A 57,329-nucleotide genomic window follows, 5' to 3' on the forward strand; every position below is an offset into this window, starting at 1 on the left:
ACCGAAGTATCCGATCAAAAATAAAAATGCCAGTCAGCTTAACTGACTGGCATTACCCTCGCGGGCCTCTTTTTTATTGATGCATTACTTGGTCTGCATGCTTTCGGTCACACCTGCGGTGTTATCCAGCAAGCTCTTGGTCGCCGTTTGCAGGAACGCTTCCAGCTTGAGCTTCAGCTCAGCGGTACGCGGTGCATTCGGGATGACTTCGGCATGCGGGTTGGCTCCCAGCTGATACTGGTACATCTTCGGATCCATTTCCTTTTCCTTGGGCACAATCAGGATCTGGTCCGCCGTAACGATGGCCGTGGTCTGTTCAGTACCCGATGGCTTGATCACACCAAAACCGGTGTCGCCTTGCGGCAGGTTGAGCAGGTCTCGTCCCCAGCACTGTTGACGCACTTCGCCACCGAGGCGGCCCATGATGGTCGGCACGATGTCGATCTGAGTCCCCACGGTGTGGTCACGCTGACCGAACTTTTCCTGGATGCCCGGTGCAATCATCAGCATCGGCACGTTGAAGCGGCCCAGGTCCATTTCGGTGATTTGACGCTCGTTGCCGAAACCATGGTCGCCCACGATGACAAACAGGGTTTCCTTGAAGTACGGCTCTTTACGGGCCTTTTCAAAGAACTGCCCCAACGCCCAGTCGGCGTAACGCATGGCGGTCAAATGCTCGTTCAGGCTGCCACGATCAGTGACTTTTTCAACCGGCAATGGCGTCGGCAAGGCATAGGGAGTGTGGTTGGACAGGGTTTGCAGCAGCGCGTAGAACGGCTTGCCTTCGCGCGCCTTGAGTTCCTGCAGGCCACGGTCGAACATGTCCTGGTCGGACACGCCCCACGTCGGGTCGGAGAACACCGGGTTGACGTAGTCGTTACGCCCGATGAAGTTGGTCATGCCCTGGTTGCTGAAAAAGCCCGACTGGTTGTCCCAGGCAAAATCACCGTTGTAGACATACACGTCGTCGTAGTTACGGGCGCTGAGCAACTGTGGCAGGCCGGACAGCTTGTGGCTGCCTTCCGGGGTCTGCATCAGGTATTCGAAACCTGGCAGGTTCGGGAAGCAGGCCATGGTGGCGAACATGCCCTGGTGGGTATGCGTACCGTTGGAGAAGAAGCGGTCGAACAACAGGCCTTCTTTCGACAACTTGTCGAGATTTGGCGTGATGTTGCCAGGCGCGCCCAAGGCACCTACCGAGTGACCGGCCATGCTTTCCATCAGGATCACAACGACGTTCTTGATCGGCAGGGTCTTGTCGGCCGGCGGCGTGTAATCGCGGCGTACCGCAGCGATATCGGCATCAACCAGCTTGTCGTCCGGCATCACCAGCATATCGCGGACAATTTTCTGGGCCTCAGACTGCTCCATGGTCGGCTTCCAGATATTGTCGCGCTCTTCGGACATGCGGCTCTTCGCGGCAGCAACCAGCTGCAGCGTGCCGTTCAGGCCCAACTGGTTGGCGAAGTTCGAGTCGGTGGTGTAAACGTCACCCCAACGCAGCGGTGGCCCCTGACGCAGCGTGCCACGGGCAGCCACGACGCAGATCAACAGGCACACCACGAAGACCGCGATGCGCGCGTACCACGGGGCGACTTGACGAGTGCTGATAGCGCCACCGCTGAACGGGCCGCGTGGGCGGGTTGCACGGTCGGCGCCCTTGAACGCCAGGCTCAGCAACCAGGTACCAACGGCCCAGGCCAACAGATAACGGACGACCGGGAAGCCGTACCAGAGCATGCTCATGACGGTTTTCGGGTCTTCCTTCACATACTGGAAGACCAGGCCGTTGAGGCGCTGGTGGAACTCACGGTAGAAGTCCATTTCCATCAGGCCGAGGAACAGCGCGATGCTCGAGGCGATGGTCAGCCAGAACCGGAACAGACCACGAGCAGCCATCGCCCGGACACTGAACAGGGCCAGCAATAGCGGAATGCTGAAGTAGACCACCAGGCGCAGGTCGAAGCGCAGGCCGTTGGCAAAGGCTTCGAGGAAGGTCGAGGCGGGTGTGTTGAGGATCATCTCCCGGTTGTACACCAGCAGCGCAATGCGCAGCAGGGAGAGCATCGCCATCATGACGACAGCGCAGAGCAGTGTATACGCCAGATGCGATTTGACGGTCGGTTGCAGCAAGCGATTCGAAGCTCGCTGCTGACTCAGGGCGTCCGGGTTAGCCATGTCGTTTGTAGGACTCATTGGAGGTTGAAGTTTCAAAGTTGTTGCGGCGCCCTACCCTCTCATTGCGGTTACTTGCAGGAAGTGGTGGGAGCTTGCACGATGCGTAAATGGTGCATGATCACTCGCCGCATTGCCATTCATTACTGGCAAGCGCCCCCCTCTGCCCGACTTCCAGGGCTCTGGAACAAGAGTCACAGGGGGGGTGAGTGTTAAATCAGCGTGGGGTGAATTGTCTTGGAGCGTTTGTGAAAATTTCGTACAACGCATATCTGGAAACACAAAAAAGGGCCTTGCGGCCCTTTTCGCTCAGCCCGGCTTAATCATTACTTGGCTTGTTCACTGCTTGCAGCACGTACTGTGGAAGCGCGAATGCGCCGATATGGATTTCCGGATTGTAGTAGCGCGTGATGATGCCGCTGCCAGCAAAACGCTGACTCAGGGTTTCGCGCGACAGCTTGCGGTAAGCCGTGTTGGTCGCGCCCCAGGCAAACGTCATGGCACCGCCGATATAGGTCGGCACTGCAGCCTGATAGAAATGCCAGTCCGGAAACAGACTGCGCAAGCGACCGGCAGTGGTCTTCACTTCTTCGATCTGCATGAACGGCGTGCCGTTCTGGGTCACCAGAATACCGCCTTCATTCAGGCAGCGGCGGCAGGCCTGGTAGAAATTCTCCGAGAACAGCACTTCACCCGGACCGATCGGGTCGGTGGAGTCGGAGATGATCACGTCGAATTTTTCCTGGGTGGTGGCGACGAAACGCATGCCATCGTCGATCACCAGGTTCAGGCGTGGATCATCGAACGCACCTTTGGAGTGGTTCGGCAGGAATTCCTTGCACATGTCGACCACCGTGCCGTCGATTTCGACCATGGTGATATGTTCGACGCTGCGGTGCTTGGCCACTTCACGCAGCATGCCGCCGTCGCCACCACCAATGATCAATACGCGCTTGGCGGAGCCGTGAGCCAGGATCGGCACGTGGGTGAGCATCTCGTGGTAGATGAACTCGTCGGCTTCGGTGGTCTGGATCACGCCGTCCAGCGCCATGACCCGGCCCATGCGCGGGTTCTCGAAAATCACCAGGTGCTGGTGCTCGGTGCGCACTTCGTGCAGCAGTTTTTCCATGCGAAAACGCTGGCCGTAGCCTTCGTAGAGGGTTTCCAGGTACTCGCTGGTCTTGGTGGTGCTCATGGGAAGTCCCCCGGTAAATGCTGGTGGCAACGGACGGTCACCCGCCCATGATGGACAATCGCAGGCGCCGGGCAGGCGATTGTCCACGGAAAGGCGCGCATTCTACGTCGCCGAACATGACAGGTCGAACCTTCGTCAGACCAAAGATCACTCAAACACACAATGAACCCTGTGGGAGCTAGCTTGCTCGCTCACACAGGGTGACGTGTCGACATAGAGGGCGGTGTCAGAACCGTACGTTGCCCCGAGGCCCCGCAATTGCCCAAATAACCAGGCCCAGTACCGGAAGCAGGAGAATCAGCAGCACCCAGATGATTTTCATCCCGGTTTCTGCACCGCTTTTAAGCACGTTGATGATCGCCCAGATATCCAGCGCGAGGATGATCAGGCCAACCAGGCCATTGAAGGTGGAACCCATGGTGTCGCTCCCAGGAGAAGAATTTCCCCCTTAGGATAGTCGGGCCTGACGAGGGCTCCGTTTTATTACGTTTGGCTTAAACGTGGATCGCCACTTTCAGCGCTTCCAGGGACGGCGCCGCGGCAATCCCGATGTGCGCACACAACTCCAGCACCCGTGGGACATCGTTGCCATAGACCAGCACGACCTGAATCTCGTCATCGAGCAGCTGGCTGAAGTTCATCAGCGTGTAGCCGCCGTTTTCCGGGTTCATGCTGCCCATCTGGATCTGGATGCGGTTGAGTGCAGTCAACGCTTCGGTCTTGGCCAGTTGCTTGGGCTTGATGTTGAACGCCACGCCCGGGCCGAAAGACGCAACGATCTGTGCGAGCAGGTCCATGTAGGTGTCGGCCTGGAACAGCACGGTTTCCGGCAGGCTGCCGACCACCACCCATTCACCCAGCGGGATCGGGAAAGTGTCGTCGTAGTTGATGTCCGGGTTGGCCGCCAGAAACGCCTCGGGATCGGCATAGGCCTGGGCGGCTTCATCGGCGATCTGCACAATTTCCGCCTCGCTCATGCAGCCGGAGCTGATTTTGCTGATGAGTTCGATGAGTGCGGCTTTCATGGGCGGATCCTGTAGCGAGGGAAATTTGAGGGCGCGAAGGATAGCGCATTCGCGAATGGATACCGAGCCCAGGAGTCGGCGCAATCAAGCTCGTACGTCATCTGTAGCAGCTGCCGAGCCTGCGAGGCAGCTGCTACAGATCATGCGGCGCGTTCCTCGCCACGGATCAGCCGAGCAGCTTCTGCAACTGTGCCGTAGTATCTGCCGCGCCCATGGTCCTGGCCGCGTCCAGGGCGCTGATGCCGTTGGCGTCCTTGGCCTTGGGATCCGCACCTTTGCTGATCAGGTAGTCGACGATTGCAGTGCGATTGAACATCGCGGCCATCATCAACGCGGTGCGGCCGTCAAAGGACGAACCTTCAACCTCGGCGCCACCCTCAACCAGGGCGGTCACCACTGCCAGATCGCCTTTGAACGCCGCGCCAGCAATCGGACTTTGGCCATTTTCGTTGCGGATCTCTGGATCGGCCTTGTGCTCAAGCAGCACTTTCACTGCATCGACGTGGCCGTGATAGGCGGCCAGCATCAGCAAGGTGTCGCCCTTGTGGTTACGCAGGTTCGGCGGCAGGCCTTTGCTCAGCAGTGCGGCGAGCATTGCCGCGTCGCCATCGCGGGCCTTGTTGAACACCTGTTCGGCAAACTCCGCGGCTTCTTCCGGGGTCATCTGGCGGGATTTGTCTGACATTGGGGACTCCACATTCGGTCAATCGCAAAGTCGCTAGTTTCCTTAAGCAGCCTGACACCCGCCACCCCTTTTTTTCTCGTCCGGCCATAGCCAGAATCAATAACGGAACTTGCCAGCGTGGATATCCGCCAGTACCTGTTCGGTGATCTGCACATAAGTGTCCGAGCCCGGCAGCCAGGCGTAGACCGGATCGTCGCCGGTTTTGCGCGGATCGAAGGCTTCATCCTTGAGGTGGGTCTTCTGGTACTTGAAGGTCCCGGTGGTCTCCATTTTCACTTTCACCCGTAAAAACAGCGGCACCGCATAGGCCGGCAGGTGTTGGCGAGCGAAGCTCAGCAACTCGCTGAAGTCCAGGGTCGCCAGGGATTCAGCCGGGGTAATCGCAGCCATGCCGGCACGGCCATTGGTGTTGTTGATCTCGACACCATAGGCCACCGCCTCGGCGATGTGGGAGTGCTTCAAGAGGATGTTCTCGACCTCGGTGGTCGACACGTTCTCGCCCTTCCAGCGGTAGGTATCGCCGAGGCGGTCGACAAACTGTGCATGACCAAAACCGATGCTGCGCAGCAAGTCGCCAGTATTGAAGTAGCGATCGCCCTTCTCGAAGACATCGTGGAGTACGACTTTTTCGGTCTTCTGCGGGTCGGTGTAGCCATCGAGCGGCGCTTTGTCATCGATCTTTGCCAGCAACAGGCCTTGCCGGCCCTTGCCGACTTTCTGCATGAAACCCTTGCCGTTGCGGATCGGCGTGCAGCTGTCGTGGGCGTACTCGACCAACGCCCAGGACATCAGCGAGAAGCCGATGGTGTTGTCGAAGTTGAGGATGTTGCTGAAGCCGATATTGCCGTCGCTGGCGGCGTACAACTCGCAAATGTGATTGACCCCGAAGCGCCGTTTGAACTCGCTCCAGACGCCGGGGCGCAAGCCGTTGCCGATCATCTTCAGCACCGCGCTATCACGGTCGGCGGCGCTCGGCGGTTGGTCAATCAGGTAACGGCACAACTCGCCGACGTAGCCGATGGTGGTCGCCTGGTATTTGCGTGCGTCATTCCAGAACTGGCTGGCGCTGAACTTGCGCCGAATGGCAAAGCCCGACGCCCCGCAAACTGCCGACCCCCAGCACACGCACAACCCCGTGGCGTGGTACAGCGGCAAGGTGCAGTAGATGACATCGTCGGGGGTCATATCCAACGCGATCAACCCGAAACTGGCGGAGGTCTTCATCCAGCGACCATGCTTGAACACTCCGGCCTTGGGCAATCCGGTCGTACCGGAGGTGTAGATATAGAAGCAAGGGTCGTTGAGGTACACCTGCTGGCTGCTGAGCGGGTTATCGCTCGGGTAATCGGCGCTGACGCACATCAGGTTGATGAAGCCTGCGGGCACCGAACCGGGATCACGGGAAGTGTCCTGATCGGCCACCCACCAGGTTCTTGCGGTATCGATTGCAACCTGCTCGCGGATCGCCGAATACGCCCCGACCAACTCCTCGCCCACAACGATTGCCACGGGCTCAACCAGATTCACGCTGTGCACCAGCGCCTGTTGGGTTTGCGAGGTATTGAGCATGGCGCTGATCGCACCAACCTTGGCCACCGCCAGCACCGTGACCAGCAGTTCCGGGCGGTTTTCGATGAAGACCCCGACCACATCACCTTTGCCAATGCCCTGGGCAATCAGATAGTGAGCAAGGCGGTTGGCCCACTGATTGACCTGTGCATAACTGAGTTTGAGCTCACCTTGCAGCAGTGCCGGACCATTGGGATTGCGATGCGTCGCTTGCTCGAAGCTCCAACCGAGGCCGCAAGGTTGATCCGGCTGTTTGACATTGGCGACTTTAAGCCCCCTGACCACCCGTGGCAGGGCTTTCGCAATGGACGGCAACTTACGGAGCATCATGCCCCAGGTGATCATGTCGTTTGACGCGAGACTCATGGTTGCTCCCGTTCGGCCCTTGATGTCAGGCCTGTTTTGTTATTGTCGGGCGAACATTTGGTCGCAGGTGTTCAGGCAACTTCATCCCTGAATGAGAGACGACAGATAACCTCTGGTTAGAGATTCAAATAAACGTGGAAGCGTTGATTCAAGCCAAAAAGTACGCCCGCACTTATGCCGCTGTACACGCGGTTTTTGAAATGTTTTGTATCCGGGTCGATACTGCGGCAAGCACGCAAAATGCAGGATGCACGATGGCCACTCATGCAAAATGCACGATGCCGAAAAAACTCACGTTTTCTATATTATTGATTTATAAGAATTTTTATAAACACCCATACTGGCACAATCAGTGCACCTATCACTCCATGCTTGCCATTCAAGTGCAAACGGAGCTGATCGACATGAGCCTGATCCAGGAAAAATTTTCGTCCCTGTTCTCCAACTTCGACGTCACCACGCAAGCACGCCCTGACGGCGGTATTCTGCTGACGCTCAATAGCAGCGATGGCCGAGTGTTCAAACGCTCGATTTCATACGCTCAATTGCATGCCGGTGATCAACTGTCCTGGGTTATCAGTGCCATTCGCCGTGACTTGGCCGAACAGGCCAGCGAACTGCCGCAGATTTCGATGCTGCAAAGCCAGCAGCGTTTCGCCTTGCCGACCTATCACTCGAGATAAGCACCAACCGTTCACACCTTTCAGGTCGTGCAAGCCTTGCGTTGCATGGCCTGAGTGCGTTTTGAGCTCAGCTCAACAAGCCACGATTAACCGCCTCGCCGACCGCTTGAGCACGGTTGGTGACTTCGAGCTTGGAGTAGATATTGCTCAGGTGAAACTTCACCGTCGCCTCGGAAATGTCCCGAATCACACTGATTTCCCACACCGTTTTGCCGGCCTTGGCCCAATACAGAATCTCCAGTTCCTTTTCGCTCAGCGGTTTGCCTGCCGGATCCGGACGCTGTCGCTTTGGTGTTTTCATCCTTAGCCCTCTCACCAGGAGTCCGCACCATTGCCAAGCGCAAAAAGTGCCTGGATAAGCGAACAAACTTAAGGGCCGAAGAGTTACACAAGGAAAAGATTAAACAAGTAAGGAAAACCACAAACAGGCATGGCCGACTTATCAACAGGCAACTTCCTACACGTCCTACAGACGTGCGTTGGCCGTGATGTTAGTCCGTGATGGAAAGTCGGCTGACCGCGTGAGTTGCAGTCAGCCATAGCTACTCAGAACGTGGCGGGATCGATCTGTGAAAAGCTGCTGACGTTCAGATGCCCGGCGAGTTCACCGCCTTCGCGCACCAACCCGCAGGTGGCCATGCCGGCCTCGCGGGCGGCATCCAGCTCCTGAACAATGTCGGAGAGAAACAGGATTTGCGCAGGCTCGCAGCCAATGGCTTGAGTAATGTGCTGATAGGACTGCGCCTCACGCTTGGGCCCTGAGGTGGTATCGAAGTAGCCGCTGAACAGTGGCGTCAAATCACCGGCCTCGGAGCAACCGAAGATCAACTTCTGGGCCTGGATCGAACCAGACGAGTAAACAAACAGTTGATACCCTGCCTGATGCCAGCGCTTCAGCGCGTCGACCGCGTCCGGATAAACATGGCCCTTCAGCTGCCCGGCCTGATAACCCTGCTCCCAGACCATCCCTTGCAACGCCTTGAGTGGCGTGGCCTTGCGGTCTTCGGCAATCCAGCCCAGCAGGATTTCGATCACCCGCTCGACGTCAGCGCCAGGTTCGGCGCTGTCCTGGCGAACGGCGTCGATCTGCCGGGCTACGTCGGCCCGTTGCGCCTGCAGACGGACAAAGTCCGGCAAGTGTTTGGCGGCGTAGGGAAACAGCACCTCGAACACAAAACTCACCGCGCTGGTGGTGCCTTCAATGTCGGTGAGAATGGCTTTGATCGTCATGCCATCAGTCCTCGAGGCGCGGGAAGCGACTGGCGATGTCGTCGCCGGTGAAGTTGGCCACCCAGCCTTCAGGGTTGTTGAACAGCCGAATCGCCACGAAGTGCGGGTGCTCGCCCATGTCGAACCAGTGTGCAGTACCGGCGGGCACCGAAATCAGGTCGTTTTTCTCGCAGAGCACGGCGTACACGTAGTCGTCGATGTGCAAAGTAAACAGGCCACGGCCCGCGACGAAAAATCGTACTTCGTCTTCGCCATGGCGATGCTCTTCCAGAAACTTGGCGCGCAATTCGGCTTTTTGCGGGTGATCGCTGTTAAGGCTGACCACGTCGACGGTGATGTAACCGCGCTCGGTCATCAACTGATCGATCTGCACCTGATAAGCGGCAATCACTTCTTCCTGGCTGGCACCGGGCTGGATCTTCGCCGCGGCTTGCCAACGGTCGAAGCGCACACCTTTTTCGGCCAGGGTCGAGGCGATATCGTCGAAATGGGTCAGGACCTTGTTCGGCAGGTCCGGGCTTGAAACGTGGTAAACGGACAGGCTGCTCATGTTGGCAATTCCTCGTTAGCGGCGCTGCCGTCCAGCTTTTACAGGCCGATCAGGCAACGCGTTTCATCAGGCGGTTTTAACGGTTAATCAACGCGCGCATTTTCAGCTCGCATTCAAACAGGAACTCAAACGCTTCGATCTGCCGCAACGCATCACTCATCTTCGGGCCCCAGGTGTAGAGGCCATGACCGCGAATCAGGTAACCGACACACTCGGGATGGTCGTCGAGCCATGGCTGGACTTTGGACGCCAGGCGCCCGATGTCCTGATCGTTGTCGAAGATCGGCACCCGCACCCTGGATTCATGGGTCGAGATCCCGCTGAAGGCTTTTTGCAGTTCGTAGTCTTCAAACGTAATGACCGGACTCTGCAGCAGCCGCGACAACACCGTGGCATTGACCGAATGGGTGTGCAGCACCGCACCGATGTCGGCCCGCCAATTATATAACTGGGTGTGCAACAGGGTTTCGGCAGACGGCTTCTTGCCCGGCTCCAGGCTGTTGCCCGACATATCCGTGGCCAGCACGTCATCAATCCCCAGCTGACCTTTGTGTTTACCGGAAACGGTCAACAGGGCTTCGGTGGCCGACAGTCGCGTCGAATAGTTGCTGCTGGTGGCGGGCGACCAGCCTCGGCCATACAAAAAACGCCCGGCGTCGATGATTTGCTGGGCGAGCTGTTCACGGGTAAGGCTCATGGCCTGTCCTCTTGCATACGTGTGGCAATGATAACGGCTGCAGCAAACGCTGCGAGACTGGCAATACTAAAGGTCAATGTAGCGCCCAGGGCATTCCAGCTGTAACCGGAATACAACGCGCCCAACGCCCCGCCGGTGCCGGCCAGTGCGGCGTACAACGCCTGGCCCTGCCCTTGCTGGCGTGCGCCGAAGCTACGTTGCACGAAATGGATGGCAGCGGCGTGAAAGCTGCCGAAGGTCGCTGCGTGCAGAATCTGCGCAAACAGCAGCACCCACAAGAATTCAGCGAACGAGCCGAGCAGCAACCAGCGTAACGCCGCCAGCAGGAAACTCGCCATCAGCACCCGGCGCACCGAGAAGCGCCCAAGGATCTTGCTCATGAACAAAAACATCAGGACTTCGGCCACTACCCCCAACGCCCAGAGCATGCCGATCACGCCGCGGCTATACCCCAGGCGCTCGAGGTGCAGGGTCAGAAAGGTGTAATACGGTCCATGGCTCATCTGCATCAGTGCCACGCAGCCATAAAACGCCAATACCCCGGGACTGCGCAGTTGCTTGAGAAAGCCCTCGCCCACCTGCCGGTTGCCCTGCGCCGGCTGGGCGTTCGGCACCCAGAGGCTGCTGATGATTATCCCGCCCATGATCACCACCAGCGTCACCGGGTAGATGTCCAGGCTCAACCATTCGAACAACCGCCCCAAGGCGACCACGGTGATGATGAAACCGATCGACCCCCACAAGCGGATCTGGCTGTAGCGCGACGTCTGGCCCTGCAAATGCGCGAGGGTGATTACCTCGAACTGCGGCAATACCGCATGCCAGAAGAACGCATGTAGCGCCATGACCATCGCCAGCCAGGCGTAGCTTTTGCTGACGAAGATCAGCGAAAAGCTCAGCAGCGTACAGATCGCGCCGAAGCGCACGATGGCCAGGCGCCGGCCGGTGTAGTCACCGAGCCAGCCCCAGATATTCGGTGCCACGCAGCGCATCAGCATCGGAATAGCCACCAGTTCGCCAATGCGCGCGCTGGAAAACCCCAGGTGATCGAAGTACAGCGCCAGGAACGGCGCGGTCGAACCGAGCAAGGCGAAATAGAACAGATAGAAGCTGGACAACCGCCAGTATGGAAGCGCCGCCACGGCCGTCAGACCGCGGCGACATCAGGGCGTGGCTTCACAGCTGGCCCAGCACCGGGGTGCTGACGCTCACGTCGGCGTTTTGTCCGCGATTGCGCAGCAGGTGGTCCATCAACACGATGGCCATCATCGCTTCGGCAATCGGCGTGGCGCGGATGCCGACGCAAGGGTCATGACGGCCCTTGGTAACGACGTCCACCGGGTTGCCGTGGATATCGATCGAACGGCCCGGCGTGGTGATGCTCGACGTTGGCTTGAGTGCCAGGTGCGCAACGATCGGTTGCCCCGAAGAGATGCCGCCCAGAATCCCGCCCGCGTTGTTGCTGAGGAAACCTTCCGGGGTCATTTCGTCACGGTGCTCGGTGCCGCGCTGGGCGACACTGGCGAAACCGGCGCCGATTTCCACGCCTTTCACCGCGTTGATGCTCATCAGCGCATGGGCCAGTTCGGCGTCGAGACGGTCGAAGATCGGTTCGCCGAGCCCCGGCTTCACCCCTTCGGCGACCACAGTGATCTTCGCGCCGACCGAATCCTGGTCGCGGCGCAATTGATCCATGTAGGCTTCAAGCTCTGGCACTTTGTCCGGGTCGGGGCTGAAGAAGGCGTTTTGCTCGACCGAGTCCCAGGTCTTGAACGGGATTTCGATAGGCCCGAGCTGGCTCATGTAGCCGCGAATGACGATGCCCTGGGTAGCCAGGTATTTCTTCGCAATGGCACCCGCGGCCACACGCATGGCGGTTTCCCGCGCCGAGCTGCGGCCACCGCCACGGTAATCGCGCTCGCCGTATTTGTGGTGATAGGTGTAGTCGGCGTGGGCCGGGCGGAACAGGTCCTTGATCGCCGAGTAGTCCTTGGACTTCTGGTCGGTGTTGCGGATCAGCAGACCAATCGCGCAACCGGTGGTGCGGCCCTCGAACACGCCAGAGAGGATTTCGACTTCGTCGGCTTCCTGGCGCTGGGTGGTGTGGCGGCTGGTGCCGGGCTTGCGGCGGTCCAGATCACGCTGCAAGTCTTCCAGGGACAGCTCAAGGCCCGCCGGGCAGCCGTCGACAATGGCGACCAACGCCGGGCCATGGCTTTCGCCCGCGGTGGTGACAGTGAACAGCTTGCCGTAGGTATTGCCGGACATGCAGGGCGCTCCGTGAAATCGCTGAGTGACTCAACCTGAAAATGTATTGCGGCGAGTATACGCAGGCTATCCGACTAGTTCATCCTCGAACCTTATCGGTGCCTGCTAGTCCAACCGACACCTTGTGAATGATGGCGTGATGATGCTGCGAGTTATTGCCTTGAGCCTTACCCTGTTTACCGGCCTGCTTTCCAATGTGGTTCAGGCCTCCGTTCTGCAACGTCCGGTCAGTCTGGATACCGGCAGCGGCGAGCTTTTCGGCTCGATGTTGCTGCCAAAGTCCGACAGCCCGGTGCCGGTTGTGCTGATCGTTTCCGGCTCGGGCCCTACCGATCGTAACGGCAATAACCCGGACGGCGGCAACAACGACAGCCTCAAGCGCCTGGCGTGGGTACTGGCCAAACACAACATCGCCAGCGTGCGTTACGACAAGCGCGGCGTAGCAGCCAGCCTCGCGGCGACCCCGGATGAACGCAATCTGACCCTTGAAGCCTACGTTGCCGACGCGGTGGCCTGGGGCCAAAAGCTCAAGTCCGACCCGCGTATGGGACCGTTGATTCTGCTCGGCCATAGCGAAGGTGCACTGGTGGCCACACTCGCCGCCCCGCAAGTCGATGCCGCCGCGGTGATTTCCCTGTCCGGCAGCGCCCGACCGGTGGATCAGGTCTTGCGTCAACAATTAAGCAATCGCCTGCCACCCGATCTGCTGCTGCGCAGCAATGAGCTGCTGGACAGCCTCAAGGCCGGGCATGTCGATGTCAATGTCCCGACACCGTTGCAGGTGATCTTCCGTCCCAGCGTGCAGCCGTACCTGATCAGCCTGTTTCGCCAGGACCCGGCAGCGGCTTTCGCCAAGCTGAAAATGCCGGCGCTGATCATCCAGGGCAGCAACGATATGCAGGTCGGTGTCGGTGACGCACGGATGCTTAAAGCGGCGAAACCGGATGCCCAACTGGCACTGATCGAAGGCATGAACCACGTCATGCGCATCGTGCCCAATGACGTCAAACGGCAATTGGCCTCCTACAAAGACCCGCAACTGCCCCTCGCCGTCGAGCTCGGGACTCAGATCTTGAGCTTTATTGACGGACTTCGCCCCAGTTAAGCCGGTGTTACCCTCCAGTCCTGGAAAAAACGGCCGATAAGCCTGTGTCGGCAGCCCATTGTCTGCCGCCAAGCAGGGCTTGGACAGGATCTCGCCGTTATGACTGATACCCAGAATTCACCCGATACTGCGCCAGAAACCACCGCCACTGAAGTGGTCGACCTGCCGTGGTCGGACGTCCAGGCCGAGCACCACAAGATGCTCCGCCTGGCGCCGCTGAAAACCGATCGAGCGACCGGTGGGCGGCCATTGCGCTTTGTCGAGTTCGGCTATGCCGAGCGCAACAGCAAAGAACGCAGCCTGCTGCGCATGAGCATTTCGCTGCCTGGCCAACGGGCGCGCAAAGAACAGAACCACCTGGATGTCTGGGTCGATCACGAGACCCATCGCGTGCACTTCGGCCCCGACAGCGGTCTGCAGATTGAACCGCTGAACCGTGGCATTGGCCGCTTTCTAGCGGCTCAAGGCATTACGTGGGCGAAGAAAAAGTGGTCGAGCTACACCGTCGACAGTGCAGACCTGAACAACAAGGACGCCCTCAACGAAGACACCCGCCTGCGCCGCGATCACTTCCTGCGCGTGCACGGCTTTGACGTGGTCTACGCCGACGCCCAACATTTGAAGGGCAGCGTCAAAGAGGTGAAAGTCGGCGATCTGCTTGGCGACTGGAACTCCGAAAAGCTGCAGTTCGTGGAAATCCTCGAAGCCGCGCAGATGCTCCAGCAAGCCGAGCAGAATCTGGCGGAGCAGGAAGTCAAACTGCAAAAGCAGGAAGAGAAAGTCAGCAAATACAAACGCGAGGACACCGGGCTACGCTTCACCATCACCTGTCTGGTGGCGTTTTCGGTGTTCCAGGCGGGACTGCTGATCTGGATTGCTACGCACCGCTAAGCAAAAAGATCGCGGCGACGATCGTTCCCACGCAGCGTGGGAACGATCAGTTGTCAGACGCGTGAAGCAAACAGCGCCTGATGCTGGCGGCATTGTTCGGCGCTGAGCATGAACACACCGTGACCGCCGCGCTCGAACTCCAGCCAGGCGAAATCGACTTCCGGGTACAACGCCTCGACGTGCACCTGGCTGTTGCCGACTTCAACGATCAGCAAGCCCTTCTCGGTCAGGTGATCCGCCGCTTCGGCGAGCATGCGCCGCACTAGGTTCAAACCATCGTCGCCACAGGCCAGACCCAGTTCGGGTTCGTGCTGGTATTCATCCGGCATGTCGGCAAAATCTTCGGCGTCAACGTAAGGCGGGTTGGACACGATCAAATCGAAACGCTGCCCTGGCAAACCGTCGAAGCCATCGCCCTGAACGGTGTACACGCGCTCATCGACGCCATGGCGCTCGATGTTCTGATTGGCCACTTCCAGCGCTTCGAAAGACAGGTCCGCCAACACCACTTCAGCGTTCTGGAACTCGTAGGCGCAGGCAATGCCGATGCAACCGGAACCGGTGCACAGGTCGAGAATCCGTGCAGGCTCGGCGCCCAGCCACGGCTCGAAACGTTTTTCGATCAGTTCGCCAATCGGCGAACGCGGAATCAATACACGCTCGTCAACGATGAACGACATCCCGCAGAACCAGGCTTCGCCCAACAGGTAAGCCGTCGGGATGCGCTCCTCGATTCGACGTTTGAGCAAGCGCTGCAGGTTGACCAGCTCGTCTTCTTCAAGACGGCAATCCAGGTAGCTATCGGCGATTTCCCATGGCAGGTGCAACGCACCCAACACCAGTTGACGGGCTTCGTCCCAGGCGTTGTCGGTCCCATGGCCGAAAAACAGATCCTCCCCATGAAAACGGCTGACAGCCCAACGAATGTGGTCGCGCAAGGTGCGCAGGCGGGAAGTGATCACGGGGGCAAACTCCTGAAAAAACGACTGGCGATTCTAACAGCCTAAACCCGCCCCGACGACGCAAGAAAGATCACCGGACGAATGTAGGATTGATCCTGATTTTCAGCTTTTGATTGAACATCTGCTCAGCTCTTGACAGGCTGCAGGCCAGCAACGACGGTGCCTACGATGGTAGCGATTCACAGAAGCGCTCAGCCAGAGGACAATGTCGCAAAAGCCCCACTCGAAGGAGCCCCAGAATGTCCGTTCCAAAAACGATGTTTCAACTCAGCGGTCGTGGTTACGCGCCGGCCAATCTGGCCCACGCGACGCTGGTGATCATCGATGCCCAGAAAGAGTACCTAAGCGGCCCGTTGGCCCTTTCCGGCATGAACGCCGCCGTCGACAACATCAAGCAATTGCTCGCGGCTGCCCGCAGGACGGGTCGGCCGATCGTCCATGTTCGCCACCTCGGCACCGTCGGTGGCCTGTTCGACCCACAGGGCGAACGCGGTGAATTCATCCCGGGCCTTGAGCCACTGGCTGACGAAACCGTCATCGGTAAATTGCTGCCCAGCGCGTTCCACGGCACCCCGTTGGAAAAACGCCTGCAAGACCTCGGCTCGCTGGACCTGATCGTCTGCGGTTTCATGAGTCACTCCAGCGTCAGCACCACCGTGCGCGCCGCGAAGAACCTGGGCTTTCGCTGCACCCTGGTCGAAGACGCCTGTGCCACCCGGGACCTGCCTCACAAAGGTGGAGTCCTCAGCGCCGAACATGTCCAGCAGACTGAAATGGCAATCATGGCCGACAACTTCGCGACCCTCGCCCAGACTCATGAACTGATCTGATCGAGCGCTTGATGAGCGGCCAACGCAGCCGCTCATCCGCAAAAACCTCTCATTCCCTGCAATTGCCTTAGCCTCAGGAACCACCCGGTCAACTCCCGGTCGAAGGGCCGATACCCATTGAGGAAGGTCGGAATGAAGAAATCCGATGGTTTTGACGCTCGCCGCTTGCGGCCCAAAGGCCCGCGCAACTGGCGTTATCGCTTTGGCGCGGCATTTTCCGCGCTGCTGGCAACCCTCGGCGTGTTGCTGGCGATGGCCGGTGCCGCCAGCCTGTTGGGCCACCCGCCGGCTCTCGGCGAGTTGAACACCAGCCCGGCCGGCGCCGCGGTGGTCCTGGCGATTGGCCTGTTGCTGCTGTATGTCGGTGTTGCGTTGTGGCGTCGCTGCCGCCGTCGGATGCGCCAACCGCGTGAGCTGAACCTGGCTCCGCACTTGATGAAAAAACATGACTGAGTGGTGCGCGTTGCGTTTTGACGCGCCCGATTCACCTCGACTTGGGTAAACTGGCCGCCCTTCGCGGAGGCTGACATGCAAGACGACGATTTTTCCCTGTTCAAAAGCGCGATCCAAGGCGTCAAGCCGATCAAGCACGATCGCGCTGAAACCGGCAAACCCAAAGCTGACCGCGCGCACATCGCCAAGCTGCGTCAAGCCGCCACCGTGCGCACCGATGCCACCACCGTTGACGGTCTGTCCGATCAGTTCGTGATCGATGTCGGCCCGGAAGACGAGTTGATGTGGGCGCGTGACGGCGTGCAGGAAAGCCAGATGCGCAAGCTGAAGGTCGGGCAGATCCCGTTCGAAGGCAGCCTCGACCTGCACGGCATGACCGTCGAAAAAGCCCGCGAGACACTGTGGGCTTTTCTCGCCGAAGCAACAAAATTCGAAATTCGCTGCGTGCGCGTGACCCACGGCAAGGCTGTACGCCTGGACGGCAAGCGGCCGATGATCAAAAGTCACGTCAACACGTGGCTGCGTCAGCATCCGCAGGTGCTTGGCTTCACCTCGTGCCAAGCCCGACACGGCGGTGCCGGAGCGGTTTATGTGATGCTCAAACGGACCATGATGGAAGGTCGCGACGAGTAAAGCTGATGCGCTACGCTTGCAGCGCCGTGTCCGCCGCCGTACCCTTGCCCTTTGCGTAAAATCCCACAGGTAGTTTCATGTCCCTGGAACAGAATTACACGGCGATCCTCGGCCAGCTTGGCGAAGATGCCACCCGCGAAGGCCTGCTCGACACGCCAAAGCGTGCCGCCAAAGCCATGCAGTACCTTTGCCGCGGTTATGAGCAGACGCTCGAAGAAGTCACCAACGGTGCCTTGTTCAGCTCCGACAACAGCGAAATGGTGCTGGTCAAGAACATCGAGCTCTACTCGTTGTGCGAACACCATTTGCTGCCGTTCATCGGCAAGGCACACGTTGCCTATATCCCGAGTGGCAAGGTGCTGGGCCTGTCGAAAGTCGCGCGGATCGTCGATATGTACGCCCGCCGCCTGCAGATCCAGGAAAACCTCAGCCGGCAGATCGCCGAAGCGGTCCAGCAAGTGACTGGCGCCCTGGGCGTGGCGGTGGTGATCGAAGCCCAGCACATGTGCATGATGATGCGCGGTGTAGAGAAACAGAACTCGTCGATGATCACCTCGGTGATGCTCGGTGAGTTCCGCGAAAACGCGGCGACCCGCAGCGAGTTTCTCAGCTTGATCAAGTAATCCGCTGTACGAAGAAAACCGGCATTCATCGCCGGTTTTTTTTCGCCTGTGAAAAATCAGGTAAGCTGCGCGCCTTTCTTCATTCGCCCGTGAGGCTTATACCGTGTTAGTAAAAGCGCTTCGTGTCGGCCTCGGCCAGCTGATCATTTTCATCGATTTCCTCACCCGCCCGAGCAAAAAGAAGCGCCCCGCCGCTGCTCAGGCCCAGGTCGAAAACGCAGCGAAAGGCCTGACGCTGTATCAGTTCCACGCCTGCCCGTTCTGCGTGAAAACCCGTCGCACCCTACGCCGCCTGAATGTGCCGGTGGCTCTGCGTGATGCGAAGAACAGCGAACAGGATCGTCAAACCCTGCTGGAGCACGGCGGCAAGATCAAGGTGCCGTGCCTGCGCATCGAAGAAAATGGCCAGACCACCTGGATGTATGAATCCAAGGTGATCATCGATTATCTGGACAAGCGTTTCTCTGCTGCCTGATGACGTTGCGGTGTTCTGACTGACGCCATCGTCGGATCGCCGCTCGGAGCGAGCTTGCTCGCGATGAGGCCCGCACAGATACCGCTGAACCCAGACAAAAATAAACCGGCCCATTCGCCGGTTTATTGGTTTTTACCCTTCCCTCACACCACCTTCACAGCCTGTGCCTGACACTCGACGCCGGCACACAGTTCGAGGAGTCGCTACGGCGTGAGCAGATCTCCGGGCGGCGATCCGACGATGGCGCCCTTTCTGGCGATATATCCCTATTGCCAATCTTTTCGTCTACAAAATCAAAAACATTATTTGCTTTATTTGTATACAAAAGCATAATCCGTTTCGTGCGAGTTCCTGACCAAACGGTCAACAAATTCGCAAGCACCTCAAAGAGCCGCTGCCCACCTCATGTGTCCGGCTCTGGAAATAACAATAAAACTCTTGAGGAGTACTCGCTGTGGAAAGCCGCAAATCCGAAGCCTCGACGCTGGAACTCTCGCCGCCGTTACGCACTGGCTGGCTGGAGCGCATTTTTAAACTCAGCTTGCATGGCACCACGGTGAAGACCGAGTTGATCGCGGGCATTACCACCTTCATCACCATGGCCTACATCATCTTCGTCAACCCCAACATCATGGCGGACGCCGGGATCGACCACGGCGCGGCCTTCGTCGCGACCTGCATTGCCGCTGCTCTCGGTTGCCTGTTGATGGGGCTGTACGCCAACTGGCCAGTTGGCCTTGCGCCAGGCATGGGCCTGAACGCCTTCTTTACCTACACCGTGGTCGGCACCATGGGCTACCACTGGGAAGCAGCGCTGGGCGCGGTGTTCATTTCCGGTGTGTTGTTCATGTTCCTGACGCTGTCGCGTGTGCGGGAATGGCTGCTCAACAGCATTCCAGTGAGCTTGCGTCACGCCATGGGCGCAGGCGTTGGCTTGTTCCTGGGGATCATCGGTCTGAAAACAGCTGGAATCATTGTCGCCAGCCCGGCCACGCTGATCAAACTGGGCAATCTGCGTGATCCTGCTCCCCTGCTGGCAGCCGTTTGTTTCCTGATGATTGCAGTGCTGAGTTACCACCGCGTGTTCGGCGCGATCCTGATCAGCATCATCACCGTGACCCTGGCAGGTTGGGGTCTGGGCCTGGTGCACTACGGCGGCATTCTGTCGACACCGCCAAGCCTGGCACCGACCTGGATGGCCATGGACATCGCCGGCGTGTTCAACGTCAGCATGATCAGCGTGGTGCTGGCGTTCCTCTTCGTGCACATGTTCGATACCGCCGGGACCCTGATGGGCGTGGCGCAACGGGCAGGTTTGGTCGGCGAAGACGGGAAGATCGAAAACCTCTCCCGCGCGTTGAAAGCCGACAGTGCGTCGAGCGTGTTCGGGGCGATGGTCGGTGTGCCGCCAGTGACCAGTTACGTGGAAAGTGCCGCCGGTGTGGCCGCCGGTGGTCGTACCGGTCTTACCGCAGTGACCGTAGGTGTGCTATTTATTGCCGCGATGTTCTTTGCGCCGCTGGCTGGCATGATCCCCGCTTACGCCACCGCCGGTGCGCTGATTTATGTGGCCATGCTGATGATGAGCGGCCTTGAGCACATCAAGTGGAGTGAAGCCACCGACAGCATTCCGGCAATCGTCACGGCCATCATGATGCCGCTGACCTTCTCGGTTGCCGACGGCATTGCGCTGGGCTTTATCACCTACGTGGTGCTCAAGGCCGGTACGGGTAAACACAAGGAAATTTCCATCAGTCTTTGGGTGCTGTGCGCGATCTTTATCGCCAAGTTCATTTTCTTGTAAGCGATTCAAGCGTCATCCAGCCTCACCCCCTCGGGTGGGGCTTTTGCACATTAGGAGGAAAGTGATGAGTCTGGAAACCTGGCTGCTGTTCAGCGGCGCTGCCCTGGTGGTGATCCTGATCCCGGGGCCACTGTCGTTGCTGATGATCAGCAACAGTCTGAATTACGGTCTGCGGCGTTCTTACCCGGCGTTTCTCGGCGGCGTGTTTGCCTCGATCTGCCTGCTCAGTGCTTCGGCATTGGGTCTGGGCGCCCTGCTGCTGGCTTCGGAGCAACTCTTCAGTGCGCTGAAGATTGTCGGCGCGCTGTACCTGTTCTACCTCGCCTGGCAGAGCTGGCAGCAATCGCGTCAGCCATCGACCGGCGCCGAAGTGCCCCAGACCGCGCCGACACCGCGCTTTCGTGCACTGTTCGGGCGCGCGTTCGTGCTAGGTGCCAGCAACCCGAAAGACATCCTGTTTTTCGCCGCTTTCCTGCCGCAGTTCTTGAGCGCACAGCAGCCCTTTCTGCCGCAGTTGCTGATCATGATCGCCACCTGGACTGTGCTGGATCTGTGCTGCAAGCTGGCTTACGGCCTCGGTGCGCATGGTGCTGCGCGGTACCTGCGCAGCGGCAAGGGCCAGAGCTGGTTCAACCGGATCAGTGCCGGGCTGTTCAGTGGCGCGGGTGCTGCCTCCCTTTTGAGCCGCTAAAAGCATCGCGGGCAAGCCTTGCTCCTACAGGTCCTGAGTCGCTCTCAATGCATGCGAATAACATAAATCAGTAGGAGCAAGGCTTGCCCGCGATGGCGTCATCAGACACACCACATTTCTCAAGACGAAAAAAAGCCCGCAGTGTGAGCGGGCGAAAGACCAAAGAAGCTTATGCGCAGGATTCTGGGGGGAAAGTCCTAGCTTCCTCTGTAGGTCGAATAGCTGTAGGGCGAAATCAACAATGGCACATGGTAGTGATCCTGCTCTGCCGAGATGCCGAAGCGCAGCACCACCACATCCAGAAAGGCCGGCTCCGGTAGCTGTACACCACGTGCGCGGTAGTAATCGCCGGCATGAAACTGCAGCTGATAAACCCCGGAACGGTAGTCATCGCCTTGCAATAAGGGCGCGTCGCAACGGCCGTCGCTGTTGGTCAGTGCACTGGCCACCAATTCCAGCTGCGAACCTTCAACGCGGTACAACTCGACCTTGATCGAGCTGCCCGGGCAACCGTGTGCTGCGTCCAAAACGTGTGTAGTCAAACGTCCCATTGATTCTGCGCGCCCGCCTGCGTTTGCAGCAGTCAGGCCTCGCGCCTCCCGGAGTCAGTTAAAAAGGAGACCGCACCTTTTCGGAGCACGAAAAGCGGCGGCGAGCGACTGATTAAGACATTTTTTAAAAAAATTGTACACAATAATAACGACATTTTTACCGCTGCACTCGCCATCCATGGCTTCTCGGCGAATCTGACGCTGAACCATAAGATCAGAGGACCTTCCATCCATTAGCTGACCACTCAGGCAGGTTTCTTGCAGCCCTCTACAAAGATGACAGCTGGTGAAAAATGCAAAAAATCAGGCTTACAAAATGAATATAAAGTTGTATACAATCAGCCCATCGCTGTGACGCCAGCCTGTCACCTCACCTTCAGGCCGCCACACCCCCCTTATCGCGAATAAGTAACCCGAATAAGAAGGAAGACTGCAGTGAGCGCTGACTACCCACGCGACCTGATCGGTTACGGCAGTAACCCTCCCCACCCACACTGGCCGGGCAATGCCCGCATTGCCTTGTCCTTCGTGCTCAATTACGAGGAAGGCGGCGAGCGCAACATTCTGCACGGCGATAAAGAGTCGGAAGCCTTCCTCTCGGAAATGGTCTCGGCGCAGCCGCTGCAAAGCGAGCGCAACATGAGCATGGAGTCGCTGTACGAGTATGGCAGCCGTGCCGGCGTCTGGCGGATCCTCAAGCTGTTCAAGGAATTCGATATCCCACTGACCATCTTCGCCGTGGCCATGGCAGCCCAACGCCACCCGGACGTGATCCGCGCCATGGTTCAAGCCGGCCATGAGATTTGCAGCCATGGCTATCGCTGGATCGACTACCAGTACATGGACGAAGCGCAAGAACGCGAGCACATGCTCGAAGCGATCCGTATCCTCACCGAAATCAGCGGCGAGCGCCCGTTGGGCTGGTACACCGGCCGTACCGGGCCGAACACCCGTCGGCTGGTGATGGAAGAAGGCGGCTTCCTGTACGACTGCGATACCTACGACGATGACCTGCCGTACTGGGAACCGAATAACCCGACCGGCAAACCGCATCTGGTGATCCCGTACACCCTGGACACCAATGACATGCGCTTCACCCAGGTTCAGGGTTTCAACAAGGGCGACGATTTCTACCAGTACCTCAAGGACGCGTTCGACGTGCTTTACGCCGAAGGCGCCGAATCGCCAAAAATGCTCTCCATCGGTTTGCACTGCCGCCTGATCGGTCGCCCTGCCCGCCTGGCCGCACTCAAGCGGTTTATCGAATACGCGAAAAGCCATGAGCAGGTCTGGTTCAGCCGCCGGGTCGATATCGCCCGCCACTGGCACGCAACCCACCCGTACCCAGGGGCTTCGAAATGACTGCCTTCCAGACCTTGAAGCCATCGACCTTGAGCCGCGACGCCTTCGTCAACGCCTTCGCCGACATCTACGAACATTCGCCATGGGTCGCCGAAAAAGCCTTCGACCTGGGCCAGGACGCGACGATTGACGAGATCGAAACCCTGCACCAGCGCATGAGCGATATCCTGCTCTGTGCCGATCACGCCAGCCAGTTGGCCTTGATCAACGCTCACCCGGACCTGGCCGGTAAAGCCGCCGTCCAGGGCCAACTGACCGAAGCCAGTACCAACGAGCAAGCTGGCGCCGGCATTCACCAATGCACGAGCGATGAGTTCCAGCGCTTCACCGAGTTGAACGACGCCTACAAAGCCAAGTTCAAGTTTCCCTTCATCATGGCGGTAAAAGGCAGCAACCGGCATCAGATCCTCGCAGCGTTCGAAACGCGCATTCACAACTCGGCAGACACCGAATTCAAATGCGCGCTGGCGGAGATCAACAAGATCGCCCTGTTCCGATTACTGACTCTTTAGCGAACCTGGCCCGAGCGTGAATGAACGTGAAAAACGCCCAGGGCCCTGCAAGCATCCCAAGCCACTTTAATTAAAGGCAGACAAGAAGAATGAAAGCTTACGCCGTACCTTTCGAGAAATTCGTCAACCTGGCCGACGCCCGCCTGGGCACCAAAATCATCTCGGTCACCGATGACTGGTTCGCTGATGCCAACCGCCTGTTCCAGCCGACCCCGGCCGTATGGAAAGAAGGCGTGTTCGATGACAACGGCAAGTGGATGGATGGCTGGGAATCGCGTCGCAAGCGCTTCGAAGGCTACGACAGCGCGGTGATCCGCCTCGGCGTGCCGGGCTCGATCAAGGGCGTGGACATCGACACCTCATTCTTCACCGGCAACTTCCCGCCGTCTGCCTCCCTGGAAGCCTGCTTCGTGGCCTCCGGCGAGCCGACTGAAACCACCCAGTGGGTTGAAGTGCTGTCGGCCGTCGAGCTGCAAGGCAACAGCCACCACTACCACGAAATCAACAACGGCCAGGCCTTCAGCCACCTGCGTTTCAACATCTACCCGGACGGCGGTGTCGCCCGTCTGCGCGTGTACGGCATTCCGTTCCGCGACTGGTCGGCGGTTGGCGACAACGAACAAATTGACCTGGCCGCAGCCCTGAACGGCGGTCGCGCCCTGGCTTGCTCCGACGAGCACTTCGGTCGCATGAGCAACATCCTCAACCCGGGCCGTGGCATCAATATGGGCGATGGCTGGGAAACCGCACGTCGCCGCACTCCGGGCAATGACTGGGTGATCGTCGCGCTGGGCCACCCGGGCGAGATCGAAAAAATCATCGTCGACACCCTGCACTTCAAGGGCAACTACCCGGACACCTGCTCGATCCAGGGCGCGTTCGTCAAGGGCGGCACCGACAGCCAGATCGAAACCCAGTCGCTGTTCTGGCGCGAATTGCTGCCAGCGCAGAAACTGGAAATGCACGCCGAACACACCTTCGCCGAGCAGATCAAGGCCCTGGGCCCAATCACCCACATCCGCCTGAACGTGTTCCCGGACGGTGGCGTGAGCCGCTTGCGTGTATTGGGCAAGGTCGCGAAATAAGCGCTGAGTCCAATCGCGAGCAAGCTCGCTCCCACATTTGACCGCGTCCCCCTGTGGGAGCGAGCTTGCTCGCGATAGCAATAGACCAGACAACAACGAATTCAAGGTAAGAAGACCAGCATGCGCACATTGACGATTGAACCGCTGACCAAAGATGCCTTCGCCCCTTTCGGTGACGTGATCGAAACCGACGGCAGCGATCACTTCATGATCAACAACGGTTCGACCATGCGCTTTCACAAACTGGCGACGGTGGAAACCGCCATGCCAGAAGACAAGGCGATCATCAGCATCTTCCGCGCCGACGCGCAGGACATGCCGCTGACCGTCTGCATGCTGGAGCGCCATCCGCTGGGCAGCCAGGCTTTCATTCCGCTGCTCGGCAACCCCTTTCTGATCGTGGTCGCGCCACTTGGCGATGAACCTGTATCAGGCTTGGTCCGCGCCTTCGTCACCAACGGCAGGCAGGGCATTAATTACCATCGCGGCGTTTGGCACCATCCGGTGCTGACGATCGAAAAGCGGGATGACTTCCTGGTGGTTGATCGCAGTGGCACAGGCAATAACTGCGATGAGCATTTTTTCAAAGAGGATGAGCGTTTGATCCTCGCCCCCCACCAATAAGAGAAGGTCTGATCACTCGACTACAGAGTGACAGGCGAGAGGTAAAGACTGTGGAAGCACATCTGTTGGAATGGCTGAACCTGAGCGTGCGCTGGGTTCATATGATCACTGGCGTGGCCTGGATCGGCGCGTCGTTCTACTTTGTCTGGCTGGAAAACAACCTCAATCGGGTCAACCCGAAAAACGGTCTGGCCGGTGACTTGTGGGCGATTCACGGTGGCGGGATCTACCACCTGGAGAAATACAAACTGGCCCCACCGACCATGCCGGACAACCTGCACTGGTTCAAATGGGAAGCCTACTTCACCTGGATGTCGGGGATCGCGCTGCTGTGCGTGGTGTTCTACTCCAACCCGACGCTGTACCTGCTGGCACCCGGCAGCAGCCTGAGCGGACCTGAAGGTGTGGCCATCGGTCTTGGCTCGCTGTTCATCGGCTGGTTCATCTACTCCTTCCTGTGCGACTCGGCCCTGGGCAAACGCCCTGCCCTGCTCGGTTTCATTTTGTTCGTGCTGATCATTGGCGCTGCTTACGGCTTCAGCAAAGTGTTCAGTGGCCGCGGCGCGTACCTGCACGTTGGCGCCATGATCGGCACCATCATGGTTGGTAACGTGTTCCGCATCATCATGCCGGCCCAACGGGCACTGGTGGCAGCCATCGCCGAGAACCGCACACCGGATCCGGCACTGCCAGCCAAGGGCCTGCTGCGTTCACGTCACAACAACTACTTCACCTTACCGGTGCTGTTCATCATGATCAGCAACCACTTCCCGAGCACCTACGGCAGCCAGTACAACTGGTTGATCCTGGCCGGGATCGCGGTACTCGCGGTGTTGGTGCGTCACTATTTCAACACCCGCCACCAAAGCCACAAGTTCGCCTGGACCCTGCCCGTCGCGGCAGTGGGCATGATCTGCCTGGCCTACGTCACCGGCCCGACGCCAATGAACACCCCGGAAGTGGCCAAGGTACCGGCGAAGATCGAGTACCAACCGCTGCCGGAAACCGCCCTCGGTGGCGGTGCCAAACCCGCTGAAGCAGCGCCTGCTGCCCCGGTCGCCACCGCTGCACCCGCGCAAGCTTCGACTGCCAGCGGTCCGGACTTCAACAAGGTGCACAGCGTGATTCAGGAACGTTGTGCGGTATGCCATTCGGCCAAACCGACCAGCCCGCTGTTCAGCGCGGCACCGGCTGGCGTGATGTTCGATACCCCGCAACAGATCCAGCAATTGGCCCCGCGGATTCAGGCCCAGGCTGTCGCCAGCCAAATCATGCCGTTGGGCAACATCACACAGATGACCCAGCAGGAACGCGACCTGATCGGCGCCTGGATCAACCAGGGAGCCCGGACCAACTAAGCAGCAAAAACATCGTCGGAACGCCGCCCGGAGCCGGCTCGCTCCCACAGGGGTTGTGCAAGAACTGTGGGAACGAGCCTGCTCGCGAATGACCGCAACGCGGTCCACCCGCCCTTTCATCGTTATCCGGTTCCACCCGTAACACGAAGTACCCGCATGACAGACCGACCGGCGATACGCCCGGTCGCCGTCGGCGGCTGTCTGCGCCTTAACAATAAAAATAATCGAGGAGCAACACGGTGACAAACTTGATAGCGGCGCTCCGTTGCGGGGCGCTTGAGCCATGTCGCGGGAGTCAGTATTTTCCGCGGCCGCCTGAATCGGCTCTAAAAAAAAGCCCGGATTTAATTCCTGACCAGATAGCCAGCTTATCCCGGCTCTGGACGGTCACACGGCACACTCCAATAAAAACCGAATGGACACTTGATCGACTGTTTTCGAACAGCCGAGCGGGCGTTCTTTTGCGTTTGAAAAGCCTTGGCTCAGCGCTTGCCGGAGCGCTGAAGCCGAGCGACTGGATGATTGTTTACAGCAACGAAAAACAGGCGCCACAGCAGAGCGTCGACTCAAAAAAAAACGTGGGACCACTTACTTTGGGAGCAACCGAATGAACCGTACATGCACTAGCCTGATGCTCGCTGGATCCTTGCTGGCGGGGGGCCAGGCAATGGCCGGCGACCTGCTGCAGTGGCAGAACAACAGCCTGACCTATCTCTATGGCAAAGACTTTAAAGTCAACCCGAGTATCCAGCAAACCGTGACCTTCGAGCACGCCGATGCCTGGAAATACGGGGACAACTTCCTGTTCATCGACAAGATTTTCTACAACGGCAAACCTGACGCCTACCTCGGCAATAACACGTACTACGGTGAGTTCAGCCCGCGCTTGTCGTTCGGCAAGATCTTCGACCAGAAACTCGAGTTCGGCCCGATCAAGGACGTCCTGCTGGCCATGACCTACGAGACCGGCGAAGGCGACGTCAACTCCTACCTGATCGGTCCGGGCTTCGACCTGGCCATTCCCGGTTTCGATTACTTCCAGCTGAACTTCTACAATCGCCACACCGACGATAAACGCCCGGGTAACAACATCTGGCAGATCACTCCAGTATGGTCCTACACCATCCCGGTGGGCAGCTCCAGCGTGCTGATCGACGGTTACATGGACTGGGTGGTCGACAACGACAAGAACAGCCAAGGCACCTACCACGCCAACCTGCACTTCAACCCGCAGATCAAATACGACTTGGGCAAAGCCTTGCACTGGGGCGAGAAGCAGCTGTACGTCGGTATCGAGTACGACTACTGGAAGAACAAGTACGCCATCGAAGACACCAAAGACTTCACCACCAATCAGAGCGCGACAAGCCTGCTGGTGAAGTACCACTTCTGATCCAACGTTAAAGATCGTAGCCTTCGCCAGCACCTACACAAGCGCATCGAGTGTAGGGACCGGCGCGGCTGCGGTCTTTTGCTTTGCCGCCAACACATCGAACATCCCGATTAAACCCCCGCAAAATTCGCAACCATTGATCAATCCGTCTGGCATAGCATGGCAGCATTCCACTCTGATCAAGGAGTTGCACCGATGACTCAGTTTCGCAAAGTGCTTAGCCTGCATACCGGCCAACCCGCGTCCGATGGCGCCGGGGTCAAGCTGACCCGGGTATTTGGGGGGGCTGGCATCGAACGCTTCGACCCGTTCCTGATGCTCGACGAGTTCGGCTCGGAAAATCCCGACGACTACATCGCCGGCTTCCCACCCCACCCGCACCGCGGCTTCGAAACCGTGACCTACATGCTCGAAGGCCGCATGCGCCATGAGGATCATCTGGGTAACGTCGGTTTGCTGGAGGGCGGTGGCGTGCAATGGATGACCGCCGCCAAGGGCATCATCCACAGCGAAATGCCGGAGCAGGAAGAAGGTGTGATGCGCGGCTTCCAGCTGTGGCTGAACCTGCCGGGCAAGCACAAACTCGATCCGGCCAGCTATCGGGACATTCAGCCTGCGGACATTCCACGATCGAAAACCGCGCAAGGCGTCGAGGTGGTGGTGATCGCCGGTCTGTTCGACGACGGCACCGTCAAGCAAGCAGGCGCAGTACAACGGCCAGACACCGAACCGTATTACTTTGATTTCCATCTGCCGGCCGGCACTAGCGTCACGCCGAAACTGCCTGACGGGCATCGGGTACTGCTCTATGTGTATGACGGCAGCGTTGAATTGCCGGGACAAACTCAGAGTGTCGGCGTCAGTAAACTGGTCCGGTTGTCGGATGAAGGCGAGCTGCAACTGAGCAGCGAGTCCGGCGCCAGAGTGCTGTTGATCGCCGGAAAACCGCTGGGTGAGCCGATCGTGCAGTACGGACCGTTCGTGATGAATACCCGGGAGGAGATCGAACAGGCGTTGCGTGATTTTCGCGATGATCGGCTGACTGCCTGAGTTTTGCATCGCCTGCAAGGACGCCTTCGCGGGCAAGCCTTGCTCCCACAGGTGAGGGGTTGTTCGCAATATTTATGAACGACACAGATCCGTAGGAGCAAAGCTTGCTCGCGATGGCCGCACTGCAGTCCTCAAGCCAGGATTGCCGGCTCTTCCAACCCCAAAAACCGGCACAACTCTTCGCGCTTGGCCAAGGCATCGCGGCGGCCAAGTTCGATCAACTCGCTGCAATATCCCGCCTCGAACAGCAAATAACTCAACACCCCGGCGCCGCTGGTCCGGGTCGCACCCGGCCCACGCAAGAACAGTCGCAACGCGGCTGGCAGCTCTTGCCGATGCCGTGCGGCGATTTCATCGATCGGCTGACTCGGGGCAATCACCAACACGTCCACCGGTGCTACGCCGAGGCTGCGGGCCGCGGTACTCGCCGGTAACAAGTGACTGAACTGGTTCAAGCGTTGCAACAGCTCGATGTCGCTCTCCAGGCTGTCAATGAACGTACTGTTGAGCATGTGCCCGCCAATCTGCGCCAACGAGGGTTGCTGACCGGTGTAGGTACGCTGCAACGGATTATCGGGATCAACGCCGCGCGGGTTACCACTGACGCCCACCACCAGCACCCTGCTCGCCCCCAGGTGCAGGGCCGGGCTGATCGGCGCCGATTGACGCACCGCACCGTCGCCGAAGTACTCGTTGCCGATCTTCACGGGCGCAAACAACAACGGGATCGCCGAACTCGCGAGCAGATGGTCGACCGTCAATTGAGTCGGCATGCCGATACGTCGATGGCGCAGCCAGGCATCGATGCTCCGGCCGCCCTGATAGAAGGTTACGGCTTGCCCGGACTCATAACCGAAGGCGGTAACGGCCACGGCGTGCAGTTGCTTTTGCGCGATGGCTTCATTGATGCCGGACAGGTGCAGATTGTCGCTCAACAAATCGCGCAGCGGTGAGCTGTTGATCAGCGCCACCGGCACTTTTGCGCCAATCCCCAGCAGGCTGTGACAGACGAACCGAGTGGCCTGGCTGATCACTCCCGGCCAATCGCTGCGTAACACCAGGTCGCTGCGAAAGCCCTGCCAGAATGCGGTCAACCGCTGGATGGCGGCGGTAAAGTCCATCGCCCCGCTGGCCAGGCTTACCGCATTGATTGCCCCGGCCGAAGTGCCGACGATCACCGGAAACGGATTGGCGGAACCTGCCGGCAGCAGCTCGGCTATCGCTGCCAGCACCCCGACCTGATACGCCGCCCGAGCCCCGCCGCCGGAAAGAATCAAACCTGTAACCGGCTCAACTGAACTCATCGCAACGCTCCATGGTGCTTGGGGCTTTCAATCTAGTCTGACGAAACGGATTCAACCGCGCTTGGCATACAATTTCGGCTCGCCGGGCGGACGGCTCTTGAAGCGTCGATGGGTCCAGAGGTATTGCTCAGGACAATTGCGCACGCAACCTTCGACCCACTGGTTGATCCGGATGCAATCGACCTCGTCGCTTTCACCTGGAAAGTCGTTCAGCGGCGCATGGATCACCAGACGGTAACCACTGCCGTCGGCCAGGCGTTCCTGGGTGAACGGCACCACCAGCGCCTTGCCCAGCTTGGCAAACTTGCTGGTAGCGGGAACGGTTGCCGCCATAATGCCGAATAACGGCACGAAGATACTTTGCTTGGCGCCGTAGTCCTGATCCGGTGCATACCAGATGGCCCGGCCAGCGCGCAGCAACTTGAGCATGCCGCGTACGTCGTCGCGCTCGACCGCCAGCGAGTCGAGGTTATGCCGCTCGCGACCACGCCGCTGAATGTAATCGAACAGCGGGTTTTTATGTTCGCGGTACATGCCGTCGATGGTGTGCTGCTGGCCGAGCAACGCTGCGCCGATTTCCAGGGTCGTGAAGTGCAACGCCATCAGGATCACACCCTTGCCGTCGCGCTGAGCCTGTTTGAGGTGCTCCAGCCCTTCGACATGGGCCAGGCGTGCCAGACGCGCGCGGGACCACCACCAGCTCATGGCCATCTCGAAGAAGGCAATACCGGTCGAGGCGAAGTTTTCCTTGAGCAGGCGTTTGCGCTCGTCAGGTGTTTTTTCCGGGAAACACAGTTCCAGGTTGCGTTTGGCGATGCGCCGACGATCGGTGGCAACCCGATACATCCCGCTACCCAGCAGGCGACCAATGCGCAGCAGCAGCGGATACGGCAGCTGAACGACCAGCCACAACAGCCCTAGACCGCACCATAGCAGCCAAAAGCGCGGATGAAAAAATGCAGCTCGAAATTGCGGGCGATCCATTAACGATTCCGGACAGACAACAAGGCCGCGCATTCTACATCGGTTCGACCCGGCTTGCGGCTTACGGGCGTTCTCGTTATAAGTCTCGGCACTTTTAGTGACAAGCCGTTTTATGCCGACCATGAGCCAAACCGAACCGCTAGACCAAGATCCCGTGTTCCAGTTGAAGGGCAGCATGCTCGCCATTACGGTGCTGGAACTGGCCCGCAATGACCTCGAAAGCCTCGACCGACAACTGGCTGCGAAGGTCGCCCTGGCGCCTAATTTTTTCAGCAATGCGCCGCTGGTGCTGGCCCTGGACAAACTCCCGGCCACTGAAGGCGCGGTCGACCTGCCTGCGCTGATGCGTGTTTGCCGACACCATGGCTTGCGCACGCTGGCCATCCGCGCCAGTCGCATCGAAGACATCGCCGCCGCCATTGCCGTCGACCTGCCGGTGCTGCCGCCGTCTGGCGCGCGCGAACGAGCACTTGACCCGCACGAAGGCGAAGTCAGGAAAAAACCGGAAAAACCGCCTGAGCCGACCATCAAACCGACCCGAATAATCACTTCGCCAGTACGTGGTGGCCAGCAGATTTATGCCCAGGGTGGCGATTTGGTAGTGGTTTCCTCGGTCAGCCCGGGGGCGGAACTTCTCGCCGACGGCAACATCCATGTATACGGACCGATGCGCGGTCGTGCGCTGGCCGGTGTAAAGGGTGACTCCAAGGCACGGATTTTCTGTCAGCAATTGAGCGCTGAACTACTCTCTATCGCCGGTCATTACAAGGTTTCCGAAGATCTGCGCCGCGATCCGCTGTGGGGGGCCGGCGTACAAGTCAGCCTGTCGGGTGACGTGTTGAACATCATTCGGCTTTAACGGATACTGCCGCATTTTCCAAGCATCTCTAAAACGTAGCGAAAACGGCTCAAACGAAGTAGGAAAAAGGCACAAGGCAGCGTTTACCCGAGGTAAACCCCGCCGAACACCGGATTCCAGCCAAGGCTGTCCGACTGCAGTAGTTTTCAGGAGATGTTTTTCAGGGGCTAAAAGTCCTTTTTCCTTAGGGGTGAAACACCTTGGCCAAGATTCTCGTGGTTACATCCGGCAAGGGTGGTGTGGGTAAGACCACCACCAGCGCCGCTATCGGTACCGGCCTCGCTTTGCGCGGTCACAAAACAGTCATCGTCGACTTCGACGTCGGCCTGCGTAACCTCGACCTGATCATGGGTTGCGAGCGTCGCGTGGTGTATGACTTCGTCAACGTGGTCAACGGCGAAGCCAACCTGCAGCAAGCCCTGATCAAAGACAAGCGCCTGGAAAACCTCTACGTGCTGGCCGCCAGTCAGACCCGCGACAAAGACGCGCTGACCGTAGAAGGCGTGGAAAAAGTGCTCATGGCACTTAAAGAAGACTTCGAATTCGTGGTCTGCGATTCTCCGGCGGGCATCGAGAAAGGCGCCCACCTGGCCATGTATTTCGCTGACGAAGCGATTGTCGTGACCAACCCGGAAGTCTCCTCGGTTCGTGACTCGGACCGCATGCTTGGCCTGCTGGCCAGCAAGTCGCGTCGCGCCGAGAACGGCGAAGACCCGATCAAGGAACACCTGTTGCTGACCCGCTACAACCCAGAGCGCGTAAACAACGGCGAAATGCTCGGCGTCGAAGACGTCAAAGAGATTCTGGCGGTCACCCTGCTGGGTGTGATTCCGGAATCGCAAGCCGTACTCAAGGCTTCCAACCAAGGCGTGCCAGTGATTCTCGACGACCAAAGCGACGCCGGTCAGGCGTACAGCGATGCCGTCGATCGTCTGCTGGGCAAAACCGTGCAACACCGGTTCCTTGACGTTGAGAAGAAGGGATTCTTCGAGCGCCTGTTTGGAGGTAGATAATGAATCTTTTTGACTTCTTTCGTGCCAACAAAAAAGTAAGCACCGCGTCGGTAGCGAAAGAGCGTCTACAGATCATCGTGGCGCATGAACGCGGCCAGCGCAGTACCCCAGATTACCTGCCGGCCTTGCAGAAGGAGTTGGTCGAGGTGATCCGCAAGTACGTCAATATCGGGTCCGATGACGTGCACGTCGCACTGGAAAACCAGGGCAGCTGCTCGATTCTGGAACTCAATATCACCCTGCCTGATCGCTGAGTCGATCCGGCTGGAGCCACGGCGGCTCAGGTCCTTTCCAGCAACGGAGAGGACCTGAGCCGCCGTTGGCGTTTGTTACGAGGCTGTTTTAATGCCGCTGTCGAATATCCGCATCATCCATCAGGACGCCGCCGTACTGGTGGTGGACAAGCCTACCCTGCTGCTCTCCGTGCCCGGTCGCGCCGATGACAACAAGGACTGCCTGATCACCCGCCTGCAAGAAAACGGCTACCCGGAAGCGCGCATCGTCCATCGACTGGACTGGGAAACCTCCGGGATCATCCTGCTGGCCCGCGACCCTGATACCCATCGCGAGCTGTCTCGGCAGTTTCACGACCGCGAAACCGAAAAAGCCTACACCGCACTGTGCTGGGGCCAGCCGGAACTGGACAGCGGCAGCATTGATTTGCCGTTGCGCTACGACCCGCCGACCAAACCCCGCCACGTGGTGGACCATGAATTCGGCAAGCATGCGCTGACCTTCTGGCGTGTGCTGGAACGTTGCGGCGACTGGTGCCGGGTGGAACTGACGCCGATTACCGGCCGCTCGCATCAGTTGCGCGTGCACATGCTCTCCATCGGCCATCCGTTGCTGGGTGACGGGCTATACGCTCACCCGCAAGCCCTGGCGGCTTGGCCGCGCCTGTGCCTGCACGCCAGCATGCTCAGCTTCACCCACCCGCAAAGTGGCGAACGCTTGCGCTTCGAGTGCCCGGCACCGTTTTGAGTGCTACTGATCGTTCCCACGCTCCCGCGTGGGAACGATCATCAAAGTTGCGTACCACGCAAAACCTGCGATCAATACGTTAAACTCGCGGCACTGCTGTCTGGAGCTACTTATGCGCGAAGAGTTGAACCAAGGCCTGATCGACTTCCTCAAGGCCTCCCCTACCCCATTCCATGCCACCGCCAGCCTTGTTCAGCGTCTGGAAGCGGCGGGTTATCAGCGCCTTGACGAGCGTGAGCCCTGGGCCACCGAAGCCAATGGTCGCTACTACGTCACGCGCAACGACTCCTCGATCGTTGCGATCAAGATGGGTCGCAACTCCCCACTGCACGACGGCATCCGCCTGGTCGGCGCTCACACCGATAGCCCATGCCTGCGGGTCAAGCCACAACCTGAACTGCAACGTCAGGGTTTCTGGCAGTTGGGCGTCGAAGTCTATGGCGGCGCATTGCTCGCCCCCTGGTTTGACCGTGACCTGTCGCTGGCCGGTCGCGTGACCTTTCGTCGCGACGGCAAGGTCGAAAGCCAGCTGATCGACTTCAAGGCACCGATCGCCACCATTCCCAACCTGGCCATTCACCTCAACCGTGAAGCCAACATGGGCTGGGCGATCAACGCACAGACCGAACTGCCGCCGATCCTCGCGCAATTTGCCGGTGACGAGCGAGTGGATTTCCGCGCCGTGCTCACCGATCAATTGGCTCGGGAACACGGTCTGAACGCCGACGTGGTGCTCGATTACGAGCTGAGCTTCTACGACACCCAAAGCGCCGCCGTCATCGGCCTGCATGGCGACTTCATTGCCGGGGCGCGCCTGGACAACCTGCTGTCGTGCTACGCCGGCCTGCAAGCCTTGCTGACAGCTGAAACCGATGAAACCTGCGTGCTGGTGTGCAACGACCACGAAGAAGTCGGCTCCTGCTCGGCATGCGGTGCCGATGGCCCGATGCTCGAACAAACCCTGCGTCGCCTGCTGCCTGAGGGCGACGAGTTCGTCCGCACCATTCAGAAATCGCTGCTGGTCTCGGCCGACAACGCCCACGGCGTACACCCCAACTACGCCGACAAGCACGACGCCAACCACGGCCCGAAACTCAATGCCGGCCCGGTAATCAAGGTCAACAGCAACCAGCGCTACGCCACCAATAGCGAAACCGCAGGGTTCTTCCGTCATCTGTGCATGGCCGAAGAAGTTCCGGTGCAAAGCTTCGTGGTACGCAGCGACATGGGCTGTGGCTCAACCATCGGCCCGATCACCGCCAGCCATTTGGGCGTACGCACCGTGGACATCGGCCTGCCGACGTTTGCCATGCACTCGATCCGTGAATTGTGCGGCAGCCATGACCTGGCGCACCTGGTCAAAGTGCTGAGCGCTTTCTACGCGTGCCGCGAGTTGCCGTAACGCAATCCCTGTGGCGAGGGAGCTTGCTCCCTCGCCACAGGGATTACGGGATGCTGCCGAACCATTTCTGATCCGCATCAACCCACGTCGCACAAAAGCCACCTAGACTTACGTCACCTTCCCCGACAAGGCTGTCGTCATGATCTCGATGTCTGTGTTCAACTCCATGCTCATTCCGATTCTCTCGGGAATGATCCTGCTGGCCATCGGCTTCAACTTTCGCGACAAAAATGCCGGGGTGTTTTCGATGTGGGTCGGCATGCTGCTGATCCTCGCCACCGTGATTTACAAAATCCTCGCCAAACTGAACGAATAAAAGCATTCACTGCGCTCGCATTGGTTTTGCCCCGCTCGTACACTCGGTCGACCTGCACCCTGTTGAGGTTGACCACCTAGTGTTCGCTCGTCTTTTTGCCCTGCCGTCTACGCTATTCATCTGCCTGTTGATGCTGCTTCCCGTGGCGCCTGCTCAGGCTGTCGGCCTGCCAGGCCTGCTCAACGGCTCACCAAAAGCCCAACCGGAAGCGACCGCACCGCTGGGGCAATCGCTGGACGAAGTGATCAAATCGCTGGAAAACGATCAGCAACGAGCCAGATTGCTGACCGACCTGAAGAAACTGCGCGACACCACTAAAAAGGCCCAGCCCCCCGAAGAAGACGGTGTGCTCGGCTTGATCGGCGGCACCTTGGCCAGCCTCGAAAAACAGTTTTCCGGTGCCGACAGCCCGCTCACTCGCTGGTCCGATGAGTTCGAACTGGCCAAGGACGAACTGAGTGCACTGATGCTGCCGGCCAGCGAATGGCTGCCAATGCTCTTTGCCTTCGCGCTGATCCTGATGCTCTGGAGCCTGCTCGCCGCTGCGCTGATCTGGCTCGGTCATCGCGTCCGAACGCGCTTCGGCCTGACTGAAGAACTGCCGCAACACCCCAAGACCTGGGACATGCTGCGCTTTGCCCTGCGTAAACTCGGCCCTTGGCTGATCGCACTGCTGATTACCGTCTACATGAGCTACGCCTTGCCATCATCGCTGGGTAAATACCTGGCCATGGTGCTGGCCTATGCACTGGTGGTCGGCACCTGCTTCTCGGCGATCTGCGTGATCGCGTTCTCGGTGCTCGACGGCCCGCACCGCCATCGCGCCCTGTACATCCTGCGGCACCAGGCCTTTCGCCCGCTGTGGCTGATCGGCAGTTTTGCGGCCTTCGGCGAAGCCTTGAACGACCCACGGCTGGTCACCAGCCTCGGCATTCACCTGGCCCACACCACCGCGACCATCGCCAATGTGCTGGCCGCGATTTTCACCGGTCTGTTCATCCTGCGATTCCGTCGGCCCATCGCCCACCTGATCCGCAACCAGCCGCTGTCGCGGCGACTGACCCGTCGTGCACTGAGCGACACCATCGACATTCTCGGGACCTTCTGGTACTTGCCTGCACTGGTGCTGGTGGCGATCTCGCTGTTCGCCACCTTCGTCTCGGCCGGCGACACCAGCACCGCACTGCGCCAATCGCTGATCTGCACCGTGCTGCTGGTGTTGTGCATGGTCATCAACGGACTGGTCCGCCGCCACGCACTCAAGCCACAACGCGGGGTAAAGCGCCATGCGCTGTACTCGGACCGCCTCAAGAGCTTCTTCTATACTCTCGCGCACCTGACAGTGTGGCTGGCGTTCATCGAACTGGGCTTGCGGGTCTGGGGCATGTCGCTGATCCGCTTCACCGAAGGCGAAGGTCATGAAGTCAGTGTCAAACTGTTCAGTCTGGGCGGTACGCTGATCTTCGCGTGGTTGATCTGGATCCTCAGCGACACCGCCGTGCACCACGCCCTCACCCGCTCACGCAAAGGCCTGGCCAATGCGCGCGCGCAGACCATGATGCCGCTGATTCGCAACGTGCTGTTCGTGGCGATTTTCATCATTGCGCTGATCGTCGCGCTGGCCAACATGGGCATGAACGTCACGCCGCTGCTGGCGGGTGCCGGGGTGATCGGCCTGGCCATCGGTTTTGGCGCGCAGTCGCTGGTTGCCGACCTGATCACCGGACTGTTCATCATCATCGAAGACTCCCTGGCCATCGATGACTACGTGGACGTCGGCGGCCACCTGGGCACCGTCGAAGGCCTGACCATCCGCACCGTGCGCCTGCGGGACATCGACGGCATCGTGCACACCATTCCGTTCAGTGAAATCAAAAGCATCAAGAACTACTCGCGGGAATTCGGCTACGCGATCTTCCGGGTGGCAGTGCCGTACAACATGGAAATCGACGACGCGATCAAACTGATGCGCGAAGTCGGCCAGAAAATGCGCACCGACCCCATCCAGCGCCGCAACATCTGGTCGCCGCTGGAGATTCAGGGCGTCGAAAGTTTTGAGTCCGGCAGCGCAATCCTTCGCGCCCGGTTCAAGACCGCACCAATCAAACAATGGGAAGTTTCAAGAGCGTTTAACCTATCGCTCAAACGCCATCTGGATGAAGCCGGGCTGGATCTGGCGACACCGAGGATGAGTATTCAGGTGGTGACGGCCGCAGACGGGCTTGAGAAAGAGTAACGGTTGAACAACCGCATGTTCATTGCCCCGTCCCTACTGGAACGGGGCAATTTCTATTTTATTACAGCGCAAGCTACAGGCACTTACGCTCGATCATCAACAACTTTTAGCTGACGCCTTTCTGCTCAATATGCAAAGTGATATCAGCAGGAATAGTACGATCAGGATACCCGGCCGAACGTGCCACCCAAGAATTTTCCTCCATTGCCAGATACTTACCATCACCCCGATCGACTCTGGGAACAGCCAGCAAAAAGTTATACATCGTGTCGTGATCTTCAAATGCCGTCCCCCCATACATGCATTGCTGCACGTAATACTTACGAGGGGTTTGCAGGTAGACCGCTTTCTGATCACCTACTATTTCAGCCAAGGTAATATACGCTTTAGTAGTGGCCTGCAACAAGAAAGGAGTACCGTCTTTAGCTGCCACAAGATAACCATCCCCAACAACATCAACGCATGCCCCTGCATGCTCCCCACTAGCTATTTGAATATTATAAAAGCCGTGGAAGTACTTGAAATAAAACCTCGTCGGGGCTGTTTTCATCCACTGCGTTGTAAGTCTGTTACCAGCCAACGTTACAGGATAATTACAGATACTCATGGTTGCTATAAATGAAAGCTCATCACTACTCATACACTAATCCTTATGTAAATAAATCCCTGAATGCTACGCAACCTTGCGCGAGCGACTTGAATATACATACAAGCAAATCAGCACATCAACAGCAACTATATAAACTTAAGTTTCAGCCAGCCATCACCCATCCCCCGAACAACATATATACATCTATCGAACAGCCAACAACTTATTAACACCAATAGTCAAACCACATCCACCCCGACATGAATCGCATCATGCCGCCAAAACTCCAGGTCACAATCGATCAATCGCTGATGCTGATCGTAATTGACCCGGGCAATCCGTAACCCCGGGCTGCCCACGGACACCCGAAGTGCGGCCGCAGCGTCCACCGACAACGCAGTCGGCACGATCTCGAAGCGCACCCGGCCATAGTGCAAATCGTAATGCCGCGCATACAGCTCGGTAATCGACTGATTGAGATCGAACGCCAGAATCCCCGGAAAAAACTGCGGATTCAAGTAGTGCTCAACATACAAAACCAACCGCCCATCGATGCGCCGCGAACGGCAGATCTGAATCACACTCGACAACGCCGGCAGCTGCAACCAGGCACACACCGCCGCTGACGCCGGTTGCAACCGCGCCGAAATCACCTCGGTCGACGGCACCCGCCCCTGGGCACTGACCATCGCGTGAAAGTGACTGCGCTGCATCAGGTTGTAAGCCAGACGCGGTGGCGAAACGAACCAGCCGCGCCGCTCTTCGCGATAAATCTGCCCCTGCGCTTCCAACTGCAACAACGCCTCACGCACGGTGATCCGCGTGGTCCCGAACAACTCACTGAGCTTGCGCTCGGCCGGCAGCTTGCTCGCAGGTGCCAACAGACCGTGGTCGATCTGCTCCTGAAGCACCTGACCGATAGCTGTCACCGCTTTCGTTGCCTCTTCGCGCATCAACGTTACCTATCTGGACTAGACCAGCACTATTTCGGGGCAGGACTGCGCCAAAAAACGCGTCCTGAAACGTATTGCAAGCCTAGGCAATACATATGACTGATCGATGACAATGCCGCCGAACGGCTGATCCAGACCTGTGCAAATAAGCGGCCAAGTCCTTGCAAACCGGCCTTCCGGCCATGGTCTACGCTTACTTCGCAGCCTCCACTACCGAGCGAAAAGAATGCGAGCGCGCCTGATACCGACATCAAAGTGTCATCCAGCTCACCTAAATTGGCTCAGGTATTGCTGACCTAGACCAACAAACCGCAAAACGCAGCGTTGAATACGCCCAAAGGAGCTTCGGATGAAACAGCTTTTCCTGGCATCACTGTTAGGCTCGACCATCGCCATGTGCACCGCAGCCATGGCGGCTGACACCGATTTAAAAGCCTTGGAGACCGCTGCAAAAGCGGAAGGCGCCATCAACAGCGTCGGCATGCCCGATGACTGGGCCAACTGGAAAGGTACCTGGGAAGACCTGGCCAAGAACTACGGCCTCAAGCACATCGACACCGACATGAGTTCGGCCCAGGAAGTCGCCAAGTTCGCCGCCGAAAAAGACAACGCCAGTGCTGACATCGGCGACGTTGGCGCCGCCTTCGGCCCGATCGCAGTCAAGCAAGGCGTGGTTCAACCGTACAAGCCAAGCACCTGGGCGCAAGTTCCGGACTGGGCCAAGGACAAGGACGGCAACTGGGCACTGGCCTACACCGGCACCATCGCGTTCATCGTCAACAAGAAACTGCTGCACGGTTCCGATGCCCCGACAAAGTGGGCTGACCTGAAAACCGGTAAATACAAGGTCTCCATCGGTGACGTGAGCACCGCTGCACAAGCCGCCAACGGCGTATTGGCCGCCGCCATCGCCAACGGTGGTGATGAAAAGAACATTCAGCCAGCACTGCTGATGTTCGCCGAGATCGCCAAGCAAGGTCGCCTGTCGCTGGCCAACCCGACCATTTCCACCATGGAAAAGGGTGAAGTCGAAGTCGGTGTGGTCTGGGACTTCAATGGCCTGAGCTATAAAGCCAAGATGGTCAACCCGGATGACTACGTCGTGCTGATCCCGTCCGATGGTTCGGTGAAGTCCGGTTACACCACCATCATCAACAAATACGCCAAGCACCCGAACGCCGCAAAACTGGCCCGCGAGTACATCTTCAGCGATGCCGGCCAAATCAATCTGGCGCGCGGTAACGCCCGGCCGATTCGTGCTGAAACAGGCCTGAAACTGCCTGCTGATGTCGCGAAAAACCTGATCCCGGCCGCGCAGTACGAAGCCGCCAAGCCCAAGCCGATCACCGACGCCGATGCCTGGGAAAAAACCTCCAAGGCCCTGCCGCAGAAGTGGCAGGAAGAAGTCATCATCAATATGCAGTAATGCTGCATCCGTAGGAGCAAAGCTTGCTCGCGATGCAGGCACCGTGATCTGTCTAACGACCGCGGCGATACCATCGCGGGCAAGCCTTGCTCCTACAGGTTTTGACGCTACCACCTGATTTTGGAGTTTCCTCCCCCATGAAGCACAACGTCATCCTTGTCGTGCTCGACGGCCTCAATTACGAGGTTGCCCGCCACGCCATGGGACATCTTCAGGCTTATGTCGGTGCAGGACGCGCAGCCCTCTACAAACTCGAATGCGAACTGCCGTCCCTGTCGCGCCCGCTCTATGAATGCATCCTGACCGGCGTCACACCGATCGACAGCGGTATCGTCCACAACAACGTGTCCCGCCTGTCGAACCAGCACAGCGTGTTCCACTACGCCACTGCTGCCGGGCTCAGCACCGCCGCTGCGGCCTACCACTGGGTCAGCGAACTGTATAACCGTTCGCCCTTCATGGCTGCCCGCGACCGCCACACCGACAACACCGAACTGCCGATCCAGCATGCGCATTTCTACTGGTCCGATCACTACCCCGATTCGCACCTGTTCGCCGACGCCGAGAACCTGCGTCTGCGCCATGCACCGAACTTTCTGTTGGTCCACCCCATGAACATCGACGACGCCGGGCACAAGCACGGCCTTGACACGGCGCAATACCGCAACAGTGCCCGCTCGGCCGACATCATTCTCGCCGACTACCTGCAAGGCTGGCTCGACGCTGGCTATCAGGTGCTGGTGACCGCCGATCACGGCATGAACAACGACCGTTCCCACAACGGCCTGCTGGCCGAAGAACGTGAAGTGCCGCTGTTCGTCATCGGCGATGCCTTCAGCTTCAATCCCCATGCAGCCCCGAAACAAACCGAACTGTGTGGCACTGTCTGCGAGTTGCTGGGTGTGGCCCACGACAAACCAGTGTGCCGGGAGCTGTTCAAGTGAATTCAATCACCCGCGGCAAATGGCTGGCGGCGTTATGCCTGGTGCCCTTCGCCATTTTCTTTATCGTGTTCCAGATCGCGCCGCTGTGCTGGGTGCTGATCAACAGTGTGCAATCGGAAGAGTTCGGCTGGGGCCTGGCCAACTTCAACAAGATCTTCAGCTCGAAGTTCTACCTGCAGGCGATCCAGTACAGCCTCGAGATCAGCTTCTGGTCCAGCGTGTTCGGCATCGTCATCGCAATCCTCGGCAGTTACTCGCTGCGCCGGGTCGACTCGAAGCTGCGCAACTTCGTCAACGCCTTCGCCAACATGACCAGCAACTTCGCCGGTGTCCCGCTGGCCTTTGCATTCATCATCCTGCTGGGGTTCAACGGCAGTTTCACCATCATGCTCAAGCAGGCCGGGATTATTCAGGACTTCAACCTGTACTCGAAAACCGGGTTGATCATCCTTTACACCTACTTCCAGATTCCCCTCGGCGTGTTGCTGCTGTACCCGGCATTCGACGCCCTGCGTGAAGACTGGCGCGAATCGGCCTCCCTGCTCGGCGCCAATGGCTGGCAGTTCTGGCGACACATCGGCTTGCCGGTGCTGACCCCGGCCTTGCTCGGCACTTTCGTAATCCTGCTGGCCAATGCCCTCGGCGCCTATGCCACGGTCTACGCCCTGACCACCGGCAACTTCAACGTGCTGCCGATCCGCATCGCGGCGATGGTTTCGGGCGACATTTCCCTGGACCCGAACATGGCCAGTGCCCTGGCCGTTGTGCTGGTGACGTTGATGACCCTGGTGACCGTGGTCCATCAGTTGCTGTTGAAGAGGAGCTACCATGTCTCGCGCTGAGTTGGGCCCCGTCGGTGTCTACCACCGGGTCGTGGTTTATCTGCTGTTCGCCATTCTGTTGCTGCCGCTGGCCGGGACGCTGATCTACTCGATCGCCAGCAGCTGGTCGGCCACCGTTCTGCCCAGCGGCTTTACCTTCAAGTGGTACATCCAGCTGTGGAGCGACCCGCGTTTTCTCAACGCCTTTGGCCAGTCACTGCTGGTCTGCGTGGGTGCGCTGATTCTGTCGGTGGTGCTGATCCTGCCACTGCTGTTCGTGGTGCATTACCACTTCCCGAAACTCGACGCGCTGATGAACATCCTGATCCTGCTGCCGTTCGCAGTGCCACCCGTGGTGTCTTCGGTGGGCTTGTTGCAGCTCTACGGGTCGGGACCGTTCGCGATGGTCGGTACACCGTGGATTCTGGTCGGTTGCTACTTCACCGTGGCGCTGCCGTTCATGTACCGGGCGATCACCAACAACCTGCAGGCGATCAACCTGCGCGACCTGATGGACTCCGCCCAACTGCTCGGCGCCAGCACCTGGCAAGCGGCGTTCCTGGTGGTATTGCCGAACCTGCGCAAAGGCTTGATGGTCGCATTGCTGCTGTCGTTCTCGTTCCTTTTCGGTGAGTTCGTGTTCGCCAACATCCTCGTCGGCACGCGTTACGAAACCCTGCAGGTCTATCTCAACAACATGCGTAACAGCAGCGGTCACTTCACCAGCGCGCTGGTGATTTCCTACTTTTTCTTTGTGCTGGTTCTGACCTGGGCTGCCAATATTTTGAACAAGGACAAAAGCCAATGAGCTATGTCAGCGTCCAACACCTGCAAAAAAGCTACTCGCAAACGGGCTCCGCCGGCACTCCGGTGTTCAGCGACATCAACTGCGAAATCCAGAAAGGCGAGTTCGTCACCTTGCTCGGCCCGTCCGGTTGCGGCAAGTCGACCCTGCTGCGCTGCATCGCCGGGCTGACCGCAGTGGATGGCGGCAAGATCCTGCTCGACGGCCATGACCTGGTGCCGCTGAGCCCGCAGAAACGCGGAATCGGCATGGTGTTCCAGAGTTACGCGCTGTTCCCCAACATGACCGTGGAGCAGAACGTCGCCTTCGGTTTGCGTATGCAGAAGGTCAACGCCGACGACAGCCGCAAGCGCGTGCTCGAAGTACTGCAACTGGTGGAGCTGACCGATTTCGCCAGCCGTTACCCGCATCAACTATCTGGCGGCCAATGCCAGCGCGTGGCCCTCGCCCGCTCGCTGGTCACCCGGCCACGCCTGCTGCTGCTCGATGAGCCGCTGTCGGCACTCGATGCGCGTATCCGCAAACACCTGCGCGAGCAGATCCGGCAGATCCAGCGCGAGCTGGGGTTGACCACGATTTTCGTAACGCACGATCAGGAAGAAGCCCTGACCATGTCCGACCGGATCTTCCTGATGAACCAGGGCAAGATCGTCCAGAGCGGCGATGCTGAAACGCTCTACACCGCGCCGGTCGATGTGTTTGCCGCCGGCTTCATCGGCAACTACAACCTGCTCGACGCCGCCAGCGCCAGCAAGCTGCTGCAACGCCCGATCAATGGCCGCATCGCGATTCGCCCGGAAGCCATCGAACTGAGTCGCCATGGCGAGCCGGACGCGCTGATCCGCAGCCACAGCCTGCTGGGCAACGTGATCCGCTATCGGGTCGAGGCTCGCGGCGTTGAACTGGTGGTAGACGTGCTGAACCGTTCGGCGGCTGACCTGCATGCCGATGGTCAACGGCTGGCACTTTCCATCGATCCGACAGCCCTGTGTGAGGTAGCTTGAAGACAGCGGCAAGCTGCAAGCCGCGAGCTTCAAGTTGTAGACTGCTGACCACCTAAATCCACTCTTGCAGCTTTAAGCTTGCCGCTTGAAGCTGTTCTCGAAGAGAACCCCACTGATGGCTTTGGCAATTTTTGATCTGGACGAAACCCTGATCCACGGCGACTGCGCCTCACTCTGGAGCGAGCAGATGGTCCGCCTCGGTTGGGTCGACGGCGAATCGTTCCTGCGCCGCGACAAGGAATTGATGGATTCCTACGGCCGGGGTCACCTGGCCATGGAGGACTACATGACCTTCAGCCTGGAGCCGATGGCCGGACGCACCCCGGAAGAAGTCGAGCACCTTGTGGCGCCGTGGGTCGAGGACGTGATCGAACCGATCATCTTCAGCGACGCCTGCAAAGCCATCGCCGAGCATCGCAAGGCTGGCGACCGGATTCTGGTGATCTCCGCCTCCGGTACGCACCTGGTCAAACCCATCGCCGAACGCCTGGGTATCGACGAGATCCTCGCTATAGAGCTGGAAGTGACTCATGGGGTCTACAGCGGCAACACGGTCGGCACCCTGACCTATCGCGAAGGCAAGATCACACGCTTGCTGGAGTGGCTGGACGCCGAAGAGGAGAACCTTGAAGGTGCGAGTTTCTATTCCGACTCACGCAACGATCTGCCGTTGCTGATCAAAGTCGACCATCCGCATGTGGTCAACCCGGATCCGGTACTGCGTGAACACGCCGAAAAGGCCGGTTGGCCGATCCACATCTGGAAGTAACCCATGATCGTTCCCACGGGGATCGTTCCCACTCCGCGTGGGAACGATCTCTCAGTAGTCAAATCAGGCTTTCGTCGATCACCAGCACCAACTTGCCCGACACCCGATTGGTCGCAAGCTCGGCAAACGCCGCTTCAGCGTCCCTGATCGGGAAGGTCCTGGCCAATTGCGGGCTCAGGCGCCCTTCGGCGAACAGCGGCCAGACGTGCAGGCTCAGGTCACTCAACAGATCGGCCTTGAACTGCTCGTCACGGCTGCGCAGGGTCGAACCCAGCAGCTGAATCCGTTTGGCCAGCACTTGCGCCAGATCCAGCGGCGCTTCACGACCGCCCATCAAGCCGATCAACAGCCAACGACCGTCGAGCGCCAGTAACTTCAGGTTCAGCGCGGCATAGTTGGCGCCGACCGGGTCGAGGATCACATCGAACGGCCCCAGGTCACGCAAACCCTCCAGCCCATCAGTGCGCACCACCCCGCCTTGCGCTCCCAGCGCCTCGCAGTAGGCCAGCCGCTCCGCCGAACCGACGCTGACCCAGCACGGGTTGCCGAACGCCTTGCATAGCTGAATGGCAGCTGAACCAACCCCGCTTGCCCCGGCGTGCAGGAGAACTTTCTCACCCGGTTTGAGCGCAGCCAATTGGAACAAATTCAGCCAGGCGGTGCTGTAGACCTCGGGCAACGCTGCCGCTTCGACCAGCGACAAACCTTCGGGCGCGGGCAACACGTGACGGCCATCGACCACCACTTCTTCGGCCATCCCGCCGCCCGCCAGCAGCGCGCAGACCCGGTCTCCAACCTGCCAGGACGACCCTGCGCCGACCTCGCTGATCACGCCTGAACACTCAAGGCCCAGCACCTGACTGGCGCCCGGTGGCGGCGGATAGAGCCCTGCCTTCTGCAATAAATCGGCTCGATTGAGGCCCGCTGCCGCCACTCGAATGCGAACTTGTCCTACGTCACACGTCGGACTGGGCTCTTCAACCCACTCCACTCGACCTTCAACGCCTTGCAATGCTTTCACAGTGCCTCCATAGTGAGTCTGGACTGAGCCCGATGCTGTAGCGCCGGGTTTTTTGCATTATGCGACCGGCCCAGGGTCGTACGAAAATTCGCCGAGTGGCGATCAGGCAGTTTTAACCCAGCCTGATCGATACGCGAGCAGTTTGCGTAGAGCCTTGTGGAACCGGCGACTTTAAAGACGGCCTAATATGCGTTATCAATTGCCCCCGCGTCGAATCAGCATGAAGCATTTGTTCCCCAGCACCGCACTTGCGCTTTTCATTGGCCTGGGCAGCTTGTCGCTGTCGCCCACTACGTTCGCAGCCAATAGCTGGGACAACCTTCAGCCCGATCGTGACGAGGTGATTGCCAGCCTTAACGTCGTCGAGTTGCTCAAGCGCCACCATTACAGCAAGCCGCCGCTCGATAACGCACGTTCCGCGATCATCTATGACAGCTACCTGAAGCTGCTTGATCCGTCGCGCAGTTATTTCATGGCCAGCGACATCGCCGAATTCGACAAATGGAAAAACCAGTTTGACGAGTTCCTCAAAAGCGGTGACCTGAACGCCGGGTTCACGATTTACAAGCGTTATCTGGATCGCGTCAAAGCGCGTCTGGACTTCGCCCTGGTCGAGCTGAACAAAGGCGTCGACAAGATGGACTTCACCACCAAGGAAACCTTGCTGATCGATCGCAAGGACGCCCCGTGGCTCAAGACCACTGCCGAACTCGACGACCTGTGGCGCAAACGCGTCAAGGACGAAGTGCTGCGGATGAAGATCGCCGGCAAAGACCCCAAACAGATTCAGGATACCCTGACCAAGCGCTACAAGAATCAGTTGTCGCGCCTGGACCAGACCCGTCCGGAAGACATCTTCCAGGCGTATATCAACAACTTCGCCATGTCCTACGACCCGCACACCAACTATCTGTCACCGGATAACGCGGAGAACTTCGACATCAACATGAGCCTGTCGCTGGAAGGCATCGGCGCCGTGTTGCAGAGCGATAACGATCAGGTGAAAGTCGTGCGTCTGGTGCCGGCAGGTCCGGCAGACAAGACCAAACAGGTTGCACCGGCGGACAAGATCATCGGCGTTGCCCAAGGCAGCAAAGAGATGGTCGACGTCGTCGGTTGGCGCCTGGACGAAGTGGTCAAGCTGATCCGTGGGCCGAAAGGCACCGTGGTGCGTCTGGAAGTGATCCCGGCCAGCAATGCGCCAAACGACCAGACCACCAAGATCGTCTCGATCACCCGCGAAGCGGTAAAGCTTGAAGATCAGGCGGTGAAGAAGTCGGTCCTCAACCTCAAACAGGACGGCAAGGACTACAAGCTCGGCGTCATCGAGATCCCGGCCTTTTACCTGGACTTCAAGGCGTTCCGCGCCGGTGATCCGGACTACAAGAGCACCACCCGCGACGTCAAGAAGCTGCTGACCGAACTGCAAAAAGACAAGGTCGACGGTGTGGTCATCGACTTGCGCAACAACGGCGGCGGTTCCTTGCAGGAAGCCACCGAGCTGACCAGTCTGTTCATCGACAAAGGTCCGACCGTGCTGGTACGTAACGCCGACGGCCGGGTCGATGTACTGGAAGACGAAAGCCCTGGCGCCTTCTACAAAGGCCCGATGGCGTTGCTGGTCAACCGTCTGTCTGCTTCGGCTTCGGAGATTTTTGCCGGCGCCATGCAGGACTACCACCGCGCGCTGATCATCGGCGGCCAGACCTTCGGCAAAGGCACCGTGCAAACCATCCAGCCGCTGAACCATGGCGAGCTGAAACTGACACTGGCCAAGTTCTACCGGGTTTCCGGACAGAGCACCCAGCATCAGGGCGTGCTGCCGGATGTCGACTTCCCGTCGATCATCGACACCAAGGAAATCGGCGAGAGCGCCCTGCCGGAATCCATGCCGTGGGACACTATTCGCCCGGCCATCAAGCCGGCAGTCGACCCGTTCAAACCGTACCTGGCACAGCTCAAGTCCGAGCATGATGCCCGTTCGGCCAAGGACGCGGAGTTTGTGTTCATTCGCGACAAGCTGGCGCTGGCCCAGAAGCTGATGGCGGAAAAAACCGTCAGCCTCAATGAAGCCGAGCGTCGCGCGCAACACGCCGATATCGAAGCCAAGCAGCTGGTGATGGAAAACATCCGCCGCAAGGCCAAGGGCGAAGATCCGCTCAAGGAACTGAAGAAAGAAGACGAAGACGCCATCGCGGCCGAGCCAGAAAAGACCAAACCGGAAGACGATGCCTACCTGAGCGAAACCGGGCGGATCCTGCTGGATTACTTGAAGCTGAACACCGCGGTCGCCAGCAACAAAAAGTGATGGCAATTTAATGCTGACGATCCCCGGATCGTCATCAAACAGTCATCATTCTGTCGTGAAATAAAGGACTGGGCGCGCTCCCTGAAAAAGAGCGGGCCCGGTCCTTTTTTTATCGCCAGAGATCGCCATGACCACGACCGAACAGCTGAGTGCCTTGAGTTCAATCCTGGCTCAAAGTGGTTTGCACAGTCTGTTCCAGCCGATCGTTTCACTGTCCGAACGACGCATCCTCGGCTATGAAGCCCTCAGTCGCGGCCCCTCCAACAGCCCTCTGCATTCGCCCATCGCGTTATTCGCCGTGGCCCGCCAGGCTGGCCGTCTCAGCGAACTGGAAATGGCCTGCCGACACAGCGCCTGCCGCCGCTTCAATGAACAGCAGTTACCGGGCAAGCTCTTTCTCAACGTCTCCCCCGAATCGTTGCTCGAAGCCGACCATCAACCTGGTAGAACTCTGCAAATGCTCCAGGACTTCGGCATTCCGCCAAGTCAGGTGGTGATCGAGCTGACCGAGCAAACCCCGACCGACGATTTTCAGTTGCTGCAAAACGCGCTGCATCACTACCGCGCCATGGGCTTTTCGATTGCACTGGATGACCTGGGGGCCGGCTATTCGAGCCTGCGACTCTGGTCGGAACTGCGTCCGGACTATGTGAAGATCGACCGGCATTTCATCGATGGCATTCATCAGGACGCACTGAAGCGCGAATTCGTCGGCTCGATCCTGCAGATCGCCAAAGCTTCGCGGGCGCAAGTCATTGCCGAAGGTATCGAACTGCCGGAAGAACTCGCGGTGTTGACCGAGATGGGGGTCGACCTGGTGCAGGGCTATCTGTTGTGCCGTCCACAGGAGAACCCGCCACGGGACGCCCGGACGATGATGCCCAAGCACGACAGCAGCGCAGTGGCGCTCAACGATGAAGGCAGTGACCTCAGCGCCCTGCTCAACGAACATCCGGCTGTACACCGCGATACCCCTACCGCTGACGTGCTGGAAGCCTTCCGTCGTCAGGCCAACCTGAACTCGCTGGCAGTGCTCGACGAACTCGGTCAGCCCTGTGGCATCGTCCACCGGCATTCGCTGTCCGATGCGCTGCTCAAACCGTTTGCCACCGATCTGTTCGCGCGCAAGCCGATCAGCCGGCTGATGAGCGATGACTTCCTCGCCGTCGAGCTCAGCCAGTCGCTGCAACAGGTCAGCCGGCTGATCACCAGCCGCGCCCGGCAGCGCATCGAAGAAGACTTCATCATCACCCTCAACGGCGGCTATCTGGGCCTGGGTCGGGTGATCGATGTGCTCAAACTGATTACCGAACTGAAAATTCAGCAAGCCCGCTACGCCAACCCGCTGACCCTGTTGCCGGGTAACGTGCCGATCCAGCAGTGCCTGACGCGATTGTTGCAACAGAGCCGCGAGTCAGTGATTTGCTATGTCGACATCGACAGTTTCAAGCCTTTCAACGATATCTACGGCTACGGCCGTGGTGATGAAGTCCTGCTGTGCCTGGCGCAATGCCTGAACGACCGCGTCGACCCCAGCCGCGACTTCGTCGGTCATATCGGCGGCGATGATTTCCTGCTGGTCCTCGGCCCGGAAGACTGGCGCAAGCGCCTGAACCAGTTGTTCGAGGACTTCCACAGCCAATGCCGACGTTTCTACCGCAGCGAACACCTGGAAGCCGGCTGCTTCATCGCGCCCAATCGTCAGGGCATTCGCCAGGAATTTGCGCTGCTGTCGCTGTCGATTGGCGTGGTGCATCTACACCCGCAGGCCTGTGGACAACTCGACGCCAGCCAACTCGCAGAAATGGCCTCACAGGCCAAGCATTATGCGAAGAATGTGCAGGGGGGGAGTATTTATGTGATTGATAGTTTGGAACCGGAGGCGCAAGTTCATTCCCTGTAGCAAACAATGCAGCTTCAATTTTATCCACGGACGCATACAAACCGATCCTTCTTTTTTACTCGGAATCCATCAGAAACCGATACTCAGCAAACAATGTAATGGCGTCTGCCTCTCCGTCAATAAGGCGCTCATAGAAAGCACTATCCTTATTAGCCCACTCCTCGAATACAAGACGTGTTGAGTTTTCGTCTCCTTCACATGGACAGGTCACCAGCGTCCAGTATTTAGAAATACGCTTATCTGTAATTTCAAAAAAATCTGCTGCAAAGGGTTTCGGATATTCATCCTCTTCCTCAGTGCACAAGTAGAACCATGGGCAGTTATCCCAAAATTCCACGCCATAAACCATGTACTCTTTACCAACTTGAAGATCCAGTGTTCCACTTGAGTTGGAGATATAGCGTTTGAGCCTAGTAAAAACGCTCAAATCTTCAACGCTGTGCAGGTTGTTGATTTTGCATAGCACTTTCATTTTGGGTAATCTCCAGGAGGCATCGCAGGGTCGTTACCCCAAGGCTTTATGTTTTCAACGCTATGCTTTTTGAATTTAAAGTCCAATAAATTTCCCGTTTTTTGGTCCCTGACAAAATGAACTACAGAGTCATTTCCGTTTACTGACTTTACTTTTAGCTCCATTTTTTCCATACCTTTAAATGTAGGGTCACGAAGATTTCTAATAATGACGCTGCCCTCCCCTGACTGAGCTGCTTTCAAGGTCATCTGATCTTGGATACTTTTAGGATCACGACTCCACTTGTCCGTTACTTTTGAAGTGGGCAGTACCACCTCACCCTCATCAACCCCCACCTTCCCCGCCGGATCATCCACCCCACCCGCCGGCTTACACCCATTCCCCGGCGGACAGTTGGAGTTCAACCCCAACGGATCCACCCACCCCGTCGGATTCGGAGTGTACTGATAGCCGTTAATCCCACCCGCCAGCTTGCTCGGATCCAGCGTCAGGTAGCGCCCGATGTCCGGATTGTAGTAGCGATGCCGGTTGTAGTGCAGACCGCTTTCAGCATCGAAATACTGCCCCTGAAAGCGCAACGGCTGCTCAAGCTGTTCTTCGCCAAAGCGCTGGAGGCTGGTGAGTTTTCCGTAGGCCTTGTAGGTCGCGGACCAGACGATTTCGCCGCTGTAGTCGGTAAGCTCTTGCGGGGTGCCGAGATGGTCGAGTTGATAGTAGAACGGGCAGGCCTTGCGCGGACCGAAGCCGTCGAGCATGGCCAGGGGGCGGAAGCTGCCGGGTTCGTAGACGTAGCTGCGGTGATGCTCGCGGCTGTGTTCGGCGATCAGTTGCTCGCCTTGCCAGAAGAACTCGGTGGTGTGGCCGTCGACGGTTTTGGTGATGCGCCGACCGAAGGCGTCATAGCGGTAACTGGCGGTTCTGCCATCCGGCAGCGTGACGCCGATCAACCGGTGCTGGCAGTCGTAGCGGTATTCAGTGACAAGTTTTTGTCCGGTGCCGCGGCGTTCGCGGATCAGGTTGCCGAAGGCGTCGTAGTCGTAATGGCGGTCGCCTTGCAGCAGCAGGCGGTTGCCTTTGATCGCCGCCAAGCCCGGACGATCCTGCATCTGCAGGTTGCCGGCCGGGTCATGGGCGAAGCTTTCCGGCTGTGGATCGCGAGAGTGGCGGACGCGAACCAGGCGGTTCAGCGCGTCGTAGTGATAATTGCGCTGACCATGACGACTGTCGGCAATGAAGTCGAGGTTGCCGTTGGCACTGTAGGCGTAATCGCGGCGATGGCGTGGCTGTTCAGCAAGAGAGACCGCGTGGGCGTGCAATCGACCCTGTTCATCGTAGTGATACCGACTGAGCAATTGGCCCTGCTGGCGTTGCCGCTCGCGTCCCGCGTCAAACACGTGCGTGGTCAGCCGCGTGCCGTTGAGGTCGATAGCGCTGAGCGCCCCGCCCTTGGCATGGTGGTAGTCGAGGGTGCTGTTGTCCGGCAGGCGCAGGTGATCGAGTTGACCGCAAGCGTTGTAGCGATAACGCAAGGTGCCCCAACCCTGATGCTCAGTGATCAGTCGGTCTTGCTGGTCGTACTCGAACTCCAACGGGTGGTCGCAACCGTCATCGACGCTGACCAGACGACCAAGGCTGTCGTAGCGATAGTCGACCTTCTGGCCATCGGGCAAGGTCCTGACCAGCAAGCGCCCCGCCGCATCGCGCTGGTAAGCGGTGATCAGCGTTGAGCCGTCATCGCCAAATTCGGTTTTCTCCAGCAGATGGCTGTTGAGGTCATAGCGGTACGCGGTGCGCCGACCATCAAAAGCGGTTTCTTGCTCGATCAGTCCGTTGGCGCCGTACGCCAGCTGATACTTCTCGCCCACTTCGTTTTCGATTTCGCTGAGCAATAGCCGTGCGTTGTCGTAGCGATAGCGCAGCTGGCTGCCGTCGGCGTTGACCCGGCGACTGACCAGATGCAAGTCATCGGCGTATTCGTAGCGCGTGACCTGCCCCGACTCATCGCGTTCGGCGATGAGCTTGCCGTAGGCGTTGTAGCTGAAGGCGCGGGTGACACCTCCAGGCAAAGTGGTCTGGATCAGCCGGCCGAGAACGTCCCATTGATACTGGGTGACCGCCCCCAGTGCGTCCTGACGACGACTTTGCCGGCCCAACGCGTCGTAAGCGAAACACCGCCGGCCACCATCCGGCAGTTGCTCTTCGGTCAGTTGCCCGAGGCTGTTCCAGACAAGGAGGTGACAACTGTTATCCGGATAGCGGATCGACAGCAGTCGCCCTCGATCATCGTACTGGTAATGGGTGACATGCCCATCAGGGTCGACGTGTTCGGTGATGTCGCCCTGGATGTTTCGCTGGTACTTCCAACGCGCCTTGCCCCGACGCATCACCCGAACGAAACCGTTGTGATACTCGTAGTAAGTCGGTTCGTCTTCTGGCGGAATGACCGCCAGCAACCGCCCGGCGTCGTCATAGGTGTATTGGGTGACGCCGCCGAGAGGATCTTTCTCGGCCACCAACTGACCGTTATCGTCGTAAGCCTTCAGGTGTTCGGCGCCGTCCGGCTCGACCTTGCACACCAGCCGCGCCTGCTGGTCGTGGACGTAAACCTCTTGGCTGCCATCGGCGTTGTGCACCGTGACGCTGCCGTTATCGTCCCAGGCATAACGTGCGTCCATCTGCGCAAAACTCGCCCAGTGCCGCACACATCGGGCGGCTTTGCCTTCGCGCTCCCACTCCCAGAAAAAACTCGCGCCGCCGGCCAGTTGCCGCTGGAGAATTACCGCCTGATTGTCGTAGTCGTAACGCTCGCTTTCGCCTGCGGCATTGATGGCTTCGATCAGCCGATGGCAGTCGTCATAGCGATAGGCGACCAGCGTTTGCTCGGTCCGCCAGGCTTCATCGACACTCGCCGCCGCACGATAGACTTGATAGTCGACGGCGATCAGATGTCGCCGGTCGTAACACAACAGCAAGGCGCGACCGGCGCCGTTGTCCAGACGTTTGATCCGCGCCTGGCGATCACGGGTGATGCGTAGGCGGTTGTTGTAAGGGTCGCTGATGGCCGTGAGGTTACCGTCACGAAAATGGTAGAACCGTGTCGCCTCACCGGACTGGGCGAGGATCAGTTCATCGGCGTCGTCACCCAGATAAATCGCTGCACGGGACAAACTGTTGTGGATCGCCGGACGCTCGGCGCTGGGTCTCGGAAAACGTGTGCGGCGGTTTTCGTGGTCGATCCAGACGACGTTGTCGCCGTCGATTTCCAGGCGGTGCGCCAGCGAATGGCTCCAGCCAAAGCCCAATCCGCTGTCGATCTCCACCGCACTGGTGCGGTACAACCGGGTGAAGGCGAACGGCAGCACACCATCGAGCTCGCCGTCGGTGAGGGTCAGCAGTTCTTCGCCAGTGACCATCGACACCGGGCAGCCGTTGGTGCAAGTCAGTGCAACGCAGTCGGCACTGTCACCCTTGGGGTTTTTCGCCTGATCCGGGGCGTTGTCGTGATGCTCCTGCTTGCTCAGGCTGGTCTTGGGCCCAGACTTGTCGCGGGCGATGGCCGCAGGGTTTTTCACGTAAAGGATCGGCGCTTCGCCAGGGGTAATCTTCAGCGGCCCCCGGGGTGTTGGCGCCAGCGACGCATTTCGGGCACTCACCATCAGCGGCTTGAGCGCATCGGCGTGACTGTCGAAACGCTGATTGCTCGACACTAGCGCCAGCCGGATGCTCAAGGCTGCCAGCCACTGTCGAGCACGCTGCGACTTGATCTTCCCCAGCACTTTGGCGCCCACACCCGCCCCAACACCCATCGGTCCGGTCACGCAAGCCAGGAGTAATCCGATCAACACGCCTGTACGAATTTCGGCCATCACTTCGGCTTCGTACTGCGGCGGCAGCATCCGCAACCAACTGGTGACGGCCGCCAGATAGATGAACAGCAACGGTTCATCGCTGAGCACCAGCAAGCCATTGGCAATCGCTTCTGTGGAAACGTTGAGCAGGGTTTCGAGTTCGGCCTGGGTCAGGTATTCGAGGAGTTTTTCACTGTTGGCTTGCAGGTCGGCCAGCAAGTGATAGAGCTGCTGAACGTCATCCCAGAGGTCGAGCAAGGCGCTTTCAACACCCCGTTGATCAGCCTGCTGCAACGCGTTGTAGCGCTCGATAAAAGCGCTTTGCGAAAAGCTCGCCCACAACGGTTGAAACTCGTTCGTCCACTCGCTTTGCAGCCAGCCCTCAAGCTCGGCAATGGTGGTTTGATAAGAGGCGTAGAGCGCCTGGACGTGGTCTTGAGAGACGCTGGGGTAAAAGGTGATTCGGTGACGCTGGCCACGCCAGCATTCGGGGACTTCGAGAATGCCGCTGGGGCCGATCATTGCATGGACCGGCTCGCCGACCACCTCATCCCCGCCCGGCCCATCGTTCAATACTTCGAGCATCACCGGGGTATTACCGATCGGCACGAAACGCGCCGCCTCGAACATGTGCACCAGAGTCAGTGATCCCCCGGCCGGACAAGACGCAACGGTGGCGCTGATCGGTGTGGTCGAGTTTTTCGGTGCGCTGAGGCTGACGTCGTTGCCGACCTTGAACACCTGCTCGACATCCAGCGCTGCGCCCGTCCAGAAACTTTCAGCCCAGGAATCGTAGTCACTGAGGCAGTGCCGAAAGTCGTTGAAGACGACTTGAATGTCGGGGCTTTTCGGGTTCAGCGCAGCAATGACCAGGTGGCCAATGGCAGTGTTCAAGGCCTGCAGCTTTTTTGGATCGAGCATTCGCAATCTTCGCGCGGTCGCTGTGGGACGCGAGACTGTGCGGGGATTGCACGGGGAATGAAGTCAGGACAAACGGAGGATGATGTAGGGTATTTCGCTAAAGCGGAGGGAATGGCTCAATCAAGCAGCACGGGCACTGCTTGATGGGCGAATAGGTTACAAACGCCTGTAGGAAAGTGGCTTACCCGCGATCGCGGACAAACCGGATCAACCCGTGTGAGAGTGGTCGTCAAGCATCACGTGACGCCAGTTCCTTGAGCTTGATCTCGGCCAGCAGATGTCCGGCCTTGGCCGCCATCTGCCACCAACGCGCCGCCTCGGCAGCGTCAGGGGCCTTGCCCGGTGTTCCGGCAAGACTGATCACCCCGACCTGATAGGCTGCTTTACCGTCCCCCGCCAATGCGGCAAGGCGCAACAAACGTACGCCTTCTTCACGGGCACCGAGACCTTGGCCACGGAACGTCAGGATGTGGCCATAGAAGCTTTGCGCACCGACATCACCAAGGTTCGCCATGCGCGCGAACTGGCCTTCAAGCCAGCTCCAGCCGCGTGGCTGGCGGACAAACCATGACCAATGAAACAGCCTGCGTGCCAGCCAGTAACTGGCACGAGCCTTGAGTCGCCAGAGCATTCAGGCCTCCGCAGATTCGGGGTATTCGTACTCAAACACCCGTACCACTTCCGACGCATGCCAGGACGCGGCAGCCACGCCATCGGAAGGCCCGGAGAAACGCCCCAGTCGCTCGACGCATTCGAAGAACCCGGTACGCGGCAGACGGCTGGCGCCCTGGCTGATGACCAGCGAGCTGCGCAGCGGCTGCTCGGCCCGTGCATCCAGAGCTGCCAGGTGCTCAAGCGCGGCAGTCAGGGTTTGCATGGCCGGGCTTGGCAACTGCAAACGCTCAAGCAAAGCGCGATAAGTCAAAAGATGACGCTGGCGACGGGCCTGATCCAGCTCGCCGATTAAACCGTCCCAATGCTGACGACTGATGCGTACGCTCACGATTCATCCCTCCATCCCGGCACCGTCAATTCCCAGGCCAGGCTGCGGCGAATCGCTGCGTCAGGTTGACGCTCGCCACTTTCGATCAAGGCCAGGTAAGACGGGCTGATGCCTACCGTGCGGGCCAGCGCCTCAATGGCGATGCCCTTCCCTTCGCGCAAACTGCGTAGTTGATCCAGACCCGGAAGAACCTGGTCTGCTGTGGCCGCGTGACGGACTGTCGCTTCACGCGGTGGTTGTTCAGTGACGCCTGCTGCTTTCAATAACGCTTGATACTGAGCCCACGTTAGAACCGCATATTCGGGTTCGCCATCACGTGCAATTATCTGAATATCCATGACTACCCCGTAGGACAACAACACTTAGCGAGTCAGCACTTTTCCTTAGAAGTGTAATCCTAACAGCCGATAAGGTCGCGAGGGGCGATCAATCTGTGGATGAACCTGATTCAACTCAGGTTTTTTTCGGGCCTTGCAGTTGTAATTGCTCCGGCGTATCCGGCAAGCGCTCCACGACCGCAAGCTTTTCTGGACTCTGACGGTCGCGCCAGGCACGGAAAGCATTCAGTTCGTCATCGAGGGTTTTCATGACCCAGGCCAGCA

At 58.8% G+C, this 57,329-nt stretch carries 58 protein-coding genes (1 of these 58 running past the window's edge); 33 read left to right on the top strand and 25 right to left on the bottom strand.

The annotated features are described in order from the left end of the window. Positions 1 to 84: 84 nt before the first annotated feature. From FPT12_RS25460 to FPT12_RS25485, 6 genes are all read right to left on the bottom strand, one after another. Complete coding sequence (locus tag FPT12_RS25460) at positions 85 to 2,178, bottom strand: LTA synthase family protein (RefSeq protein WP_145021851.1); 2,094 nt, start codon at positions 2,176 to 2,178, stop codon at positions 85 to 87. 316 nt (positions 2,179 to 2,494) lie between these two features. After that, on the bottom strand, positions 2,495 to 3,370 hold the full coding sequence (speE, locus tag FPT12_RS25465; RefSeq protein WP_123580367.1) for a polyamine aminopropyltransferase: 876 nt from the start codon (positions 3,368 to 3,370) through the stop codon (positions 2,495 to 2,497). Between the two features lie 226 nt (positions 3,371 to 3,596). Beyond that, on the bottom strand, positions 3,597 to 3,788 hold the full coding sequence (locus tag FPT12_RS25470) for a PLDc N-terminal domain-containing protein (RefSeq protein WP_054593487.1): 192 nt from the start codon (positions 3,786 to 3,788) through the stop codon (positions 3,597 to 3,599). 76 nt (positions 3,789 to 3,864) lie between these two features. Further along, the gene (locus FPT12_RS25475; RefSeq protein WP_145021719.1) at positions 3,865 to 4,395 is read right to left on the bottom strand and encodes a hypothetical protein; all 531 of its coding nucleotides are present in this window, start codon (positions 4,393 to 4,395) and stop codon (positions 3,865 to 3,867) included. Positions 4,396 to 4,561: 166 nt separating this feature from the next. Further along, a complete protein-coding gene (locus FPT12_RS25480) occupies positions 4,562 to 5,080 on the bottom strand; it encodes an ankyrin repeat domain-containing protein (RefSeq protein ID WP_145021722.1) in 519 nt (172 codons plus the stop codon). A gap of 96 nt (positions 5,081 to 5,176) precedes the next feature. Beyond that, complete coding sequence (locus FPT12_RS25485; protein WP_145021725.1) at positions 5,177 to 7,015, bottom strand: long-chain-acyl-CoA synthetase; 1,839 nt, start codon at positions 7,013 to 7,015, stop codon at positions 5,177 to 5,179. Positions 7,016 to 7,419: 404 nt separating this feature from the next. On the opposite strand from FPT12_RS25485, the gene FPT12_RS28235 reads away from it, so the two are divergent. After that, positions 7,420 to 7,698: a DUF3509 domain-containing protein gene (locus FPT12_RS28235; RefSeq protein ID WP_024264778.1), complete on the top strand. Its 279-nt coding sequence runs from the start codon at positions 7,420 to 7,422 to the stop codon at positions 7,696 to 7,698. Between the two features lie 67 nt (positions 7,699 to 7,765). On the opposite strand, the gene FPT12_RS25495 is transcribed toward FPT12_RS28235, so the two are convergent. The 6 genes from FPT12_RS25495 to aroC form a co-directional block, all read right to left on the bottom strand. Continuing rightward, a complete protein-coding gene (locus FPT12_RS25495) occupies positions 7,766 to 7,999 on the bottom strand; it encodes a response regulator transcription factor (RefSeq protein WP_054593490.1) in 234 nt (77 codons plus the stop codon). A 245-nt stretch (positions 8,000 to 8,244) separates the two neighbouring features. Then, the gene (gene mtnC / locus FPT12_RS25500; RefSeq protein WP_145021728.1) at positions 8,245 to 8,928 is read right to left on the bottom strand and encodes an acireductone synthase; all 684 of its coding nucleotides are present in this window, start codon (positions 8,926 to 8,928) and stop codon (positions 8,245 to 8,247) included. 4 nt (positions 8,929 to 8,932) lie between these two features. Next, the gene (locus FPT12_RS25505; RefSeq protein WP_054593491.1) at positions 8,933 to 9,478 is read right to left on the bottom strand and encodes an acireductone dioxygenase; all 546 of its coding nucleotides are present in this window, start codon (positions 9,476 to 9,478) and stop codon (positions 8,933 to 8,935) included. 76 nt (positions 9,479 to 9,554) lie between these two features. Then, a complete protein-coding gene (locus tag FPT12_RS25510; protein ID WP_145021731.1) occupies positions 9,555 to 10,175 on the bottom strand; it encodes a methylthioribulose 1-phosphate dehydratase in 621 nt (206 codons plus the stop codon). Continuing rightward, on the bottom strand, positions 10,172 to 11,317 hold the full coding sequence (locus FPT12_RS25515; protein ID WP_145021734.1) for an MFS transporter: 1,146 nt from the start codon (positions 11,315 to 11,317) through the stop codon (positions 10,172 to 10,174). Before FPT12_RS25515 ends, FPT12_RS25510 begins: the two co-directional genes overlap by 4 nt. A 34-nt stretch (positions 11,318 to 11,351) precedes the next feature. Beyond that, complete coding sequence (gene aroC / locus FPT12_RS25520; protein ID WP_145021737.1) at positions 11,352 to 12,443, bottom strand: chorismate synthase; 1,092 nt, start codon at positions 12,441 to 12,443, stop codon at positions 11,352 to 11,354. Between the two features lie 139 nt (positions 12,444 to 12,582). On the opposite strand from aroC, the gene FPT12_RS25525 reads away from it, so the two are divergent. Next, complete coding sequence (locus FPT12_RS25525; protein WP_145021740.1) at positions 12,583 to 13,548, top strand: alpha/beta hydrolase; 966 nt, start codon at positions 12,583 to 12,585, stop codon at positions 13,546 to 13,548. A gap of 99 nt (positions 13,549 to 13,647) precedes the next feature. Beyond that, a complete protein-coding gene (locus FPT12_RS25530; protein ID WP_145021743.1) occupies positions 13,648 to 14,439 on the top strand; it encodes a hypothetical protein in 792 nt (263 codons plus the stop codon). A 53-nt stretch (positions 14,440 to 14,492) separates the two neighbouring features. Here the strand turns inward: FPT12_RS25530 and prmB are convergent, their stop codons facing one another. Next, positions 14,493 to 15,401 (bottom strand): 50S ribosomal protein L3 N(5)-glutamine methyltransferase, encoded by a 909-nt coding sequence (gene prmB, locus FPT12_RS25535; protein ID WP_145021746.1) that lies wholly within the window; start codon positions 15,399 to 15,401, stop codon positions 14,493 to 14,495. Between the two features lie 239 nt (positions 15,402 to 15,640). Here prmB and FPT12_RS25540 point away from each other — a divergent pair, with 239 nt between their 5' ends. The 7 genes from FPT12_RS25540 (at position 15,641) to FPT12_RS25570 (ending at position 20,910) form a co-directional block, all read left to right on the top strand. Further along, complete coding sequence (locus tag FPT12_RS25540; protein ID WP_145021749.1) at positions 15,641 to 16,231, top strand: cysteine hydrolase family protein; 591 nt, start codon at positions 15,641 to 15,643, stop codon at positions 16,229 to 16,231. Between the two features lie 132 nt (positions 16,232 to 16,363). Next, positions 16,364 to 16,684 (top strand): hypothetical protein, encoded by a 321-nt coding sequence (locus FPT12_RS25545; RefSeq protein WP_145021752.1) that lies wholly within the window; start codon positions 16,364 to 16,366, stop codon positions 16,682 to 16,684. Between the two features lie 75 nt (positions 16,685 to 16,759). Beyond that, entirely contained in the window at positions 16,760 to 17,317 is a 558-nt protein-coding gene (locus tag FPT12_RS25550) for a Smr/MutS family protein (RefSeq protein WP_019693028.1), read from the top strand. A gap of 77 nt (positions 17,318 to 17,394) precedes the next feature. Then, complete coding sequence (gene folE / locus FPT12_RS25555; RefSeq protein ID WP_019693029.1) at positions 17,395 to 17,940, top strand: GTP cyclohydrolase I FolE; 546 nt, start codon at positions 17,395 to 17,397, stop codon at positions 17,938 to 17,940. A 103-nt stretch (positions 17,941 to 18,043) separates the two neighbouring features. Further along, positions 18,044 to 18,415, top strand: a complete 372-nt coding sequence (locus FPT12_RS25560; protein ID WP_145021755.1) for a glutathione S-transferase N-terminal domain-containing protein — start codon at positions 18,044 to 18,046, stop codon at positions 18,413 to 18,415. 454 nt (positions 18,416 to 18,869) lie between these two features. After that, entirely contained in the window at positions 18,870 to 20,219 is a 1,350-nt protein-coding gene (locus FPT12_RS25565; RefSeq protein ID WP_145021758.1) for an NCS2 family permease, read from the top strand. Positions 20,220 to 20,283: 64 nt separating this feature from the next. Continuing rightward, complete coding sequence (locus tag FPT12_RS25570) at positions 20,284 to 20,910, top strand: LysE family translocator (protein ID WP_145021761.1); 627 nt, start codon at positions 20,284 to 20,286, stop codon at positions 20,908 to 20,910. 197 nt (positions 20,911 to 21,107) lie between these two features. On the opposite strand, the gene uraH is transcribed toward FPT12_RS25570, so the two are convergent. After that, on the bottom strand, positions 21,108 to 21,461 hold the full coding sequence (gene uraH, locus FPT12_RS25575; RefSeq protein WP_095078352.1) for a hydroxyisourate hydrolase: 354 nt from the start codon (positions 21,459 to 21,461) through the stop codon (positions 21,108 to 21,110). Between the two features lie 435 nt (positions 21,462 to 21,896). Here uraH and puuE point away from each other — a divergent pair, with 435 nt between their 5' ends. From puuE to FPT12_RS25615, 8 genes are all read left to right on the top strand, one after another. Further along, positions 21,897 to 22,823 carry an allantoinase PuuE gene (gene puuE, locus FPT12_RS25580; protein WP_145021764.1) on the top strand — a complete coding sequence of 309 codons (927 nt, stop codon included), beginning with the start codon at positions 21,897 to 21,899 and terminating at the stop codon, positions 22,821 to 22,823. Continuing rightward, entirely contained in the window at positions 22,820 to 23,335 is a 516-nt protein-coding gene (gene uraD / locus FPT12_RS25585) for a 2-oxo-4-hydroxy-4-carboxy-5-ureidoimidazoline decarboxylase (protein ID WP_145021767.1), read from the top strand. Before puuE ends, uraD begins: the two co-directional genes overlap by 4 nt. An 89-nt stretch (positions 23,336 to 23,424) precedes the next feature. Beyond that, on the top strand, positions 23,425 to 24,420 hold the full coding sequence (alc, locus tag FPT12_RS25590) for an allantoicase (protein WP_145021770.1): 996 nt from the start codon (positions 23,425 to 23,427) through the stop codon (positions 24,418 to 24,420). Between the two features lie 120 nt (positions 24,421 to 24,540). Continuing rightward, on the top strand, positions 24,541 to 25,044 hold the full coding sequence (locus FPT12_RS25595) for an ureidoglycolate lyase (RefSeq protein WP_145021773.1): 504 nt from the start codon (positions 24,541 to 24,543) through the stop codon (positions 25,042 to 25,044). 50 nt (positions 25,045 to 25,094) lie between these two features. After that, positions 25,095 to 26,402 (top strand): urate hydroxylase PuuD, encoded by a 1,308-nt coding sequence (locus FPT12_RS25600; protein ID WP_145021776.1) that lies wholly within the window; start codon positions 25,095 to 25,097, stop codon positions 26,400 to 26,402. Between the two features lie 239 nt (positions 26,403 to 26,641). After that, positions 26,642 to 27,013 carry a hypothetical protein gene (locus FPT12_RS25605; protein ID WP_145021779.1) on the top strand — a complete coding sequence of 124 codons (372 nt, stop codon included), beginning with the start codon at positions 26,642 to 26,644 and terminating at the stop codon, positions 27,011 to 27,013. Beyond that, positions 27,010 to 27,795 (top strand): outer membrane protein OmpK, encoded by a 786-nt coding sequence (locus FPT12_RS25610; protein ID WP_145021781.1) that lies wholly within the window; start codon positions 27,010 to 27,012, stop codon positions 27,793 to 27,795. The genes FPT12_RS25605 and FPT12_RS25610 overlap by 4 nt, the downstream gene beginning before the upstream one ends. 195 nt (positions 27,796 to 27,990) lie before the next feature. Further along, the gene (locus FPT12_RS25615; protein ID WP_145021784.1) at positions 27,991 to 28,845 is read left to right on the top strand and encodes a pirin family protein; all 855 of its coding nucleotides are present in this window, start codon (positions 27,991 to 27,993) and stop codon (positions 28,843 to 28,845) included. A 131-nt stretch (positions 28,846 to 28,976) separates the two neighbouring features. On the opposite strand, the gene FPT12_RS25620 is transcribed toward FPT12_RS25615, so the two are convergent. Beyond that, a complete protein-coding gene (locus FPT12_RS25620; RefSeq protein ID WP_145021787.1) occupies positions 28,977 to 30,149 on the bottom strand; it encodes a patatin-like phospholipase family protein in 1,173 nt (390 codons plus the stop codon). A gap of 51 nt (positions 30,150 to 30,200) precedes the next feature. Continuing rightward, on the bottom strand, positions 30,201 to 31,133 hold the full coding sequence (locus FPT12_RS25625) for a lipid A biosynthesis lauroyl acyltransferase (RefSeq protein WP_145021790.1): 933 nt from the start codon (positions 31,131 to 31,133) through the stop codon (positions 30,201 to 30,203). Positions 31,134 to 31,254: 121 nt separating this feature from the next. Between FPT12_RS25625 and minC the strand changes: the two genes are divergently transcribed. The 7 genes from minC (at position 31,255) to FPT12_RS25655 (ending at position 37,940) form a co-directional block, all read left to right on the top strand. Next, positions 31,255 to 31,992 carry a septum site-determining protein MinC gene (gene minC, locus FPT12_RS25630; RefSeq protein ID WP_054598158.1) on the top strand — a complete coding sequence of 246 codons (738 nt, stop codon included), beginning with the start codon at positions 31,255 to 31,257 and terminating at the stop codon, positions 31,990 to 31,992. A gap of 200 nt (positions 31,993 to 32,192) precedes the next feature. Continuing rightward, positions 32,193 to 33,005: a septum site-determining protein MinD gene (minD, locus tag FPT12_RS25635; RefSeq protein ID WP_145021793.1), complete on the top strand. Its 813-nt coding sequence runs from the start codon at positions 32,193 to 32,195 to the stop codon at positions 33,003 to 33,005. Beyond that, the gene (gene minE, locus FPT12_RS25640; RefSeq protein ID WP_019693048.1) at positions 33,005 to 33,259 is read left to right on the top strand and encodes a cell division topological specificity factor MinE; all 255 of its coding nucleotides are present in this window, start codon (positions 33,005 to 33,007) and stop codon (positions 33,257 to 33,259) included. Before minD ends, minE begins: the two co-directional genes overlap by 1 nt. Positions 33,260 to 33,350: 91 nt before the next feature. Further along, positions 33,351 to 33,986, top strand: a complete 636-nt coding sequence (locus FPT12_RS25645; RefSeq protein ID WP_007940846.1) for an RluA family pseudouridine synthase — start codon at positions 33,351 to 33,353, stop codon at positions 33,984 to 33,986. A 112-nt stretch (positions 33,987 to 34,098) separates the two neighbouring features. Next, entirely contained in the window at positions 34,099 to 35,388 is a 1,290-nt protein-coding gene (locus FPT12_RS25650) for a M18 family aminopeptidase (RefSeq protein WP_145021796.1), read from the top strand. A gap of 139 nt (positions 35,389 to 35,527) precedes the next feature. Beyond that, the gene (locus FPT12_RS27770; protein WP_178098898.1) at positions 35,528 to 35,704 is read left to right on the top strand and encodes a hypothetical protein; all 177 of its coding nucleotides are present in this window, start codon (positions 35,528 to 35,530) and stop codon (positions 35,702 to 35,704) included. Positions 35,705 to 35,783: 79 nt separating this feature from the next. After that, entirely contained in the window at positions 35,784 to 37,940 is a 2,157-nt protein-coding gene (locus tag FPT12_RS25655; RefSeq protein WP_145021799.1) for a mechanosensitive ion channel family protein, read from the top strand. Between the two features lie 106 nt (positions 37,941 to 38,046). On the opposite strand, the gene FPT12_RS25660 is transcribed toward FPT12_RS25655, so the two are convergent. Both FPT12_RS25660 and FPT12_RS25665 read right to left on the bottom strand, forming a co-directional pair. Then, complete coding sequence (locus tag FPT12_RS25660; protein ID WP_145021802.1) at positions 38,047 to 38,580, bottom strand: hypothetical protein; 534 nt, start codon at positions 38,578 to 38,580, stop codon at positions 38,047 to 38,049. A gap of 188 nt (positions 38,581 to 38,768) precedes the next feature. Beyond that, positions 38,769 to 39,482: a UTRA domain-containing protein gene (locus tag FPT12_RS25665; RefSeq protein WP_145021805.1), complete on the bottom strand. Its 714-nt coding sequence runs from the start codon at positions 39,480 to 39,482 to the stop codon at positions 38,769 to 38,771. Between the two features lie 349 nt (positions 39,483 to 39,831). On the opposite strand from FPT12_RS25665, the gene FPT12_RS25670 reads away from it, so the two are divergent. The 6 genes from FPT12_RS25670 (at position 39,832) to FPT12_RS25695 (ending at position 45,251) form a co-directional block, all read left to right on the top strand. Further along, positions 39,832 to 40,908: an ABC transporter substrate-binding protein gene (locus tag FPT12_RS25670; RefSeq protein WP_145021808.1), complete on the top strand. Its 1,077-nt coding sequence runs from the start codon at positions 39,832 to 39,834 to the stop codon at positions 40,906 to 40,908. Positions 40,909 to 41,045: 137 nt separating this feature from the next. Next, positions 41,046 to 41,852: an alkaline phosphatase family protein gene (locus FPT12_RS25675; protein ID WP_145021811.1), complete on the top strand. Its 807-nt coding sequence runs from the start codon at positions 41,046 to 41,048 to the stop codon at positions 41,850 to 41,852. Next, entirely contained in the window at positions 41,849 to 42,694 is an 846-nt protein-coding gene (locus FPT12_RS25680) for an ABC transporter permease subunit (RefSeq protein ID WP_145021814.1), read from the top strand. The genes FPT12_RS25675 and FPT12_RS25680 overlap by 4 nt, the downstream gene beginning before the upstream one ends. After that, positions 42,681 to 43,481, top strand: a complete 801-nt coding sequence (locus tag FPT12_RS25685) for an ABC transporter permease (protein ID WP_054593521.1) — start codon at positions 42,681 to 42,683, stop codon at positions 43,479 to 43,481. Before FPT12_RS25680 ends, FPT12_RS25685 begins: the two co-directional genes overlap by 14 nt. Then, positions 43,478 to 44,482 (top strand): ABC transporter ATP-binding protein, encoded by a 1,005-nt coding sequence (locus FPT12_RS25690; RefSeq protein ID WP_145021816.1) that lies wholly within the window; start codon positions 43,478 to 43,480, stop codon positions 44,480 to 44,482. Before FPT12_RS25685 ends, FPT12_RS25690 begins: the two co-directional genes overlap by 4 nt. Before the next feature lie 115 nt (positions 44,483 to 44,597). Next, the gene (locus FPT12_RS25695; protein WP_145021819.1) at positions 44,598 to 45,251 is read left to right on the top strand and encodes an HAD family phosphatase; all 654 of its coding nucleotides are present in this window, start codon (positions 44,598 to 44,600) and stop codon (positions 45,249 to 45,251) included. Positions 45,252 to 45,309: 58 nt separating this feature from the next. On the opposite strand, the gene FPT12_RS25700 is transcribed toward FPT12_RS25695, so the two are convergent. Beyond that, the gene (locus FPT12_RS25700) at positions 45,310 to 46,272 is read right to left on the bottom strand and encodes a zinc-binding dehydrogenase (protein WP_145021823.1); all 963 of its coding nucleotides are present in this window, start codon (positions 46,270 to 46,272) and stop codon (positions 45,310 to 45,312) included. Positions 46,273 to 46,492: 220 nt separating this feature from the next. Here FPT12_RS25700 and FPT12_RS25705 point away from each other — a divergent pair, with 220 nt between their 5' ends. Continuing rightward, positions 46,493 to 48,580: a carboxy terminal-processing peptidase gene (locus FPT12_RS25705; RefSeq protein ID WP_178098900.1), complete on the top strand. Its 2,088-nt coding sequence runs from the start codon at positions 46,493 to 46,495 to the stop codon at positions 48,578 to 48,580. A 127-nt stretch (positions 48,581 to 48,707) separates the two neighbouring features. Beyond that, on the top strand, positions 48,708 to 50,483 hold the full coding sequence (locus tag FPT12_RS25710; protein WP_145021829.1) for a bifunctional diguanylate cyclase/phosphodiesterase: 1,776 nt from the start codon (positions 48,708 to 48,710) through the stop codon (positions 50,481 to 50,483). A gap of 55 nt (positions 50,484 to 50,538) precedes the next feature. On the opposite strand, the gene FPT12_RS25715 is transcribed toward FPT12_RS25710, so the two are convergent. The 6 genes from FPT12_RS25715 to FPT12_RS25740 form a co-directional block, all read right to left on the bottom strand. Next, positions 50,539 to 50,955: a hypothetical protein gene (locus FPT12_RS25715; RefSeq protein WP_145021833.1), complete on the bottom strand. Its 417-nt coding sequence runs from the start codon at positions 50,953 to 50,955 to the stop codon at positions 50,539 to 50,541. Further along, a complete protein-coding gene (locus FPT12_RS25720; protein ID WP_145021836.1) occupies positions 50,952 to 55,724 on the bottom strand; it encodes an RHS repeat-associated core domain-containing protein in 4,773 nt (1,590 codons plus the stop codon). The genes FPT12_RS25715 and FPT12_RS25720 overlap by 4 nt, the downstream gene beginning before the upstream one ends. A 229-nt stretch (positions 55,725 to 55,953) precedes the next feature. Continuing rightward, positions 55,954 to 56,355 (bottom strand): sel1 repeat family protein, encoded by a 402-nt coding sequence (locus tag FPT12_RS25725; RefSeq protein ID WP_145021839.1) that lies wholly within the window; start codon positions 56,353 to 56,355, stop codon positions 55,954 to 55,956. Further along, positions 56,356 to 56,727, bottom strand: a complete 372-nt coding sequence (locus tag FPT12_RS25730; protein WP_019693066.1) for a hypothetical protein — start codon at positions 56,725 to 56,727, stop codon at positions 56,356 to 56,358. Next, entirely contained in the window at positions 56,724 to 57,065 is a 342-nt protein-coding gene (locus tag FPT12_RS25735) for a helix-turn-helix domain-containing protein (RefSeq protein ID WP_054598159.1), read from the bottom strand. Before FPT12_RS25735 ends, FPT12_RS25730 begins: the two co-directional genes overlap by 4 nt. 115 nt (positions 57,066 to 57,180) lie before the next feature. Further along, positions 57,181 to 57,329, bottom strand: the final stretch of a protein-coding gene (locus FPT12_RS25740) for a YkvA family protein (RefSeq protein WP_145021842.1). Its footprint extends 307 nt past the window's final position; 149 of the gene's 456 nt are visible here — the last part of the coding sequence; the start codon falls outside the window, past its right edge; its stop codon occupies positions 57,181 to 57,183.

The organism is Pseudomonas sp. H3(2019), from assembly GCF_007713465.1.
GTDB lineage: Bacteria > Pseudomonadota > Gammaproteobacteria > Pseudomonadales > Pseudomonadaceae > Aquipseudomonas.

Coding starts and splice junctions, on each gene's coding strand:
- FPT12_RS25510 (WP_145021731.1), bottom strand. CDS start 10,175: ATGAGCCTTACCCGTGAACAGCTCGCCCAGCAAATCATCGACGCCGGG.
- FPT12_RS27770 (WP_178098898.1), top strand. CDS start 35,528: ATGATCTCGATGTCTGTGTTCAACTCCATGCTCATTCCGATTCTCTCG.
- FPT12_RS25675 (WP_145021811.1), top strand. CDS start 41,046: ATGAAGCACAACGTCATCCTTGTCGTGCTCGACGGCCTCAATTACGAG.
- FPT12_RS25710 (WP_145021829.1), top strand. CDS start 48,708: ATGACCACGACCGAACAGCTGAGTGCCTTGAGTTCAATCCTGGCTCAA.
- minE (WP_019693048.1), top strand. CDS start 33,005: ATGAATCTTTTTGACTTCTTTCGTGCCAACAAAAAAGTAAGCACCGCG.
- mtnC (WP_145021728.1), bottom strand. CDS start 8,928: ATGACGATCAAAGCCATTCTCACCGACATTGAAGGCACCACCAGCGCG.
- FPT12_RS25695 (WP_145021819.1), top strand. CDS start 44,598: ATGGCTTTGGCAATTTTTGATCTGGACGAAACCCTGATCCACGGCGAC.
- FPT12_RS28235 (WP_024264778.1), top strand. CDS start 7,420: ATGAGCCTGATCCAGGAAAAATTTTCGTCCCTGTTCTCCAACTTCGAC.
- FPT12_RS25720 (WP_145021836.1), bottom strand. CDS start 55,724: ATGCTCGATCCAAAAAAGCTGCAGGCCTTGAACACTGCCATTGGCCAC.
- FPT12_RS25545 (WP_145021752.1), top strand. CDS start 16,364: ATGAAGAAATCCGATGGTTTTGACGCTCGCCGCTTGCGGCCCAAAGGC.
- minC (WP_054598158.1), top strand. CDS start 31,255: ATGAGCCAAACCGAACCGCTAGACCAAGATCCCGTGTTCCAGTTGAAG.
- FPT12_RS25485 (WP_145021725.1), bottom strand. CDS start 7,015: ATGAGTCTCGCGTCAAACGACATGATCACCTGGGGCATGATGCTCCGT.
- FPT12_RS25480 (WP_145021722.1), bottom strand. CDS start 5,080: ATGTCAGACAAATCCCGCCAGATGACCCCGGAAGAAGCCGCGGAGTTT.
- folE (WP_019693029.1), top strand. CDS start 17,395: ATGTCCCTGGAACAGAATTACACGGCGATCCTCGGCCAGCTTGGCGAA.
- speE (WP_123580367.1), bottom strand. CDS start 3,370: ATGAGCACCACCAAGACCAGCGAGTACCTGGAAACCCTCTACGAAGGC.
- FPT12_RS25475 (WP_145021719.1), bottom strand. CDS start 4,395: ATGAAAGCCGCACTCATCGAACTCATCAGCAAAATCAGCTCCGGCTGC.
- FPT12_RS25460 (WP_145021851.1), bottom strand. CDS start 2,178: ATGGCTAACCCGGACGCCCTGAGTCAGCAGCGAGCTTCGAATCGCTTG.
- FPT12_RS25540 (WP_145021749.1), top strand. CDS start 15,641: ATGTCCGTTCCAAAAACGATGTTTCAACTCAGCGGTCGTGGTTACGCG.
- FPT12_RS25670 (WP_145021808.1), top strand. CDS start 39,832: ATGAAACAGCTTTTCCTGGCATCACTGTTAGGCTCGACCATCGCCATG.
- FPT12_RS25470 (WP_054593487.1), bottom strand. CDS start 3,788: ATGGGTTCCACCTTCAATGGCCTGGTTGGCCTGATCATCCTCGCGCTG.
- FPT12_RS25665 (WP_145021805.1), bottom strand. CDS start 39,482: ATGCGCGAAGAGGCAACGAAAGCGGTGACAGCTATCGGTCAGGTGCTT.
- FPT12_RS25660 (WP_145021802.1), bottom strand. CDS start 38,580: ATGAGTAGTGATGAGCTTTCATTTATAGCAACCATGAGTATCTGTAAT.
- FPT12_RS25595 (WP_145021773.1), top strand. CDS start 24,541: ATGCGCACATTGACGATTGAACCGCTGACCAAAGATGCCTTCGCCCCT.
- FPT12_RS25495 (WP_054593490.1), bottom strand. CDS start 7,999: ATGAAAACACCAAAGCGACAGCGTCCGGATCCGGCAGGCAAACCGCTG.
- alc (WP_145021770.1), top strand. CDS start 23,425: ATGAAAGCTTACGCCGTACCTTTCGAGAAATTCGTCAACCTGGCCGAC.
- FPT12_RS25715 (WP_145021833.1), bottom strand. CDS start 50,955: ATGAAAGTGCTATGCAAAATCAACAACCTGCACAGCGTTGAAGATTTG.
- uraD (WP_145021767.1), top strand. CDS start 22,820: ATGACTGCCTTCCAGACCTTGAAGCCATCGACCTTGAGCCGCGACGCC.
- FPT12_RS25685 (WP_054593521.1), top strand. CDS start 42,681: ATGTCTCGCGCTGAGTTGGGCCCCGTCGGTGTCTACCACCGGGTCGTG.
- FPT12_RS25620 (WP_145021787.1), bottom strand. CDS start 30,149: ATGAGTTCAGTTGAGCCGGTTACAGGTTTGATTCTTTCCGGCGGCGGG.
- FPT12_RS25550 (WP_019693028.1), top strand. CDS start 16,760: ATGCAAGACGACGATTTTTCCCTGTTCAAAAGCGCGATCCAAGGCGTC.
- FPT12_RS25615 (WP_145021784.1), top strand. CDS start 27,991: ATGACTCAGTTTCGCAAAGTGCTTAGCCTGCATACCGGCCAACCCGCG.
- FPT12_RS25705 (WP_178098900.1), top strand. CDS start 46,493: ATGAAGCATTTGTTCCCCAGCACCGCACTTGCGCTTTTCATTGGCCTG.
- FPT12_RS25645 (WP_007940846.1), top strand. CDS start 33,351: ATGCCGCTGTCGAATATCCGCATCATCCATCAGGACGCCGCCGTACTG.
- uraH (WP_095078352.1), bottom strand. CDS start 21,461: ATGGGACGTTTGACTACACACGTTTTGGACGCAGCACACGGTTGCCCG.
- FPT12_RS25570 (WP_145021761.1), top strand. CDS start 20,284: ATGAGTCTGGAAACCTGGCTGCTGTTCAGCGGCGCTGCCCTGGTGGTG.
- FPT12_RS25610 (WP_145021781.1), top strand. CDS start 27,010: ATGAACCGTACATGCACTAGCCTGATGCTCGCTGGATCCTTGCTGGCG.
- FPT12_RS25725 (WP_145021839.1), bottom strand. CDS start 56,355: ATGCTCTGGCGACTCAAGGCTCGTGCCAGTTACTGGCTGGCACGCAGG.
- FPT12_RS25505 (WP_054593491.1), bottom strand. CDS start 9,478: ATGAGCAGCCTGTCCGTTTACCACGTTTCAAGCCCGGACCTGCCGAAC.
- FPT12_RS25625 (WP_145021790.1), bottom strand. CDS start 31,133: ATGGATCGCCCGCAATTTCGAGCTGCATTTTTTCATCCGCGCTTTTGG.
- aroC (WP_145021737.1), bottom strand. CDS start 12,443: ATGTCCGGCAATACCTACGGCAAGCTGTTCACTGTCACCACCGCGGGC.
- FPT12_RS25650 (WP_145021796.1), top strand. CDS start 34,099: ATGCGCGAAGAGTTGAACCAAGGCCTGATCGACTTCCTCAAGGCCTCC.
- FPT12_RS25690 (WP_145021816.1), top strand. CDS start 43,478: ATGAGCTATGTCAGCGTCCAACACCTGCAAAAAAGCTACTCGCAAACG.
- FPT12_RS25525 (WP_145021740.1), top strand. CDS start 12,583: ATGATGCTGCGAGTTATTGCCTTGAGCCTTACCCTGTTTACCGGCCTG.
- FPT12_RS25735 (WP_054598159.1), bottom strand. CDS start 57,065: ATGGATATTCAGATAATTGCACGTGATGGCGAACCCGAATATGCGGTT.
- FPT12_RS25530 (WP_145021743.1), top strand. CDS start 13,648: ATGACTGATACCCAGAATTCACCCGATACTGCGCCAGAAACCACCGCC.